Genomic DNA, 50,141 nt, shown 5'->3' with positions numbered 1-50,141 from the left:
GCTTTAGCGCGGTGGTCCCACCTGACCCCATGCCGAACTCAGAAGTGAAACGCCGTAGCGCCGATGGTAGTGTGGGGTCTCCCCATGTGAGAGTAGGGAACTGCCAGGCATCAAATTTAGCGTGCTGATATGGCTCAGTTGGTAGAGCGCACCCTTGGTAAGGGTGAGGTCCCCAGTTCGACTCTGGGTATCAGCACCACTTTATACTTAGGGTAAAGTTCGGCAAGAAGTAAAAGAATTTGTCTGGCGGCTTTAGCGCGGTGGTCCCACCTGACCCCATGCCGAACTCAGAAGTGAAACGCCGTAGCGCCGATGGTAGTGTGGGGTCTCCCCATGTGAGAGTAGGGAACTGCCAGACATCAAACAAGTGAAGAGGCCATCCGAAAGGATGGCCTCTTTGCGTTATGATTCTCGTGAAAACGGTAGGCCCGGTAAGCGCAGCGCCACCGGGCAAAAACAGCAGATTAATGAATCACCTGCGACAGGAATGCTCGCGTACGTTCTGACTTCGGATGCGCAAAGAACTCATCCGGCGGCGCCTGTTCAACAATCTCACCGCGGTCCATAAAGATCACCCGGTCGGCCACGGTTCGCGCAAACCCCATCTCATGCGTCACACACAGCATGGTCATGCCGGATTGAGCCAGCCCAATCATGGTGTCCAGAACCTCTTTCACCATTTCCGGATCCAGGGCAGATGTCGGTTCATCAAACAGCATAATTTTCGGCTTCATACACAGCGAACGGGCGATAGCCACACGCTGCTGTTGGCCACCCGATATCTGGCCAGGGAATTTATTGGCATGCTCTGCGATACGTACGCGTTCCAGGTAGTGCATTGCCAACGCCTCCGCTTCCTTTTTCGGCATCTTTCGTACCCAAATCGGCGCAAGCGTACAGTTCTGCAGAACGGTCAGGTGCGGAAACAGATTAAAGTGTTGAAATACCATTCCTACTTCCTGACGTACGCGTTCGATATTGCGGATATCTTCATTCAGCTCGATACCATCAACCACAATGCGTCCTTGCTGATGTTCTTCAAGATGATTAATACAGCGAATGGTTGTGGATTTTCCGGAGCCCGAAGGGCCGCAAAGGACGATGCGTTCTCCCTGCTTTACCTTAAGATTAATGTCCCTCAGGACATGAAATTGTCCGTACCATTTATTCACATTTTCCAGCGTAATCATCGCGTCGGCGGGTGTCATAGTTATTTGGCTCATAATTTCCTCAGTGCGGTGTACGCCCGGTGTTAAAGCGCTTTTCCAGATGCTGGCTGTAGCGCGACATGCTAAAACAAAAGATCCAGTAGATCAGGGCAGCAAAGACATATCCTTCGGTGGACATACCCAGCCAGACAGGGTCAACGGTTGCCTGTTGCACGCTGCTAAAGAGATCGAACAATCCGATGATGATCACCAGACTGGTATCCTTGAAGAGGGCAATGATCGTGTTGACCAGACCCGGAATGACCAGCTTGAGTGCTTGTGGAAGAATGACCAGTCCCTGCGTTTTCCAGTAACCGAGAGCCAGTGATTCCGCCGCTTCGTACTGGCCTTTAGGCAACGCCTGCAAACCACCTCGCACAACTTCAGCGACATAGGCGGACTGGAAGAGAATCACCCCCACCAGGGCACGGATCAGCTTGTCGATGGTTGTTCCCTCTGCCATAAACAGCGGCAGCATGACCGACGACATGAACAGGACGGTGATAAGCGGGACGCCACGCCAGAACTCAATGAAGATAACGGAGAGCACGCGGACGATCGGCATTTTTGAACGCCGTCCCAGGGCCAGTAAAATCCCCCACGGCAGAGCACCGGCTATCCCCACTGATGCGATAATCAACGTCAGCGTCAGCCCGCCCCACTGGCGTGTTTCAACGCGTTCCAGCCCCAGAAAACCGCCATACAGCAGCACCCAGACAATAATCGGATAAACCACCGCCCAGACGGCAATATAGCGTCCACGGTGAGGCAGCTTTTTCCAGAACATGACTGCGACAGAGAGCAGACCGATAACCAGCGCCAGATTAATCCGCCAGCGCTGTTCATGCGGATACAACCCATACATGAACTGACCGAAGCGTTCATGGATAAACACCCAGCAGGCGCCGGCTTTTGTACAGTCTGCCCGGGTTGAACCGACCCAGTTGGCCTGTAAAAACGCCCAGTTCAGCAGGGGAGGAATCAACTCCCACATGAGCCACAGGCAGACAATCGTCAGCAGGCTGTTACTCCAGCTGGAGAACAGATTCTTGCGCGCCCAGAGAATAAAACGTCCACCTGTCGAGTTGGCAGGGCGCGAGGAGTGCGACAGTATCGCTTTTGTCATCATAAATCCTTAGCGCTCGACCAGTGCTATACGACGGTTATAGAGGTTCATCAGCAGTGAAATTACCAGGCTGATGATGAGATAGACAGACATGGTGATGGCGATGGTTTCAATGGCTTGTCCGGTCTGGTTAAGCACGGTTCCGGCGAAGAGCGACACCATATCCGGGTAACCAATGGCAGCGGCCAGAGACGAGTTTTTGACAATATTGAGATACTGGCTGGTCAGGGGGGGAATGATGACCCGTAAAGCCTGCGGAATAATGACCTGGCGAAGCGTCACGGTATGGGGTAATCCCAGCGAGCGCGCCGCCTCGTGCTGCCCATAAGGAACTGCCTGGATCCCTGCACGGATAATCTCTGCGATAAAGGCGGACGTATAAATCGACAGCGCCAGCGTCAGGGCTGCCAGCTCGGGAATTAATACCATCCCGCCCTGAAAGTTAAAGCCCCGCAGATGTGGAATATCCCAGTGCAAAGCGGCCCCAAACAGCCAGTGTGCCATTAGCGGCAGGCTAACGATCAGGACAGCTGCCGTGGGCCAGGTTCTACGAAGCTGACCGGTTTTGATCTGATGCTTGCGGTTAAAACGGAATACCCCCGCAGAGAGCGCAAGCGCTATCACAATCGCGCCGATAAAAGCGTACAGCCCTTCACCCGGCTGAGGAGAAGGAATGGACAATCCACGGTTACTCAGGAAAAACAGCTCAAACGCGTCGACGGCCTGGCGGGGACCGGGAAGGTTACGCAGTACGGCGAAATACCAGAAGAAGATCTGCAGGAGCGGGGGGATATTGCGGAACGTCTCGATATAAACAGTCGACAGTTTCCGCAGGAGCCAGTTTTCAGAAAGACGCGCCAGGCCAATAAAGAAGCCCAGTACCGACGCGAAAACGATACAAAGTGCCGATACCAACAGCGTATTCAGTAAACCGACCACGAACACGCGTCCGTACGTGTCACCTTCCTGGTAATCAATAAGGTGCTGAACAATACCAAACCCCGCGCTGCGATCTAAAAACGCGAAACCGGAGGTAATGCCGCGGTTATTCAGGTTGGTGATGGTATTATGGATGAGATACACGGCGATGAGAACAACCGCAACAATAGCAATAATCTGGAATAGCCAGGCGCGGACCGCGGGATGAGAAAAGGATAGCGATCCTTTTACGGCTGAGCGGCGATGGGACATAAAGAAACCTCAGTAACCATGACTCTGGAGTGGGCACTGCCGGAGCAGTGCCCGTTACAGCTATGACTTAACGTACTGGTGGTGCGTACTGAATACCGCCGTTGTTCCAGAGATTGTTCTGGCCGCGTTTGATCTTCAGCGGGCTTTCCGATCCCACGTTGCGCTCAAAGATCTCAGAGTAGTTGCCCACCTGTTTAATGATGTTGTAGGCCCACTTGTTATCCAGCTTCAGATCCTTGCCGAAATCACCTTCTGTACCGAGCAGGTGTGCCATATCCGGGTTGGATGGCTTAGCGGCTTTCTCATCAACGTTTTTCGAGTTGATGCCCATCTCTTCTGCGTTCAGCATGGCAAAGAGCGTCCAGCGAACAATGGAGAACCAGTCTTCATCGCCACGACGAACGACCGGTCCGAGAGGCTCTTTGGAAATGACTTCAGGCAGAACAATCCACTCTGCCGGATTGCTCAGCTTAATGCGTAAGGCATACAGCTGTGACTGGTCAGAGGCCAGCGTGTCGCAACGGCCGGATTCCAGCGCTTTAGCCGATTCATCCGAGCGGTCGAATGTCACCGGAGTGTATTTCATGTTGTTTGCTTTGAAATAATCCGCGACGTTCAGCTCGGTATCGGTGCCCGCCTGGATACAAACGGTGGCGCCATCCAGTTCCTTAGCGCTTTTCAGGCCGGCTTTATTGTGGGTCAGGAAGCCGATGCCGTCATAATAGGTCACGCCCGTAAATGACATCCCCATGCCTGCATCACGGGAGGAGGTCCAGGTGGTGTTACGGGAGAGCATGTCGACCTCGCCGGACTGCAGCGCCGTAAAGCGTTCTTTCGCCGTCAGCGGGGTGTATTTTACTTTGCTGTCATCGCCAAAAACGGCGGCTGCAACGCCACGGCAGACGTCCACATCAATACCGGTAAATTTGCCGTTCGCATCGGCATAAGAGAAGCCAGGCAAACCGTCACTGATACCACATTGAACAAAACCTTTCTTTTTAACGGCATCCAGTGTCGTTCCCGCATGGGCTTGACCGGCTACGGCAAACAACATACCTGCAGCGGCCAGGCTGGCTATCATCGTCTTTTTCATAATGCATCCTGTGTGGCGTAATTTATCGTTATAGAGGCGTTTTTAAACGCTTTACCTGTCTGTGGCTTTGGCCAACGTTTATAAAGCAAACGTAATGCCAGTTTTGCGTTCGACAAAATAAGAGACGAGTGAACGCTTAATGCTGAGTGTAGACAGGCTTAAATAAAACGAGCGCCCCGAAACGGTGCGAAATTACAACCTGTGCCACAAATTGGAGCAAAAGTTGCGAGTCGGGTCTGGAAAAAGAAGAGATAGTTTTTAGCGTGAATATTGGCAGGGTATTCAATAATATTAATGTGTGAAAATCATCACGATAGAATAAGTAATTTGAATGAGTATGCAAAAAAGCTGTGACTGACTTCAGGCTTAGATTAATTACGTGAATAAATACGGGGCTATTTTTTTACTTATTTGAAAATACTGCACTCATTAAAAGCAAAAGCGCGGCCAGAGCCGCGCTTTCTCAACAGATTTTACTTGGTCAGGGCAACAATACCCAGCGTCAGACCCGCTACTGCGGCAGCACCGCCGGCGATAGCACCCGCAGTCTCCCAGTTATCCTGGGTGGTGCCTTTCATACAGGTATTGGTATGAACCAGTCGGCCCTGGTCGTCGTAAACCGGTACACATGGAGAGTCGTGCGCGCAACCAGCAAGCAGCGCAGCGAGAAGTGCAACGGAAATGAATCTTTTCATGATGTTACCTCAGTATTATTTCTCATCCGCTATTAAGCCAGGAGGGCTATTAACGAACTGGAGGTTATTTTACCACCGGGGTAAGTCCTCGTTACACGAGGAATAATCTCAAATTATGTAGTTTGTAAAAATCGTGGAGAAAAGTCGGTTTAAGGAGGCATTAATGGAGGAATTATGGAGTTGCAAGAGACTGTTTTTACTTAATGCAAATCATCATATTTTTAATGCTGCCTTTATGTAAAGCCTAATTCATTGTTTATGTTAAAAATAAAAAGGCACCAGAGGTGCCTTTTCAGGGAAACATTAACCTTTATGGTGAGTAAACCGTCGCCGAACAACCACAAAGAAAACAGGCACGAAGAAAATCGCCAGAAGGGTTGCGGAAAGCATTCCCCCCATAACGCCCGTACCGACGGCGTTTTGCGCCCCGCTCCCGGCCCCGGTGCTGATCACCAGCGGCATGACGCCAAGAATAAAGGCCAGGGATGTCATAAGGATCGGTCGAAGGCGCATCCTGGAAGCTTCCAGCGTGGCTTCAATAATGCCTTTGCCTTCTTTATCCATCAGGTCTTTAGCAAATTCGACGATCAGGATGGCGTTTTTAGCCGATAAACCAATCGTCGTCAGCAGACCGACCTGGAAATAGACGTCGTTGTTTAACCCGCGCAGCGACGCTGCGAGAAGAGCCCCAATGACCCCCAGCGGCACAACCAGCATGACGGAGAACGGAATGGACCAGCTTTCATACAGCGCAGCCAGGCACAGGAACACCACGATCAGTGAAATGGCGTACAGTGCTGGCGCCTGGTTACCCGAGAGGCGCTCCTGATAAGACATCCCCGTCCAGTCATAGCCGATACCGGAAGGCAGTTTTGCCGCGAGACTTTCCATCATAGCCATGGCCTCACCGGTACTTTTACCCTGAGCTGATTCACCCAGGATCTCCATAGAGGGCATCCCGTTATAGCGCTCCAGACGAGGTGAACCATAGACCCAGTGAGCGTTGCTAAAGGCGGAGAATGGGACCATTTCCCCATTCGCGCTGCGCACGTAAAGGTTATTAATATCTCCCGGCAACATACGGAATTTTGCGTCGGCCTGTACGTAGACCTTTTTCACGCGCCCACGATCGATAAAGTCGTTCACATAGGTGCCACCTAAGGCCGTCGAAATCGTCTGGTTGACGTCAGAAAGACTCACGCCCAGCGCCTGCGCTTTCTCCTGGTCGACATCCAGCTTGAACTGAGGCGTATCTTCAAGGCCGTTAGGGCGGACGCGAACCAGCAGGTCAGGGTGCTCTTTCACCATGCTAAGCAGCTGGTCACGCGCCTGCGTCAGCTGGTTATGCCCCAGGTTCGCCTGATCGATCAACTCAAAATCGAAGCCCGTGGCGGTACCCAGCTCAATAATGGCAGGCAGGTTAAAAGGGAACACGAGGCCATCTTTAATCTGACTGAAGGCTTTTGTCGCGCGACCCACAATGGCTTCAACGCCGTTTTCCGCCCCCGGGCGCTCCTCCCAGGGCTTCAGGCTGACGAAGGCAATGCCGGCGTTCTGACCCTGGCCGCTAAAGCTAAAGCCGTTTACGGTAAAGACAGAATCAACGTTCGCTTTCTCTTTGTTCAGATAGTAGTCCTGAACCTGATCGAGGACCTGCTGAGTACGCGTCTGGGTTGCACCCGCCGGGAGTTGAACCATCGTCATAAACACCCCCTGATCCTCTTCGGGCAGGAAGGAGGTGGGCAAGCGCAGGAAGAGCACCGCCATCCCTACGACGATAATGACGTACACCGCCAGATAGCGCCCTGCCTTACGCAAAATACCGCTCACGCTGTTGCTGTAGTGCTCCACGCTTTTATCGAAGAGCGCATTAAACCAGCCGAAGAAGCCACCTTTTTTCTCATGATGGTCGCCGGATAGGGGCTTAAGCAACGTTGCGCAGAGTGCGGGCGTCAGGATTAGCGCAACCAGTACGGACAACGCCATAGCGGAAACGATAGTCAGCGAGAACTGACGATAGATCGCCCCCGTCGAGCCGCCAAAAAAGGCCATCGGAATAAAGACCGCCGAGAGCACCATGGCGATCCCGACCAGTGCACCCTGGATCTGCTCCATCGACTTCTGCGTGGCCTCTTTCGGCGGCAGTTTGTCCTCGACCATGACGCGTTCAACGTTCTCAACGACCACGATAGCGTCATCGACCAGCAGACCTATCGCCAGCACCATGCCGAACATCGTCAGGGTATTGATGGAGAAACCGAATGCCGCCAGAACCGCGAAGGTACCCAGCAGAACGACCGGCACCGCGATAGTTGGGATGAGGGTCGCGCGCAGGTTTTGCAGGAACAGGTACATGACCAGGAAGACGAGAATGATTGCTTCAAACAGGGTCTTCACCACTTCGTGAATGGAGATCTTCACAAAAGGCGTGGTGTCATAGGGATAGACCACTTTCAGCCCCTGCGGGAAGAACTGCTGCAGTTGCGCCAGCTTGCTCTTAATGGCTGCCGCAGTGTCCAGCGCATTTGCCCCGGTTGCCAGCTTAATCCCCAGACCGGTTGCCGCCTGCCCGTTGATTTTAGTGACCATGTTGTAGTTTTCGCCACCCAGCTCAATACGAGCCACATCCTTCAGATGCACCATCGAGCCGTCCTGGTTCACCTTGAGCGTCACGCGACCAAACTCCTCCGGTGATTTCAGGCGGGTTTGCGCGATGATTGAGGCATTGAGCTGTTGCCCGGGGATGGACGGCGTTCCGCCCAGCTGGCCTGCAGCTATCTGGTCGTTCTGCGTTTTCAGCTGGTTGATAATATCCTGTGGCGTCAGCTGGTATTTGTTCATCGCGTTGCTGTCGAGCCAGATGCGCATCGCATACTGAGCGCCAAACAGCTGAACGTCACCGACGCCAGACGTTCGGCTGATGGCATCTTTGACGTTCGACGCGACATAGTCAGAGATGTCATTCTGCGTGAGATTTTTGTTGTCTGAAACAAAGCCGGCGACCAGCAGGAAACTGCTGCTGGATTTCTCCACACCAATCCCTTGCTGCTGTACCTCTTGCGGCAGCAGCGGCATGGCGAGCTGCAGCTTGTTCTGCACCTGTACCTGGGCGATGTCCGGATCGGTCCCTGACTCGAAGGTCAGGGTGATGGTGACGTTACCCGCTGAATCGCTGGTGGAGGACATATACATCAGGTTATCGATACCGTTCATGTTCTGTTCGATAACCTGGGTCACGGTATCCTGCACCGTTTGAGCGTCAGCTCCCGGGTAGGTCGCGGATATCGCCACCGCGGGAGGAGCAATGGTCGGATACTGTGCGACGGGAAGTTTGAGAATGGCCAGCCCGCCTGCAATCATCAAAATGATGGCAAGCACCCAGGCGAAAACCGGTCTCTGAATAAAGAAATTAGCCATGTCGTCGTCCCTTAACTGGCTGGAGCCGTGGTGGTATCCGGCGTGGCGACGACGGTTACCCCCGGGCTGACTTTCTGTAGCCCGCTGACAATCACGCGGTCACCGTTTTTCAGCCCTTCCGTTACCAGCCAGCGGTCGCCAATCGCCTGAGACGCAACGACGGTTCGCGGCTCAACCTGGTTTTTATCGTTTACCACCAGCACGGTTGCATCGCCTCGCGGTGTACGGGTTACGCCCTGCTGTGGTACCAGAATCGCATCCGGCTGGGTGCCTTCATCAATGCGGGCGCGAACGAACATGCCGGGTAACAACAGATGCTGAGGGTTCCGGAAAATGGCGCGCAGGGTAATCGATCCGGTACTTTCATCGACCGTGACGTCAGAGAACTGCAATGTGCCTTTTAGCGGGTAGGGCTGCCCGTTCTCCATCAGCAGCTCAACGCTGCTGGCGGTATCGCCTTTTTGCAGGCTCGTTTGTTTCAGGCGCATAAAATCATTACTGGACTGGGTGACATCAACATAAATCGGATCGAGCTGCTGGACCGTTGCCAGCGCTGCGGCTTGCCCGTTCGTCACCAGCGCCCCTTCTGTCACGCTGGATTTTCCGATACGACCATCAACCGGAGAGGTCACTTTGGTGTAGGCAAGGTTGATACGTGCGCTTTCAACACCCGCTTTTGCGGCAACCACGCTGGCATCTGCCTGCTGAGCCGTCGCCACGGCCTGGTCATACTCCTGCTTACTGACATACTGGGTGCCTACCAGCGGGAGATAACGTTTCACCGTCAGGTGCGCAATATTGGCCGCCGCCTGAGCCTTCGCCAGCTCACCTTTTGCGCTGTCATAGGTGGCCTGATAGGGCGCAGGATCAATCTGGTAAAGTGACTCGCCCGCTTTTACATCGCTACCCTCCGAGAAGTTACGGCGCAGGATAATGCCGCTAACCTGAGGACGAACCTCCGCAACGCGAAATGCATCTGTTCTGCCCGGGAGTTCAGTGGTGACAGCCAGAGGCGCGCTTTTCACAATATGCACGCTGACCTGGGGCGCCTGCAGATGCTGTTGTTGATTTTCCTGACCATCGCATCCAGTGAGCAGTACCGTGCAGACAATGAAACCGGATAAGGGCAAGCGTCTGAAATGATTCGTCATTACTGTTCCTTTAAATACCCATTAACCGATATATGCTGCGAATCGGTAGCAGGGGCAGAGGGATAAAAATAAAATGTAGCTGCGTATAATAATGAGGGTATTTAATGTTTTTTAATTTATAAGTGCGAATGACCATGCTTGTAGAAGAAAATCAGAATCAGAATCAGACCAGCTTCATTCTGGGATATAGTTCAGGCATGTTAATCAGGTAAATGAGTTTAATGTTTTTAATTATTCACTCCGCCAATTTAATTGGAGCGATATATTTATATTGATTATAAATTAAGAGGGGTGACTTTTTTTGTGCAAAATTAAAACGGATTTTAGTGAATACTTACATTTGCATGAACGCAATATTACTTTTAAACCTTGTGAGTAACGAGTAGTTGCCTATGGCGCGTAAAAAGAAAGAAGAGGCTCAACAAACCCGGCAGCAGCTGATTGAGGCGGCTATCGGACAGTTTGCCACGCGTGGCGTAGCCAGCACGACGCTGACGGATATCGCTGATGCCGCTAAGGTGACGCGCGGTGCGATCTACTGGCACTTCACCAGTAAGTCTGAAATATTTAATGCCATCTGGGAACAGCAATTACCGCTTCGCGACATTATTAACGACAGGCTTTCCCTTTCCGATAGTGACGATCCATTGTTAAAACTTCGTGAGCAATTTATTACCGCGCTGCAATATATTGCTCATGAACCCCGGCAATGTGCGCTTTTACAAATTCTGTATCATAAGTGTGAATTTAGCAGTGATATGATTTCTGAACGCGAAATCAGAAAGCGTATCGGATTCAACGATGACACGCTACGCGCCACGCTGGAGACCTGTATTTCGCGAAACATCATTTCGCCACAGGTGAATGTTGATCTCACCTTGATTGTATTCCACGGTTTTTTTAGCGGAATAATCAAAAACTGGTTAATGAATAACGACAGTTTTAATCTTTATCAGCAGGCTCCCGCTCTGGTCGATAGCATACTGGCGACACTCCCGGTTATTCGCGTGTCGCCAGATGAGGGTGCTTACTGCTCAGCGCCAGGTAACATTTCCCCTCGGGCACAAAGCGCCTCTATGGCCTGCGCGCTGACGGGTTTACCTAACAGATAACCCTGAAGGGTGTTACAGCCAAGCTCGGTTAAAAAGGCTTGCTGCGCTTCGGTTTCCACACCTTCAGCCACGACTTTCAGGTTAAGTGTTTTAGCGAGGGCCACAATTGCTGAGACAATAGTGGCATCCTCGCTCTCGCCGCTGAGCTCTTTCACAAACGCCCTGTCGATTTTCAATTCGCAGGCCGGTAAGCGCTTGAGGTACAGCAGGCTCGAATATCCGGTGCCAAAATCATCAATGGAGGCCTTTACCCCCGCATTGGTCAGCTCTGTCAGCACGCGTACGCTCTCATCCGGGTTGCTCATCGCCGTGGTTTCCGTCACTTCGAGGATCAACATTTCCGGTGGCACCTGGTGAAGTGCCAGGCAGTCGAGAACTGTTTTAACCAGTGAAGGTTGTTCAAACTGCAGTGTCGACAGGTTTACCGCCATTGACCAGCTTTGATGCCCCTGGAGATGCCATTCCCGCAGCTGGCGGCAGGCTTCATTAATCACCCAGTTGCCAATCGGGACGATCAGCCCCGTTTTTTCCGCCAGCGGCAGAAAGAGGTCCGGCGTCAGTAACCCCTGCTTAGGATGCTGCCAGCGCAATAACGCCTCGAATCCGAGGACCGGGCCCGCCGGGGCATGAAATTTTGGCTGATACAGCAGGCGCAGCTCATTGCGATCGACCGCCATCCACAGATCGTTCATTAACTGGAGATGGGTCTGCGCCAGGGTGTTCATGGAGGGCTGGAAAAAGTGGTAACCGTTACGGCCCATATGCTTCGTGTGATACATCGCCGCGTCGGCGTTAAACATCAGCTCACGCTCGGTTTTGCCGTCGTGAGGATATAGCGCGATGCCAATGCTGAGGGTCACGACCAGTTCATAGGGGCTGAGATTGAACGGGCTATCGATCGCGCGCACCAGCGAGTTCGCCAGCGATGCCGCGTCGTCCGGACCTTCTCCCTCTGCCAGCAGAACAAATTCATCACCGCCGATACGTGCAAGGGTGAACTGGCCTTTCAGAAGAAGCAGCAGACGCTGCGTAACGGCGACCAGCAGCCTGTCACCGACATCATGGCCGTAGGCATCATTGATGGCTTTAAAGCCGTCAAGATCCATGAACATCAGGGCAAAGTGGTTCCCTTCACGATCGGCTTTGCTGATGGCCTGATCGAGTCTGTCTTCCAGCAGGATACGGTTGGGCAGGCGCGTCAGGGTATCGTGTAGCGCCAGTTGAGCGAGTTCCCGGTTAGCTTCTGCCAGCGACGAGGCCAGAAGGGCGGTACGTGCCTGAAGGCGGGCATCCAGCATCGACACCAGCAGGGTGATCCCAAGAATTGAGAGCGCGACGACGCTGACCAGCACCGCCAGCCAGCTCCCGTTGATACCCTCATGGTGAACCATTGTGGACATCGGAAACTGCGCCGCTTTCATCCCGGCATAGTGCATGCCGGCAATGGCAATTCCCATCGTGATGGCGGCACCCATGCGCATCAGCACGACCTGCGCGGCTTCGCGACGCAGGCGGAAGGTAAGCCATAATGCCGCGAGCGAAGCGGCAAGCGCAATCACGACCGAAATGGCCACCCACATCTTGTCCCAGATAATCCCGGGCATCACTTCCAGCGCCGCCATGCCGGTGTAATGCATAGCAACAATACCGCTCCCCATCACCAGCGCGCCGGGCAGCAGTCGGCGCAGGCGTAGTTGCTCGCAGCTCACGAGCCATAGCGCAAACAGCGACGAACCCACGGCGATGACCATGGATAACACCGTCAGGGTGGCGTTGTAGCTCATGCTCATGGAGAGGTCCATCGCCAGCATGCCGATAAAATGCATGGCCCACACGCCGATGCCCATAGCAATACCGCCGCCAGCCAGCCAGACGCGGGCAGCGACACCTTCACTCCCGGCGACGCGTGCAGCCATGTTCAGCGCGGTATACGCAGCAAGAATGGCAACAACAAAGGAGAGGACGACAAGGATAGGGTTGTATTGGCTGACCAGCATGGACGGTTCTACTCGAGTGTGGGGTTACGCTAGAGCGGTTGAGAAGGGCGAGACATTATCACCGTCAGGTAATGGCTCAAAGGGATTTAAATCCCCGTTTTTAGTGGGTAATAACGGGGTGGTTTGCGCAATCGGGCGGTTAGTCGAGCTCTGAGCAGTTCACGAGTTTCAGCGGATTAACGGAGTTCATATTGCGACACTTATCGGTTTCGGTGCTCATCAGTTCAATCCACTGCATCAGGAGTGTATCGAAAATGAGAACGGAGATTGCAAAGACAACCAGCCACCAGTATTTACGAATCATTGTGTCATTCCGCGAGAAGATCGCCAGTAAGGTGGGGGAAATATACACGAAAAACCGTGGTTGAAAAGCGGGAGAGGCGAAGGTTTACAATGCGTTGACGGAGAAGCGCAGGTAATAAAAAAGGCGCTTCCCCATGCCGAAGAGCGCCTTTTTAAACAAGCATTTAACTGATTAGTATCAGTTCATGCCGTATTTTTTCAGTTTCTTACGCAGAGTACCACGGTTTATACCCATCATCAGCGCAGCGCGGGTTTGGTTACCGCGGGTGTATTGCATCACCATGTCCAACAGTGGCTGTTCAACTTCAGCCAATACCAGCTCATACAGATCATTAACATCCTGACCATTCAGTTGAGCAAAATAGTTCTTCAGTGCCTGTTTAACCGAGTCACGCAGGGGCTTTTGAGTTACCTGGTCCTGAGAGTTAACGGTAGAAACGGTCAGTACGTCAGAATTTACGCGTTGTTCGAACATAGTTCTGTCAGCTCTTTATTTCATTACGCAAGATTTTCGAAGTATGCCTCCAACGCCTCCAGCTGTACGCTGGCATCCTCTATGGCGTTGAATGTGCGCCGAAACTGGTCATCTGGAGCGTGCTCCTGGAGATACCAGGAGACGTGTTTACGCGCAATTCGGTACCCTTTTGCCTGACCGTAGTGGTCATGCAGTTCCCGAACATGCGAACAAAGCAAGCGCTTAACCTCTGCCAGAGGCAGCGGGGCAAGCAGCTCCCCAGTGTCCAGATAATGCTGGATTTCCCGGAAGATCCAGGGTCTTCCCTGAGCTGCACGTCCTATCATCAGAGCATCAGCTCCCGTATAGTCGAGTACAGCCCTGGCTTTAAGCGGGTCAGTTATGTCGCCATTCGCGATAATCGGAATGGAAACTTTCTGCTTAACTGCCCGAATGCTGTCGTATTCAGCTTCACCGTTGAACAAACAGGCGCGAGTGCGTCCATGGATGGTCAGGGCCTGAATGCCACAGTCTTCGGCCAGTTGGGCAATCTCTACACAGTTACGGTGTTCCGGCGACCAACCCGTGCGAATCTTCAACGTAACAGGAACGTCCACCGCGCTGACAACCGCCGTCAGGATAGCTTTCACCTGGTCGGGGTATTGCAGAAGGGCTGAACCTGCAAGCTTGCGATTCACCTTTTTGGCCGGGCACCCCATATTGATATCAATAATCTGGGCACCACTTTCCACGTTAATCCGCGCGGCATCTGCCATCTCTTCAGGAACGCTTCCGGCAATTTGCACGGTGCGAATACCTGGTTCATCAACGTGCACCATCCGAAGGCGGGATTTATCGCTTTCCCAAACCTGCGGGTTAGACGACATCATCTCGGATACGGTTAAACCGGCTCCCATCTCATAGCACAGCGTCCTGAACGGCCGGTCTGTAATACCTGCCATTGGGGCTGCGATCAGGCGATTTCTAAGCTGGTGGTGTCCGATGCGCATGAGTTAAGAAATGACCATACTGTGACTGCAAGGCGGCGTATATTACGCATTTTTTGCACGAGATGAAAGGCCAAACTTTGAACAATCCACTGTTGTAGATCAAGGAATCGCCACCCAATCTTCCCGTTAAAAATTATTCATTATTTAAATCATTAAGTTATATGATAATGGTTATTTTATGGGCGCTTACAATTTCCCGTAACTTCTCATCATTTCTGAATAAATGCGTCGCTGAAGCGGGATAATCTGCTGTTTTTAGCAGCAGATTTCCCTTCTTCTTTGCGATCTGCGTCGCATTTTAGAACATGATCGTCATGCGAAAAATGCGTGTTATTCGACCACGACGCGCCCATGCAGCGACTGTACCGGACGGTTATTATCGTGATGCATTGTCTGGGTGAATCTGGCAAGTTGTTCTGCAGAAATCGTCAGGGGCTGTTTAAGTACAATCCAGGTAACGCCTTCTGAACACGGTGGAGTGGTCAGTGAACCGCTAAAGCGCCAGTACGTTTTATTTTTTGGCAGCAGTTTGTTCAGGTTGAGATCCTGTTTGATGGAGACGTTCTGCTCGGCCTGCTGAGGCATAACGCGCCACAGTTTTTCTAGCTCCGGGTTTGCGGTTCCTTTATCAAACATGACCGCCACCACCGTCAGTTCCCCACTGGCATTTTTATGAACCAGATGCATTTCCATCGCGTATCTCTTGCCATGTACGGTGTTTTCGCTCGGCGCGTGGAAATGGAACTGCTGTAACGTCCAGGTTTGCTTATCGAGAGTAAGAGTATCGCGGGTGTTCGCCTGTTCACCTGCCTGAATGGTATGGCCATTGTTTGTCAGCGTAACAGGGCCATCAACGTAGTGGGTTTGTAGCGGGGAGAGATGGGCGATAGCGGTCGAATCAATATTAATAGGGGACTGGTTCATTCCGCTTTGACAGGTCTTATATGCCTCGTCCAGCTCGCCCCAGTGTTGCGGTGAACCTTCCCCTTCATAGCTCCAGTGTGATGCGAATGCTGAAGCCGAGATCATGCTCAGCGCCAGCAACGCTGCCTTGCCTGTAACCTGTGTCATCATATTCTTCCGGTGAATTTTTGTAATACAAATCAACATGATTTGTAGGGTTATTTTACCGAAGAATGAACGGGGGAGAGAGGATTATCAGAGGGGGAGAGGCGTGGTCAGATGACCACGCCAGATTCTTATTTTTTACGACCGGTGATGCGGCACCACTCTTCTTTTTCCACTACCGGATCAAGGGCAAAGAGATCGGCGTAGGCTTCACACACGCTGTCGGCCTGGCTCGCCAGGATACCGGAAAGCCCCAGCAGACCGCCCTCAACGGGCAGCACGCTGATTAACGGAGCCAGTTCACGCAGCGGGCCCGCCAGAATGTTTGCGACCACCACATCGGCTTTCATGGCTTCTGGCTGACCATCCGGCAGATACAGCTCCAGACGATCGGAGACGCCGTTACGCTCGGCATTATCGCGGCTGGCCTGAATCGCCTGCGGATCGATATCGATCCCGATGGCTTTTGCCGCGCCCAGCTTCAGGGCTGCAATCGCGAGGATCCCGGATCCACAGCCGAAGTCGATCACGGTCTTACCGTCCAGATCGAGACCATCCAGCCACTGCAGGCACAGGGACGTGGTGGGGTGAGTGCCGGTACCAAACGCCAGACCCGGGTCGAGCATCACGTTGACCGCATTCTCGTCCGGGACGTCGCGCCAGCTTGGGCAGATCCACAGACGTTTGCCGAACTGCATCGGGTGGAAGTTATCCATCCACTCGCGTTCCCAGTCTTTGTCTTCCAGCTGTTCGATTTTATGCACGAAACCCGCGCCCAGCAGAGGATGATTCTCCAGAATCGCGACAACCTCTTTCATATCGGTTTCGGCATCAAACAGGCCAATAACGTCGGTATCACCCCACAGGCGGGTTTCGCCCGGCAGCGGCTCAAAGACCGGCGTGTCATGCGTGTCCTGGAAGGTGATAGAGACCGACCCGGCCTCCATCAGCGCATCGCTCAGCTCTTCGGCGTTCGCGCCGGTTGTGTTCAGTTTTAGTTGGATCCACGGCATGGCAAAACTCTTTATTTATCAGTAGAAATCATAGCGGGTTGTGGGACGGGCTGACCGAAACGGTTCCCCACCACAAACGCCAGTAAACTTAGCAGTAACGAAGGCACAATTGGATGGAAGCCCAGGTACTGAATCTTAAACGTTGCGAGGACGGCGTAAAGCACGCCGCCGACAATCATAGCGCTCAGCGCACCGGCGGCATTCGCGCGCTCCCAGTAGAGCCCTAACACCAGAGGCCACAGGAATACCGCTTCAAGCCCACCAAATGCCAGCAGGTTCAGCCAGATGATCATCTCCGGCGGGCGCCACGCGGCTAACAGCAGCAATGCCCCTAACGCCAGAGTAATAACGGCCGACATGCGCTTCAGGCGCCGTTCATTCTCTGCCTGGTCAGGACGCAGGTTCAGATAGAGATCTTTAATGATCGTAGCGGAACTTTGCAGCAGCTGAGCGTTGATGGTCGACATAATGGCGGCCATCGGTGCGGCGAGGAAGATCCCGGCGGCAAATGGCGGCAGTACTTTAACCATCAGGGTTGGGATAACCAGATCGGGTACGGTAAGGTCAGGAATAACTGCCCGACCTAACGCGCCTGCCAGGTGCATACCAAACATCAGGATTGCGACAACGATAGTGCCGATAATGATACCTCTGTGCACGGCTTTGCTGTCTTTGTAAGAGATACAGCGCACGGCGGTATGCGGCAGGCCAATCACCCCAAAGCATACCAACACCCAGAACGAGGTCATAAAGGTTGGCGAAAGGATGTCATCCGCGCCCTGTGGCGAAACCAGTTTTGGATCGATCGCCTCGAGCGTTTCAACCGCATGGCTCAGGCCACCAGCAGCATGCACAATGCCGACCAGCAGAACAAGGGTGCCAACAAGCATCACCAATCCCTGCATCGTATCGTTCAGCACGCTGGCGCGGAATCCGCCAAACGCGGTGTAGAGTGCGATACTCACCCCAAAGATGACGAGGCCTGTCTCGTAGGGAATTCCCGCCGCCGTTTCCAGCAGGCGTGCCCCGCCGATAAACTGCACCGTCATTGCGCCAATAAAGGCCACCAGCAGGCTTAAGCTGGCCAGCCACACCAGTAAACGGCTCTGATAGCGGGCAAACAGCATATCGTTGAGCGTCACGGCATTGTAACGGCGTGCCAGAATGGCAAATTTTTTACCCAGTATCCCCAGCGAGAGCCAGACGGCAGGAAGCTGGATCATCGCCAGCAGCACCCAGCCTAACCCGTATTTATAGGCTGCACCTGGCCCGCCGATAAACGAACTGGCGCTAATGTAGGTCGCGGTCAGCGTCATGGCCAGCACGACGCCGCCCATCGAGCGGCTGCCAAGAAAATACTCGTTCAGGAAGGTGCCCGTCGTTCTTTTACGCATGGCGTAAACGGATAAACCAAACACCACTAACAGGTAAGCGATAAGCGGCAGAATGACTTCAAGCTGCATCATCGTCCTCCAGCGGAATATCGCGATAGATGAATTTCACCATTGCCCAGCACAGCAGGATGAAGACCAGCGGTACCAGCAGACACGCCATTTCGAACCAGTGCGGCAGGCCGGTGATGCCAATAGCGGAGTCAGGTAAGTAAGCAGTTACTAACCATGCTGCGAGATAGAGAAGGGTCAGCCACAGCGCCCAGCGCGCTTCTTTATGGGCCTGAACAAAACGTTTGTCCATTTTTTGTCCCTTGTGGATGAAGAAAGCGGGGATTGTACATGATGAGGCTTTCCAGGCCCCAGAAATAAAAAAGGCCGGATAATCCGGCCTTTTAGCAACACAGGTCTCTTACTTCTCGTTCAGACCGAGTTTTTTCTCCAGATAGTGGATATTAGTTCCACCATTCTGGAAGTGCTCGTCGCTCATGATACGCATCTGCAGATCAACGTTGGTTTTGATACCGTCGATGATCAGTTCCTGCAGGGCGTTTTTCATGCGGGCAATCGCCACGTCACGGTTTTCGCCGTAGCAGATAAGCTTGCCGATCATTGAGTCATAGTACGGCGGTACGGTGTAACCGGCGTAGATATGAGACTCCCAGCGCACACCAAAGCCACCCGGCGCGTGGAAACGCGTGATTTTACCCGGGCTTGGCAGGAAGGTGTTCGGGTCTTCGGCGTTAATACGGCACTCTACCGCATGGCCTTTCACCACTACTTCTTCCTGCTTGATAGACAACGGCTGGCCCGCAGCGATACGCAGCTGTTCTTTGATCAGGTCAACGCCGGTGATCATTTCGGTAACCGGGTGTTCAACCTGAATACGGGTGTTCATTTCGATGAAATAGAACTCGCCGTTTTCGAACAGGAACTCAAAGGTACCTGCCCCGCGATAGCCGATATCGACACACGCTTTGGCGCAACGCTCGCCGATGTAGCGACGCAGTTCCGGAGTAATGCCCGGTGCTGGCGCTTCTTCGACCACTTTCTGGTGACGACGCTGCATGGAGCAGTCACGTTCTGCCAGATAGATCGCGTTACCCTGACCGTCAGCCAGCACCTGAATTTCGATGTGGCGTGGGTTTTCCAGGTATTTTTCCATGTATACCATGTCATTGCTGAAAGCGGCTTTCGCTTCTGCTTTGGTCATGGAGATGGACTGCGCCAGTTCAGCATCGCTACGCACAACGCGCATACCGCGACCGCCGCCGCCGCCGGACGCCTTGATGATAACCGGATAGCCAATGCGTTTAGCATGAGCACGGTTAGCATCCATGTCGTCGGTCAGAGGGCCGTCAGAGCCTGGTACGGTTGGAACACCGGCTTTTTTCATCGCGGTGATTGCAGACACTTTGTCGCCCATCAGGCGGATGGTGTCGGCTTTCGGGCCGATGAAGATGAAGCCAGAGCGTTCAACCTGCTCAGCAAAGTTGGCGTTCTCAGAGAGGAAGCCGTAACCCGGATGAATTGCCACCGCGCCGGTGATTTCAGCGGCGCTGATGATAGCCGGGATGTTCAGATAGCTTTTTACGGACGGAGCCGGGCCAATACAGACCGTCTCATCCGCCAGCAATACGTGTTTTAAATCGCGATCCGCGCTTGAGTGCACAGCGACGGTCTTGATGCCCAGTTCTTTACAGGCACGAAGAATACGCAGTGCGATCTCGCCGCGGTTGGCGATAACAATTTTATCCAGCATGTACGCCTCGTTACTCGATGACGACCAGCGGCTCGTCAAATTCAACCGGCTGACCACTTTCGACCAGAATCGCTTTCACAGTACCTGATTTGTCTGCTTCGATCTGGTTCATCATTTTCATCGCTTCAACGATGCACAGGGTATCGCCTACGTTGACTTTCTGACCCACTTCGATGAACGCTTTCGCATCCGGGCTCGGGGTGCGGTAGAAAGTACCAACCATTGGGGAACGTACGATGTGACCACTGATTTCTGCTGCAGCGGCAGGTGCGGCTTCAGCTGCTGGCGCAACGGCTGCGGAGAGCGCAGGCTGCTGCACTGGCGCAGCATAAGCCTGCTGCATTACCGGGAAGCTAGCGGCTGGGGCTGCACGGCTGATGCGTACAGACTCTTCGCCTTCAGAAATTTCCAGTTCGGAGATGCCTGATTCTTCAACCAGCTCGATCAGTTTTTTAATCTTACGAATATCCATGAGTGGGTTCCGTACTCTTGTTTAGTGTGATTGTGACAAGCGTTTTACCGCTGTCTGTAAAGCGTATGAATAGCCGTCTGCGCCCAGTCCACAGATAACGCCAGCAGCGATATCTGACAGATACGAATGGTGACGGAACGGCTCTCGGGCGTGCACATTACTCAGGTGGATCTCGATAAACGGGATACTCACCGCAAGCAGTGCGTCGCGGATAGCAACACTGGTGTGCGTAAACGCGGCCGGATTGATCAGGATATAGTCCACATTGTCTTTAGCCTGATGAATACGGTCGATGAGTGCGTACTCCGCATTCGACTGAAAATGATCCAAATCCACATTCAGTGACGCTGCTTCCGTTCCCAGACGGTTAACAATTTCACTCAATGTTAGCGTGCCGTACTTCTCTGGCTCACGGGTGCCGAGCATGTTCAGGTTCGGTCCGTTCAAAACTAAGATATGGAACTTATCAGTCATAATGCCGCTATCTCCTGCGATTTTCGGGTAAAAAACAAAATATACCTTCGAAACGCTAATGTCACCTTTTCAGAGGCTTAAAACCGCTGTCAGGCGAACCAAGGTCGCACATTATAACGATTTCGTAGCATTTAGCAGCTAAATACTGGTCTTATCAGGGAAGATTATCAACCGCTATCCGAAAAAGATTTGCGGTTGACGGGTAATCTGCGGGAAAACGCACAGTTTCGCGAACTATCGCAACCACTGGCGGAACTTCTTGTAACGCCATGCCAAAAGCGCCGCGGCCGCCAGTGCATAAAGGATCGGCTGTGGCGAGAGGATCTTCACCGACCACAGGTAATGAATGGGAGCGAGGATCGCGACAAGATAGACGAAGTTGTGCAGAAGCTGCCAGCGCCTGCCCAGTTTTCGCTGCGCATATTGCGTGGATGTCAGCGCTAACGCCAGTAAAACCACCCAGCTCACGATACCCAGCGTCAGATAAGGACGTGTCACCAGTTCGCGGCCAAGCAGCGCCAGATTGTTAATTCCCAGTTCCAGCAGGGCGTAGCTGGTGAGGTGCAGCGTCGCCCAGGCAAAACACCATAGCCCTAACAGCCGACGGGTGCGTATCAATAAGGGCTGTTTAGCGTAGCGCGCCAGCGGCGAGACGAGCAAGGTGGCCAGCAAAAATTTCAGAGCCATCCGACCGGTAAAATGCTGGATATCCTTTGCCGGGTCTGCGCTAAAGAGCCCCTGGCTGGCGGCCCAGAACAGCCATATAAAAGGAAGCAGCCCGGCCAGGTGCAGCAGCACTTTCAGCCAGGTAATCTGTTTTGCCGTTAAACGCACTCAGAAATTCTCCCGTAAGTTGAGACCACGGTAAAGCGAAGCCACTTCATCCGCATAGCCGTTAAACAGCAGCGTCGGCTGGCGCTTTACGTCCAGCGCACCGCCGGAACCAATAAACCGCTCGGTTGCCTGCGACCAGCGCGGATGATCCACGTGCGGGTTCACGTTGGCGAAGAAGCCGTATTCGTCCGGGGCCGCCAGATTCCAGGTGGTTGGCGGACGTTCACGGGTAAGCTTAATGCTGACGATAGATTTAATCCCTTTGAAGCCATATTTCCACGGTACGGTTAAACGGATGGGGGCACCGTTCTGCGGCGGAAGCGCTTTGCCATAAACGCCAACGGTCAGCAGGGTAAGGGGGTGCATAGCTTCGTCGAGACGTAACCCTTCCACATACGGATACTCAAGCCCGCCGCCGATAAACCGATCTTTCTGCCCGGGCATCTCGTCAGGCGCATAGCGCGTCTGGAAAGCGACATATTTCGCATTGCTGGTGGGTTCAACCATCGCCAGCAGCTTATGAAGCGGGAAGCCGACCCAGGGCACCACCATCGACCAGGCTTCCACGCAGCGCATGCGATAGATACGCTCTTCGAGCGGGAAGCGGGTAGTGAGATCGTGGTGGTCCAGCGTCAGGGGTTTCGCCACTTCACCATCAATTTTCAGCGTCCACGGATCGGTTTTGAGGCTCCCCGCGTTGGCGGCAGGATCGGCCTTATCGAGACCAAATTCGTAGAAGTTGTTGTAGCCGGTAACTTTATCTTCCGGCGTGAGCGTCAGCTTGTTTTGCCATTCGGCCGGTTTCGTAAAGGTGAGCGGGGCGCCGGATGGAGCCTTTGGCCGATCGTTGCCTTTAAACCAGTCGAGCAGGTCGGCGTGTGCCGCTGGAGAGAGCGTCAGGGCAGTGGCGCTGATGCCAAGCATTTTCAGGATCTGGCGGCGCTGTAACATAAAGACAGACTCAGACGTTACGTCGGCTTCCGTCAGTTTTCGGTTTTTCATGGCATCCTCCGTCATGCGTTTTTCTAAGCATGACGGAGGAGAGGGATTCGCGCGAATATGTCACGAAAATTTGAAGATTAGGCGATTTTCACCAGCGCGCGGCCGTGGAACTGGTTGTCCATGATCTTACTGGCGTATTCCGGCGCCTGGCTGAGGGTTATCTCCGTTGCGCTCTGGGTATAGAAAGATTCCGGCAGATCTCGCACCAGCCGTTCCCAGGCTTCATGACGACGGGCCGCAGGGGTCATCACGGAATCCACACCCTGCAGGCGTACGTTACGCAGAATAAATGGCATCACGGTGGTTGGCAGGGCAAATCCGCCTGCCAGACCGCAGGCTGCCACGCATCCGCCGTAGTTCATCTGCGCCAGGACTTTTGCCAGCACCTTATCGCCGACGGTATCCACCGCCCCTGCCCAAACCTGTTTTTCCAGCGGACGGGTTTCGGCAAATTCGTCGCGCCTGAGAATGCGGCTGGCGCCGAGCTGGCGCAGATAGTCATGGGTACTTTCTCGGCCGGAAACCGCAGCGACCTGATAGCCCAGCTTGTGGAGCAGCGTGACAGCCGTGCTGCCCACGCCGCCGCTGGCACCGGTGACGACAATTTCCCCTGACTCAGGGCGGATACCCGCATCTTCCAGCGCCATCACGCACAGCATGGCGGTAAAGCCTGCCGTGCCGACGATCATTGCCTTGCGGCCATCCATGCCTTTCGGCACAGGCACCAGCCAGTCGCCCTTCACGCGCGCCTGCGTTGCCAGCCCGCCCCAGTGATTTTCACCCACACCCCAGCCGGTGAGCAGTACATGCTGGCCTGGATGGAAGCGCGGATCCTCGCTGGTATGAACCCGGCCAGCGAAATCAATCCCCGGCACCATAGGGAAATTTCGGATGATTTTACCCTTACCGGTAATAGCCAGCGCATCTTTATAATTTAAACTGGACCAGTCGATGTCGACGGTTACGTCGCCTTCCGGCAGGCGACTCTCTTCAACCGCCTGCACTGAGGCAAGCGTTTTGCCGTCCTGCTGTTCTAAGATCAAAGCCTGCATACGGTGTCCTCACGACTCAGATGATTGGAAAATAATTTCTGAAGACTATACTCGCTCAGGGAAACGCAGTGCCGATTTAACGCAATAAATTGCCAGATACACCTGATTTGGTAGTATGCCGCATTTGAAATGCAAGTTAGCGCTCACTCGCTACCCCATCAACCCACGGAGTAATCTCAAGGATGCGATTAACGACGAAGTTCTCAGCTTTTATCACCTTGCTGACGGGGCTTACCATCTTTGTCACCCTTCTGGGCTGCTCTCTGAGCTTTTACAATGCCATCCAGGACAAACTGGTCAACCGGGTACAGTCTGTCGCGTCGGTAATTGATACTCGTCTGCTAACGACGCCGCTACCAACGCTCACCAGTGAGCTTGATGAGTTGATGGTACCTGTTGATATTGTTCAGATCGACATTCTGCAGGGAAAGCATCGTGTTTTAAGCCACGAACGACCGGGAAGCTATCGCCCCGCGGGCGTGGTAAGCCAGTATCGGGAAGTGACGGTGCATTCCCTTAAAAATCCGGGGATGACCATACGCATGGTCTACCTCGATCCGATGGCCAGCTATTTTCGTTCCATGATGACCACCGCGCCGCTCACCGTCGCCGTTGCGTTTATCGTCCTGCTGATCTTTCTCGCGGTCCGCTGGCTGCGCCGCCAGCTTTACGGTCAGGAGCTGCTGGAGATGCGCTCCGTGCGGATCCTGAACGGTGAACGCGGCCCGCAGGTGCGTGGCTCCGTTCACGAGTGGCCGTCACGCGCCAGCAGCGCGCTCGATACCCTGCTCTCCGAAATCCAGTTTGCCAGCGACCAGCGCAGCCGTATGGATACGCTGATCCGCTCTTATGCGGCGCAGGATAATAAAACCGGCCTTAACAACCGTCTTTTCTTTGATAATCAGCTCGCCACGCTGCTCGACGATTCAGAGAAAGTGGGGACTCACGGGGTGGTGATGATGATTCGCCTGCCCGATTTCGATCTCCTGCGCGACACCTGGGGACAGCGGGCCGCGGAAGAAAATCTCTTTACGCTGATCAACCTGCTCTCCACCTTTATTATGCGCTACCCGGGCGCGCTGCTGGCCCGCTATCACCGCAGCGACTTTGCCGTGCTGTTGCCTCATCGTACGCTGAAGGAATCCGAAAGCATCGCCAGCCAGCTGCTGAAGGCGGTAGATGCGCTGCCGCAGAGCAAAATGCTCGACAGGGACGATATGGTCCACATGGGGATCTGCGCCTGGCGTGGCGGACAATCCACCGAGCAGGTGATGGAACATGCGGAAGCCGCTACCCGCAACGCCGTGTTGCAGGGGGCCAACGGATGGGCGGTTTACGATGACTCGCTGCCGGAAAAAGGGCGCGGCAACGTGCGCTGGCGCACGCTGATTGAGCAAATGCTTAGCCGCGGCGGTCCACGTATTTATCAAAAACCCGCGGTCATGAAAAACGGCAACGTTCATCATCGTGAACTGATGTGTCGTATTTTTGACGGCACCGAAGAGGTCATCTCTGCGGAATATCTGCCGATGGTGCTGCAATTTGGCCTGTCGGAAGAGTATGACCGCCAGCAAATTACCCGGCTGATTCCGTTTTTATCCTTCTGGCCTGAAGAAAACCTGGCGTTGCAGGTCACCGTGGAGTCGTTAATACGCCCACGTTTTCAGCGCTGGCTACGTGATACGTTAATGCAATGCGAAAAATCGCAGCGTAAACACATTATTTTTGAACTTGCTGAGGCCGATGTAGGTCAACACATCAGCCGGTTACGTCCGGTGGTACGTTTGATCAATGCGCTCGGTGCACGTATCGCTGTGACGCAGGCAGGTTTAACGCTGGTCAGCACCAACTGGATCAAGGAGCTGGATGTAGAGTTATTAAAGCTACATCCGGGGCTGGTAAGGAATATTGAGAAGCGTACGGAAAACCAGCTGCTGGTACAGAGTCTGGTAGAAGCGTGCAAGGGTACGCGAACACAAGTATTTGCCACGGGCGTGCGCTCCAGAAGCGAATGGCAGATGTTAACAGCGCGCGGCGTGATGGGCGGTCAGGGGGATTTTTTTGCTGCCTCTCAACCGCTTGACACCAACGTGAAAAAATATTTGCAAAGATACTCTGTTTGACCTGCCGTTTACGCTGTTTTCACGTAGAATATCGCGCCTGTAGCTTTGAGTATGTCGAGCAAAAAGCCAGTGAACGACCTGTAACGGGTTACAAACGTCAGTGGGGAACGCTACTGTTTACTCAGCCCTGAGGGAGTCAGGGGATGATTTTGTAACATCAGGAAACGTACTGCACAAATTTTCACCGTTGCAGATGATTTTTGCGCCTTGTCGCTGCTGCGTGTGGTTGGTAAAGTAAGCGGATTTTGTTTTCCGCCCCAGCTTTCAGGATTATCCCTTAGTATGTTGAAAAAATTTCGTGGCATGTTTTCCAATGACCTGTCCATTGACCTGGGTACCGCGAATACCCTTATTTATGTAAAAGGACAAGGCATCGTATTGAATGAGCCTTCCGTTGTGGCCATTCGTCAGGATCGTGCAGGCTCGCCGAAAAGCGTGGCTGCAGTGGGTCATGACGCGAAGCAGATGCTGGGTCGTACCCCTGGCAACATCGCCGCTATTCGCCCAATGAAAGACGGCGTTATCGCCGACTTCTTCGTGACTGAAAAAATGCTTCAGCACTTCATCAAGCAGGTTCACAGCAACAGCTTCATGCGTCCAAGCCCGCGTGTTCTGGTGTGTGTGCCGGTTGGCGCAACCCAGGTAGAGCGTCGCGCAATCCGTGAATCTGCCCAGGGTGCAGGTGCACGTGAAGTATTCCTGATTGAAGAGCCAATGGCTGCGGCCATCGGTGCGGGCCTGCCTGTTTCCGAAGCTACCGGTTCTATGGTGGTGGATATCGGTGGTGGTACCACTGAAGTGGCCGTTATCTCTCTGAACGGCGTGGTGTACTCCTCTTCCGTACGTATCGGTGGTGACCGCTTCGATGAAGCCATCATTAATTATGTTCGCCGTAACTACGGCTCTCTGATCGGTGAAGCCACCGCAGAGCGTATCAAACACGAAATCGGCTCTGCGTATCCGGGCGATGAAGTGCGTGAGATCGAAGTGCGTGGCCGTAACCTGGCTGAAGGTGTTCCACGCGGTTTCACCCTGAACTCCAACGAAATTCTGGAAGCTCTGCAGGAACCACTGACGGGCATCGTGAGCGCGGTAATGGTTGCGCTGGAACAGTGCCCACCAGAGCTGGCGTCCGATATCTCCGAGCGCGGTATGGTTCTGACCGGTGGTGGTGCGCTGCTGCGTAACCTCGACCGCCTGTTAATGGAAGAGACAGGTATTCCTGTCGTAGTTGCAGAAGATCCACTGACTTGCGTCGCCCGTGGTGGTGGCAAGGCGCTGGAAATGATCGACATGCACGGCGGCGATTTGTTCAGCGAAGAGTAGTCGAGTTTGAGAGGGTAGCAATTTGCTACCCTTTCTCTCTGACGCGAGAATACGCATAGCCTATGAAGCCAATTTTTAGCCGTGGCCCATCGCTACAGTTTCGCCTTATTCTGGCGGTTCTGGTTGCGCTTGGGGTCATTATTGCCGATAGCCGCCTCGGTACGTTCAGCCAGATCAGAACGTACATGGATACCGCCGTCAGTCCTTTCTACTTTGTTTCAAATGGTCCCCGTGAACTGCTCGACTCCGTTTCTCAAACGCTGTCTTCGCGCGACCAACTCGAACTCGAAAACCGGGCATTACGTCAGGAATTGCTGCTGAAAAACAGCGAACTGCTGATGCTGGGGCAATACAAGCAGGAGAACGCGCGTCTGCGTGAACTGCTCGGCTCGCCGCTGCGTCAGGATGAGCAGAAAATGGTCACGCAGGTGATCTCCACCGTGAACGACCCCTACAGCGATCAGGTTGTGATCGACAAAGGGAGCGTGAACGGGGTGTATGAAGGTCAGCCTGTTATCAGTGATAAAGGCGTTGTGGGCCAGGTTGTTGCCGTGGCCAAACTGACCAGCCGCGTGCTGCTGATTTGCGATGCCACGCATGCGCTGCCGATCCAGGTTCTGCGCAACGACATCCGCGTAATTGCGGCCGGTAACGGCTGTACGGACGACCTGCAGCTGGAACATCTGCCGGCTAACACGGATATTCGCGTGGGCGACGTGCTGGTAACCTCCGGCCTGGGCGGACGCTTCCCTGAAGGCTATCCGGTTGCGGTGGTCTCTTCGGTCAAGCTGGACACCCAGCGTGCCTATACCGTGATTCAGGCGCGTCCAACCGCCGGGTTGCAGCGTCTGCGCTATCTGCTGCTGCTGTGGGGCGCCGATCGTAACGGTGCTAACCCGATGACGCCTGAAGAGGTACATCGCGTAGCAAATGAGCGCCTGATGCAGATGATGCCGCAGGTTCTCCCGCCTGCGGATTCCATGGGGCCGCCTGCGCCAGTACCGGCGCCGGCAACAGGGTTAACGCAGCCGCTGCCGGATGCGCCGCCACCGCCTAAACTCTCTTCGGGAGGGCAGTAGTGGCAAGCTATCGTAGCCAGGGGCGCTGGGTCATCTGGCTCTCGTTTCTCATTGCACTGTTGCTGCAAGTGATGCCCTGGCCGGATGACATTCTCGTTTTCCGGCCAAACTGGGTATTGCTCATTTTACTCTACTGGATCCTTGCCCTGCCGCATCGCGTAAATGTCGGCACAGGTTTCGTGATGGGTGCCATACTGGATCTCATTAGCGGCTCTACGCTTGGCGTGCGCGCCTTGTCCATGAGCATTATTGCGTACCTCGTCGCACTCAAATTCCAGCTCTTTCGTAACCTTGCGCTCTGGCAACAGGCCCTGGTGGTGATGTTATTGTCGCTCGCTGCGGATATCGTTGTTTTCTGGGCAGAGTTTTTAGTGATCAACGTCTCTTTCCGACCGGAAGTGTTCTGGAGTAGTGTAGTAAACGGTGTGCTCTGGCCATGGTTATTCCTGCTGATGCGTAAGGTTCGCCAGCAGTTTGCTGTGCAATAAAAGGTTTCTATGACGTCTTTGTATCTCGCTTCCGGCTCCCCGCGCCGTCAGGAACTCCTGACGCAGCTGGGGGTCTCTTTTGAACGCATCGTTACCGGCATTGAAGAAAAGCGTGCTGAGGGCGAAAGCGCTCAACAGTATGTGTCTCGCCTGGCGCGCGAGAAAGCGCAGGCGGGCGTGGCCAGTGTGCCACGCGATCTTCCCGTGCTGGGAGCAGATACCATCGTTATTCTGAACGGTGAAGTGCTTGAGAAACCGCGCGACGCCGATCATGCGGCGCGCATGCTGCACAAAATGTCCGGACAAACGCATCAGGTGATGACGGCCGTCGCGCTGGCTGACCGCCAGCACGTGCTGGATTGCCTGGTGGTGACCGAAGTGACGTTCAGAGTACTTACCGACGACGACATCGCCGCTTATATTGCCAGCGGTGAACCGATGGATAAAGCAGGTGCATACGGTATTCAGGGGCTGGGTGGCTGTTTTGTCAGGAAGATTAATGGCAGCTATCACGCCGTAGTCGGCTTACCGCTGGTGGAAACGTATGAGTTGCTGAGCAATTTTAACTCACTGCGTGAGGGAAGGGATAATTATGACGGCTGAATTGTTGGTAAACGTAACGCCATCGGAAACCCGTGTGGCCTATATTGATGGTGGCATTCTTCAGGAAATTCATATTGAGCGTGAAGCGCGGCGCGGAATAGTAGGCAATATCTACAAAGGTCGTGTCAGTCGTGTACTACCGGGTATGCAGGCGGCTTTTGTAGATATTGGACTGGATAAGGCGGCGTTTTTACATGCCTCCGATATCATGCCGCACACCGAGTGCGTCGCGGGCGAAGAGCAAAAGCAGTTTGCCGTGCGCGATATTTCTGAACTGGTACGTCAGGGGCAGGATCTGATGGTGCAGGTGGTGAAAGATCCCCTCGGTACCAAAGGCGCCCGTCTGACCACCGACATCACCTTACCTTCCCGCTATCTGGTCTTTATGCCTGGCGCGTCGCACGTGGGCGTTTCGCAGCGTATTGAGAGCGAAACCGAGCGCGAGCGTCTGAAGAAAGTGGTCAGCGCCTACTGCGATGAACAGGGCGGGTTTATCATCCGTACCGCTGCGGAAGGGATCAGCGAAGAAGACCTCGCGTCGGATGCGGCTTACCTGAAGCGCGTCTGGACCAAGGTAATGGAGCGTAAAAAACGTAACCAGACCCGCTACCAGCTTTACGGTGAACTGGCGCTTGCTCAGCGCGTTCTGCGCGACTTTGCTGATGCGCAGCTCGACCGCATTCGCGTGGACTCGCGCCTGACCTATGAAGCGCTGCTGGAATTTACCGCTGAGTACATCCCGGAGATGCCCGGCCTGCTGGAGCATTATTCAGGACGTCAGCCGATCTTCGATCTCTATGATGTCGAAAACGAGATCCAGCGCGCGCTGGAGCGTAAGGTCGAGCTGAAGTCAGGCGGCTATCTGATCATCGATCAGACCGAAGCGATGACCACCGTCGATATCAACACCGGCGCGTTTGTCGGCCATCGCAACCTGGATGACACCATCTTCAACACCAACATCGAAGCCACGCAGGCGATTGCGCGCCAGCTTCGTCTGCGCAATCTGGGCGGCATTATCATCATCGACTTCATCGATATGAGTAATGAAGACCACCGTCGCCGCGTGCTGCACTCGCTTGAGCAGGCGCTGAGCAAAGACCGCGTGAAAACCAGCATCAACGGCTTCTCACAGCTGGGGCTGGTGGAAATGACGCGTAAGCGTACCCGCGAGAGCGTTGAGCATGTGCTGTGTAATGAATGCCCAACCTGCCATGGACGCGGAACGGTAAAGACGGTTGAGACCGTCTGCTACGAAATTATGCGTGAAATCGTCCGTGTTCATCATGCCTACGACTCCGATCGTTTTCTGGTCTATGCTTCCCCTGCGGTGGCTGAAGCGCTGAAAGGCGAAGAGTCACACGCGCTGGCGGAAGTGGAAATCTTTGTCGGCAAACAGGTAAAAGTACAAATTGAACCGCTCTATAACCAGGAGCAGTTTGACGTCGTGATGATGTAAAACGCAGTACGCTGCGTGACGAAAGCTGACAAGGAGAGATGCGTGAGGCGATTGCCGGGGATTTTATTGCTTACAGGGGCAACGCTGGTCGTGATTGTCGCGTTGCTCGTGAGCGGGCTACGCCTCGTATTACCGCATCTGGACAGCTGGCGTCCGCAGCTGCTGGCTAAAATTGAATCCACCACCGGCGTGCCGGTGAACGTAAGCCAGCTAAGCGCTAACTGGCAGAATTTTGGCCCGACGCTCGATGTCCGGGATATCAACGCCAGCCTGAAAGATGGCGGCCACCTGAAAATCAAACGCGTGACCCTGGCGCTGGACGTCTGGCAAAGCCTGCTGCATCTGCGCTGGCAGTTTCGCGATCTCACCTTTTATCAACTCCAGTTCCTGACCAATACGCCGCTGTCTGGCGGCGATAGCGGTCAGGGTCTTGAAGCCAACCGCTTCAGCGATCTTTTCCTCCGCCAGTTCGATCACTTCGATCTGCGCGACAGCGAAGTGAGCTTCATTACCCTTTCCGGCCAGCGCGCCGAACTGGCGATCCCTCAGCTGACCTGGCTCAACGGTAAAGAACGTCACCGCGCCGAGGGGCAGGTCAATCTCTCAAGCCTGAACGGCCAGCACGGCGTGATGCAGGTGCGCATGGATCTGCGGGACGATGACGGCCTGTTAAACAACGGCAAAGTCTGGCTGCAGGCCGACGATGTTGACGTGAAGCCATGGCTGGGTGACTGGATCCAGCAAAATATGCAGCTGGAGACTGCCCGTTTCAGCCTTGAAGGCTGGCTGACCCTGACCAAAGGCGAATTTGCCAGCGGCGATATCTGGCTCAAGCAGGGGGGCGCCAGCTGGAAAGGCGAAAAACAGCAGCATCAGCTTTCCGTCGATAACCTCACCGCGCACGTGACGCAGGAGAAAGAGGGCTGGCAGTTTGCCATTCCGGATACGCGCATCACCATCGACGGCAAGCCGTGGCCGCGCGGTGCGCTGACGCTGGCCTGGATGCCGGAGCAGGACGTCGGCGGTACGGCCAGTAAACGCAGCGACGAGCTGCGCATCCGCGCCAGCAACCTCGATTTGGCGGCCATTGAAGGCCTGCGCTCGATGGCGGCAAAGCTCTCTCCGGACCTGGGCGAGATCTGGCTGGCAACGCAGCCGAGCGGGACGATCGATGCTCTGGGGCTGGACATCCCGCTTCAGGCAACGGAAAAAACGCGCTTCCAGGCCACGTGGAAAGATCTTGCCTGGAAGCAGTGGAAGCTGCTGCCGGGGGCGGAGCACTTTAGCGGCAAGCTGGAAGGCAGCGTGGAAAACGGCAGGCTGACGGTTGATATGCACGACGCCAAAATGCCTTACGAGACGGTCTTCCGCGCGCCGCTGGAAATCGAACAGGGCAGCGCGGTGCTTAACTGGCTCCGTAACGACAAGGGTTTCCAGCTTGATGGCCGCCATATCGATGTGAAAGCCAAAGCGGTGCACGCGCGCGGCGATTTCCGCTATCTGCAGCCTGAAGGCGATGAGCCGTGGCTGGGCATTCTGGCCGGGATCAGCACCGATGACGGCTCACAGGCCTGGCGTTACTTCCCGGAAAACCTGATGGGAAAAGCCCTGGTGGACTATCTCAGCGGCGCGATTCAGGGCGGTCAGGCGGACAATGCCACACTAGTGTACGGCGGTAACCCGCATCTATTCCCGTACAAACATAATGAAGGCCAGTTCCAGGTGCTGGTGCCGCTGCATAACGCGACCTTTGCGTTCCAGCCCGACTGGCCTGCGCTGAAAGACCTGGATATCGAGCTCAACTTCCTCAATGACGGGCTATGGATGAAGTCCGACAGCGTGGCACTGGGCGGCGTGACGGCCAGCAACCTGACGGCCAACATCCCGGATTACTCCAAAGAGAAGCTGCTGATTGATGCTGACATCAACGGTCCGGGCAAAGCGGTGGGACCGTACTTTGAGGAGACGCCCCTGAAAGAGTCGCTGGCGGCGACGCTCCAGCAGCTACAGCTTGATGGCGATGTGAATGCTCGCTTACATCTTGATATCCCGCTGGACGGAGAGATGACCACCGCCAAAGGTGACGTCCGCCTGAAGAACAACAGTCTGTTCATCAAACCCCTTGAGAGCACGCTGAAAAATCTCAGCGGGCAGTTCAGCTTTGAGAACGGTAACCTGAAGAGCGAGCCGCTTACGGCCAGCTGGTTTAATCAGCCCGTTAATATCGACTTCACGACCACCGAGGGTGAAAAGGCCTACCAGGTGGCCGTCAATCTGGACGGTAACTGGCAGCCAGCGCGCATGGACGTCCTGCCGAAGCCCATTGAGGCGTCAGTGCAGGGCGCGGTCGCCTGGCAGGGTAAAGTGGCAATTGACCTGCCTTATCACGCGGGTGCCCAGTATAAGGTCGACATCACGGGCGATCTGAAAAACCTTCAGAGCCAGCTGCCTGCGCCGCTGGATAAACAGGCCGGACAGCCCCTGCCGGTAAAGCTGAACGTCGATGGCAACCTGAACAGCTTCGCGCTGACCGGAAGCGCGGGCGGGACAAACCACTTCAACAGCCGCTGGCTACTTAACCGCAAGCTCACCCTCGACAAAGCCATCTGGACAACGGATAGCCGCTCCACGCCGCCTCTGCCGGAGCAGGCTGGCATTGAGCTGAATCTCCCGCCGATGGACGGCGCAGAGTGGCTGGCGCTGTTCCAGAAAGGCGTTGGGCAAAACGTTGATGAAACCGCCCAGTTCCCGCAAGCCATTACCGTACGTACGCCGTCGCTGATGCTGGGCGGGCAGCAGTGGAACAACCTGAGCATCGTCTCGCAGCCTGGCGCTAACGGCACGAAGGTAGAGGCCCAGGGCAGAGAGATCAACGGTACTTTGACCATGCGCAATCACGCACCATGGCAGGCGGCGATCCGCTACCTCTACTACAACCCGGCAAGCGCCGCGAGCGGGAAAGATAAACCGGCAGAGACATCGCCGCTGAGTAATGTCTCCCGCGTCGATTTTAGCGGCTGGCCCGATCTCCAGCTGCGCTGCGCGGAGTGCTGGCTGTGGGGGCAGAAATATGGCCGTATCGACGGCGATTTCACCATCCAGGCAAATACGCTTACGCTCTCCGGTGGCCTGGTTGATACCGGTTTTGGCCGCATGACGGCCGCAGGGGAATGGGTGAATAACCCGGGCGAGCAGCGAACTTCCCTGAAGGGCGACATTAAAGGCAACAAGCTGGATGCGGCAGCCAATTTCTTTGGTATCAGCACGCCGCTGCGCGGCTCGTCGTTTGACGTCGATTACGATCTTCACTGGCGTGACGCCCCGTGGAAGCCGGATGAAGCCTCGCTGAACGGCATTCTGAAAACCCACTTTGGTAAAGGTGAAATTGCCGACGTGAGCACGGGGCGAGCCGGGCAGATCCTGCGCCTGCTGAGTTTTGATGCGCTGCTGCGCAAGCTGCGCTTCGATTTCAGCGATACGTTCAGCGAAGGTTTCTACTACGATTCCATCCGCAGTACGGCATGGATTAAGGACGGCGTTCTGCATACGGACGATACGCTGGTGGATGGCCTGGAAGCGGATATCGCCATGAAAGGCTCCGTTAACCTCGTGCGTCGCGAGCTGGATATGGAAGCCGTGGTGGCACCGGAAATTTCCGCGAGCGTGGGCGTGGCGGCGGCCTTTGTGGTGAACCCGATTGTCGGTGCGGCGGTGTTTGCCGCCAGCAAAGTGCTGGGTCCGCTGTGGAGCAAAGTCTCCATTCTGCGCTACCGCATTACCGGTCCGGTCGATAAACCGCAGATTAACGAGGTGCTGCGCCAGCCGCGCAAAGATGCACAGCAATGATTTGACGTGGGCAGGTAATTGCCTCACTCTCAATAAATACGATCTTTATACCGCCACGGGCGGCAACGAACGAGTAGCAATACGATGAGTCTGAACCTGGTAAGTGAACATTTGCTCGCAGCGAACGGCCTGAGCCATCAGGACCTGTTCTCCATTCTTGGTCAACTGACCGAACGCCGTCTCGACTACGGCGACCTTTATTTCCAGTCGAGCTATCACGAATCCTGGGTTTTAGAAGACAGCATCATTAAAGATGGCTCTTACAACATCGACCAGGGCGTCGGCGTCCGCGCCGTTAGCGGCGAGAAAACCGGTTTTGCCTATGCCGATCAGATTAGCCTGGCTGCACTTGAGCAGAGCGCGCAGGCCGCGCGTACCATTGTGCGTGATACCGGCGATGGTCGCGTGAAAACCCTTGGAGAAGTGCAGCACTCTGCGCTCTATACCAGCATCGATCCTCTGCAGAGCATGAGCCGTGAAGAGAAGCTGGATATCCTGCGTCGCGTGGACAAAGTCGCCCGCGCGGCGGATAAACGCGTGCAGGAAGTTTCAGCCAGCCTGAGCGGTGTGTATGAACTGATTCTGGTGGCGGCAACGGACGGCACTTTGGCGGCAGACGTTCGCCCGCTGGTACGTCTCTCCATCAGCGTGCAGGTCGACGACGATGTCAAACGCGAGCGCGGCTCAAGCGGTGGCGGCGGTCGTTTCGGCTATGACTGGTTCCTGGGCGACGTTGACGGTGAAGCGCGCGCCGACGCGTGGGCAAAAGAAGCCGTGCGCATGGCGCTGGTGAATCTGAATGCCGTCGCGGCGCCGGCGGGCTCATTCCCGGTGGTGCTGGGTGCTGGCTGGCCGGGCGTGCTGCTGCACGAGGCGGTAGGCCACGGGCTGGAAGGCGACTTTAACCGTCGCGGGACGTCGGTCTTCAGCGGTCAGATCGGGCAGCTTGTCTCCTCTGAGCTGTGCACCGTGGTGGATGACGGCACCATGCGCGATCGTCGCGGCTCGGTGGCTATCGACGATGAAGGTACGCCAGGGCAGTACAATGTGCTGATCGAAAACGGCGTGCTGAAAGGCTACATGCAGGACAAACTCAACGCGCGTCTGATGGGCGTCGCGCCGACGGGCAACGGACGCCGTGAATCTTACGCGCACCTGCCGATGCCGCGCATGACCAACACGTACATGCTGCCGGGCAAATCCACGCCGCAGGAGATTATCGAATCCGTTGATTACGGTATCTTTGCGCCAAACTTTGGCGGCGGCCAGGTGGACATTACCTCCGGTAAGTTTGTTTTCTCCACGTCAGAAGCGTATCTGATCGAGAAAGGCAAAGTGACCAAAGCGGTGAAGGGTGCGACGCTGATTGGCTCCGGTATTGAAGCCATGCAGCAGATCTCTATGGTCGGTAACGATCTGAAGCTGGATAACGGCGTGGGCGTCTGCGGTAAAGAGGGCCAGAGCCTGCCGGTTGGCGTGGGCCAGCCAACGCTGAAGGTGGACAACCTGACGGTGGGCGGCACGGCGTAATTTCCTGACCCTCTCCCCAAAGGGGAGAGGGTACTGCTTCATGCTGTCTTTTCTCCCTCCTCCTTTTGGAAAAAGACCTATTCTTTCCTTCTCCCCCGCATCCCCTGAAACAGCTCCGCCACGTCCACAAAATACTCGGTCAGATAGTTAATACACACCTGTACCTTGAGCGGGAGTTTGTCTTTTTCGGTATACAGGGCGTACACCGGTCGCGGATCGGACTGGTAGCGCGGGAAGAGGATCTCCAGCACGCCGCTGTTGATCTCGTTGATCACCCACATTAACGGCACGTAGGCGATCCCGGCGCCGGCCACCAGCCAGCGCGAAATGGTCATCGGATCGTTAGTGACAAACCGTCCTTCCGGTAGCAGCCTGGTAGAGATCCCTTCCGGAGCGATCAGCTCAAATTCATTATCGGGCCGCACGCTGTACTCCAGCCACGAGTGGTTGGTGAGATCGGCGGGTTTCTCCGGAACGCCGTACTGCGCCAGATAGCTTTTCGAGGCGCAGACCACCATCGGCATGCTGCCCAGCCGTCGCGAGAACAGGCTGGAATCCTGCAACGCGCCGACGCGGATCACCACGTCCAGCCCGTCGGCAATCAGATCCGGCGCCGGGATACCCGTCACCAGATTGACCGTAAGACCGGGATACTCTTTCAGCATATCCGCCGTCATGGCAGCGAGAACATTTTGTGCCATAGTTGAAGAACACCCGATGCGCAGCGTGCCGATGGGGGTGTTGTTGAAGGCATAGAGCTGTTCGTGAACATCCTGCACTTCAAGCAGCATGCGGCGACAGCCCTGATAGTAAATTTTACCCGCCTCCGTCAGCCCAATGCTGCGGGTACTGCGGTTGAGCAGCTTGACCTGAAGCTCATCTTCCAGTTTGGACACCGTCTGGCTGATGGATGAGACGCTCATCTGAAGCTGGCGTGCAGCGGCGGTAAAAGAGCCCAGTTCAACCACTTTGGCGAAGACCGACATGCGTTTTAAACGTTCCATTGTTCACTCTGGCTTAAAAGTGATTTAGATCACATATTATAGATAACAGCATAACAGTTACGTTAATATATTATTAATTACATAACGGCTGCGCCATTCTCGCCCGGCGTTTCTTGCTCTCCTGCGGTGGCGTGCGCTAAAAAATTCTGAAGCCTGCACTCTCTCTTATCAAGGTCAACATGAGTCTGTTTCCCGTTATCGTGGTGTTCGGTCTGTCGTTCCCACCGATATTTTTCGAGCTTCTTTTATCACTGGCGATCTTCTGGCTGGTGCGCAAGGTGTTGGTCCCTACCGGGATCTACGATTTCGTCTGGCACCCTGCATTGTTCAATACCGCGCTGTATTGCTGCCTGTTTTATCTGATATCGCGCATGTTTGTCTGAGGTTGATGTGAAAACGCTAACAAGAAAAATCTCCCGCACTGCCATCACAATGGCGCTGGTTATCCTCGCCTTCATCGCTATTTTCCGCGCCTGGGTTTATTACACCGAATCACCGTGGACGCGTGATGCACGCTTCAGCGCCGATGTGGTGGCAATAGCCCCTGACGTGGCCGGTCTTATCACGGCGGTCAACGTCCACGATAACCAGCTGGTGAAAAAAGATCAGGTTCTGTTCACCATCGACCAGCCTCGTTACCAGAAAGCGCTGGAAGAGGCGGAAGCGGACGTGGCCTATTATCAGGCGCTCGCTGCGGAGAAACGCCGCGAGGCAGGCCGCCGTAATCAGTTGGGCGTTCAGGCAATGTCCCGCGAAGAGATTGACCAGTCCAACAACGTGCTGCAAACCGTGCTGCACCAGCTGGCGAAAGCGCAGGCAACGCGCGATCTGGCGAAGCTCGATCTCGAGCGCACCGTGATCCGCGCGCCGTCCGATGGCTGGGTCACCAACCTCAACGTCTATGCCGGGGAATTCATTACCCGTGGCTCAACCGCCGTGGCGCTGGTTAAACAGAACTCCTTCTACGTGCTCGCCTATATGGAAGAGACCAAGCTGGAAGGCGTGCGTCCAGGTTATCGGGCGGAAATTACGCCGCTCGGCAGCAATCGCGTCTTTAAAGGCACCGTCGACAGCGTTGCCGCAGGGGTGACTAACTCCAGCAGCTCTAACGATGCCAAAGGGATGGCGACGGTCGATTCCAACCTGGAGTGGGTGCGTCTGGCCCAGCGCGTGCCGGTACGTATTCATCTGGATGAACAGCAGGGAAATCTGTGGCCTGCGGGTACCACGGCGACGGTGGTGATCACCGGTGAAAAGGACCGGGATGCCAGCCAGGACTCGTTCTTCCGTAAAATTGCCCACCGCCTGCGCGAGTTTGGTTAATCGCCATGGGTATCTTTTCCATCGCCAGCCAGCACATTCGCTTCGCCGTGAAGCTGGCGTGCGCCATCGTGCTGGCGCTGTTTGTTGGCTTTCACTTCCAGCTTGAAACCCCTCGCTGGGCAGTGCTGACGGCCGCGATTGTCGCGGCGGGCCCGGCCTTTGCCGCGGGTGGGGAACCCTATTCAGGCGCGATCCGCTATCGCGGGATGCTGCGTATCATCGGGACGTTTATCGGCTGTTTCGCGGCGCTGACCATTATTATTCTCATGATCCGCACCCCGCTGCTGATGCTGATGGTCTGCTGCATCTGGGCGGGGTTCTGCACCTGGATCTCGTCTCTGGTGAAAGTGGAAAACTCCTACGCCTGGGGACTGGCGGGCTATACCGCGCTGATTATTATCATCACTATCCAAAGCGAACCGCTGCTGGCACCGCAGTTTGCGGTGGAGCGATGCAGCGAAATTGTGATTGGTATTGTCAGCGCGATCGTCGCTGATCTGCTTTTCTCTCCGCGCTCCATCAAGCAGGAAGTCGACCGTGAGCTCGACGCGCTGATCGTTGCCCAGTATCAGCTGATGCAGCTGTGCATTAAGCACGGCGACAGCGAAGAGGTGGATAAAGCCTGGAGCGGGCTGGTACGCCGTACGCAGGCGCTGGAAGGTATGCGCAGCAACCTTAACATGGAGTCCTCGCGCTGGGCCCGCGCGAATCGACGTCTTAAAGCCCTCAACACCGTCTCTCTGACGCTGATTACCCAGGCCTGTGAAACCTATCTGATTCAGAACACCCGGCCGGAAGCAGTCACCGATACGTTCCGCGAACTGTTTGCCGAGCCGGTGGAAACCGTACAGGACGTGCATAAGCAGCTTAAGCGCATGCGCCGGGTGATTGCCTGGACCGGGGAGCGCGACACGCCGGTGACCATCTACACCTGGGTCGGCGCCGCGACGCGCTATCTGCTGCTGAAGCGCGGCGTGATTGGTAACACCAAAATCAGCGCGGCGGAAGAAGAGGTGCTGCAGGGGGAAGTGGTGATCAAGGCGGAATCCGCCGAGCGCCATCACGCCATGGTCAATTTCTGGCGTACGACGCTTGCCTGCATGCTCGGCACGCTGTTCTGGCTGTGGACGGGCTGGACGTCCGGCAGCGGCGCGATGGTGATGATTGCCGTTGTGACCGCACTGGCGATGCGTCTGCCTAATCCGCGTATGGTCGCCATTGATTTCCTCTACGGCACGATTGCCGCGTTGCCGATAGGCGCGCTCTATTTCCTGGTCATCATCCCGTCGACGCAACAGAGCATGCTGCTGCTCTGTATTAGCCTGGCGGTAATGGCGTTCTTTATAGGCATTGAAGTGCAAAAGCGGCGTCTGGGATCGCTGGGGGCGCTGGCGAGTACGATTAACATCATCGTGCTCGATAACCCGATGACCTTCCATTTCAGCCAGTTCCTCGACAGCGCGTTAGGCCAGCTGGTGGGCTGCTTCCTGGCCATGATGGTGATACTGCTGGTGCGTGATAACTCGCAGGCAAGAACGGGCCGCGTGCTGTTGAACCAGTTCGTGTCGGCTGCCGTGTCATCTTTGACAACCAATACCGCGCGCCGTAAAGAGAACCACCTCCCCGCGCTGTACCAGCAGCTGTTTTTGCTGCTGAACAAGTTCCCGGGCGATATCGCGAAGTTCCGCCTGGCGTTAACCATGATCATTGCGCACCAGCGTTTGCGTAACGCGCCCGTGCCGATCAACGACGATCTGTCGGCATACCACCGCCAGCTGCGTCGTACCGCCGATCACGTGCTTTCTGCCAGCAGCGATGACAAACGGCGCCGCTACTTTACGCAGCTGCTTGAAGAGCTCGATATCTATCAGGAAAAGCTCAAGCACTGGGAGGCGCCGCCTCAGGTGACCGAGCCGGTAGGACGGTTGGTGTTTATGCTGCATCGCTACCAGAATGCCCTCACGGATAACTGACTGAAGTAAAAAACCGATGCCAAAAGCGTCGGTTTTTTTGTGGCTATACTTATTCCAGCACGTTCTTACATTTCAGAAAGGGAGAACACATGACGACCCAGGCGCTTCAGGACCACATCCTTTTTCAGACCGGTTATCTGGTCAACGGAATCTGGAAAACGCTGGATACAACCTTTGATGTGCTGAATCCCGCGACCGGCGAGGTCATTGCTAAAGTCGCAAAAGCGGGTAAAGCACAGACCGAAGACGCTATCGCAGCGGCTACCCAGGCCTTCCCGGCATGGCGTGCCAAAACCGCGAAAGAACGCTCGGCGATTCTCTACCGCTGGTACGAACTGATTATTGAGAATAAAAGCTGGCTCGGGGGGTTGATGACCACCGAACAGGGCAAACCCCTGAAAGAAGCGGAGGGAGAAGTCGAGTACGCCGCCAGCTTTATCCAGTGGTTTGCCGAAGAGGCCAAACGCGCGAACGGTGAAATTATTCCGCCGATAAAACCCGGCTCACGCATTCTGGCGACCCGTGAACCCATTGGTGTGGTCGCAGCGATTACGCCATGGAACTTCCCGATGGCCATGCTCACCCGCAAGTTAGGCCCGGCGCTGGCAGCAGGATGCACCGGGGTCATTAAACCGGCCAATAACACACCGCTCAGCGCCTTTGCGCTGCTTACGCTGGCGAAACAGGCCGGAGTGCCCGACGGTGTTCTCAACGCCGTAGCCGGGAATACGCATGAAATCAGCGATGCGATTATGGCAAGCCGCGACGTACGTAAAATCTCCTTTACCGGCTCAACCTCCGTCGGCAAAACGCTGGTGCGTAACGCCGCAGAAACCATGAAAAAAGTCTCGATGGAGCTGGGGGGAAATGCCCCGTATATCGTTTTTGAGGATGCGGATATCGACGCCGCGGTTAAGGGTGCGATCGCCAACAAGTTCCGCAATGCCGGGCAGGTCTGCGTCAGCGTGAACCGTTTTTATATTCAGGAAACCGTCTACGACAAATTTGTGAATAAACTCGCCGATGCGGTGAATGCGCTGAAGGTGGGTAATGGTCTTGAGGAGGGGGTGGTCGTCGGGCCGCTGATTGAATCTTCTGCGGTCAACAAGGTGCGTGAGCATGTCGACGACGCCGTTGCCCGGGGCGCAACCGTACTGGCTGGAGGTAAGCCTCATCCGCTTGGCGGGAATTTCTGGATGCCAACCGTACTGGGCGACTGCCATGAGGGCATGAAGCTGGCAGAAGAAGAGACGTTTGGCCCGGTAGCGGCGTGCTTCCGTTTCACCTCGGAAGATGAAGTTATCCAGCGCGCCAACAACACCCCCTATGGACTGGCGGCTTACTTCTACACCCAGAATCTTTCTCGGGTCTTCCGCGTTTCACAGGCCATCGAGAGCGGGATGATCGGCATCAACGAGTGCGCTGTCTCCACGGAGCTTGGGCCCTTTGGCGGCGTAAAAGAGTCAGGCCTTGGACGAGAGGGCTCCGTGCTGGGGCTGGAAGAGTATCTGGAAGTTAAAACCCTGCATATTGGGGGATTATAATAGACAGGGCGGCATCTGCCGCTCGCCTGGACTGGGTGGCTGGCAATGAAAACCTATACGTTTGATTTTGACGAGATCGACAGTCAGGAAGACTTCTACCGTGAATTTATCCGGGCGTTTGATCTTGAACGAGAAAGCGTGACGAATCTGGATACGCTGTGGGACGTGGTCACCGGCAGTCAGTTGCCGCTACCGCTGGAAATTGAGTTCATCCATTTGCCCGATAAGCTGCGAAGACGTTTTGGCGCGCTGATATTGCTGTTCGATGAAGCGGAAGAAGAGCTTGAAGGGCAGCTGCGCTTTAACGCGCGGCATTGAATGAAAAAAGCCCCTGACCATGAGGTCAGGGGCAAGTCGTATGATGAGATACGACGAGGGTTTATTTATACAGCTCTGCCGTTGCATGCCAGTGGTCACCCTGATTCAGTTCGGTGACGCGATAGCTGCTGGCGCCTGCTTTTTCAGCTTTGGCGGCAAGTTCGTGACGAATATCCATCGGTGAACCGGTGACAGACGTTACGGAGATGCTGCCCATACGCTGTAGATTTTGTGCCTGGTCGGCATTTACCTGCTGTACGGCTGCGCTTGCGCCGAAAGAGAGAACGGATGCCATACCGAGGGTTGCGATGATCAATTTGGTTTTCATAGTCTTTACTCCTGAATAGGGTTTTTACTCAACGGCGAGAAGGGTTGAACAGCTATTTTTATGCCTGGTGCCGTTGAGTGGAGATTTTCGTCTTCAGTTATTACTAAAACTTATTTGTACAGCTCAGCGGTGGCGTGCCAGTGGTCACCAGAACGCGCTTCGATGATGCGATAGGATGACGCACCCTGTTCTTCCGCTTTTTTGTTCAGCATCTCATGCATGTCCATTGGCGATGTGCCGACCGCGCCGACAGAAACCGTACCGATGGCCTGGCGGGATTGCGCCTGGTCAGCATTGATAGAGTCTGCTGCGAAAGCACCGAATGACAAGACGGACAGGACGCTGAGCGCCGCTACAGTTGATTTGATTTTCATGATTCTTACCTCGTCGAATTTTTTCGTGGGGTCTTGTTTCGTGACCCTCATCACAAAATCAAGTATACACTAATAACGACAAAAATTAATACCAGACTAATGGTTTCTCTTGTTATTACGTGTTAACCAGCCTGTTTTTTATAACCAAATTGCATAATATTGAACGTTTTTTGTTCATTTTTGTTGGTTATATCTAATAAAATCATATGGATATCATATTTTGATTTTTTGTGCGATTTTTTGATTTAGCATTCACCAGATGAATGTTAATAGGTGGTAAAAAGCACTATTTGTCAAAGTGAAGGGCAGAGGAAAAGAGTGAGAAACGCAGCGGAAACAGAACGATCCCCGCAGCGGCGCTACGGGGAGAGGGGATTAGAGTTCCTGTTCGAACAGTACCAGAATGGCTTCGTGGAGATCTTTCACGGAGAAACCGCTAGCCGGTGTGGTAAAAATGGTGTCATCACCGGCGATAGTCCCGAGGATACCTTCCGTTTTACCCAACGAGTCCAGCATGCGGGCAATCAGCTGCGCGGCACCCGGGCTTGTGTGGATCACCACGACGGCGTCGTTATGATCGATATCCAGAACCAGATTTTTGAGCGGGCTGGAGGTGGTCGGCACGCCAAGTTCTGCCGGCAGGCAATAGACCATCTCCATCTTGGCGTTACGCGTACGCACCGCGCCAAATTTCGTTAACATGCGGGAGACTTTCGACTGGTTGATGTTATCGAAGCCTTGTTCCTGCAGCGCCTGAACAATTTCTCCCTGAGAACTGAATTTCTCTTCTTTGAGTAGTGCCTTAAAGGCCTTTACTAATTCTTCTTGCTTAGACGAGCTTCGCATAAGTCACCCGGAATATGACGATAGAAACAACATTATTATGCATGTGGATGAATTTTTATGCAAATTATCTACTCAGCGCCAGGCTGAAATAATGTTATGAAAGGGAGTGATTTTATCAGATTTCGTTATCAGAAAACATGCCTGGGTCACGCCACGCAAATAAGCTTAAAAGTAAATTAAATGTTATCAAAATGATGTTGTTTTGGTGGCGGGGCAGGGTGTATTGTAACCACCTCTTAATGCGTTGCCCTCTGTCGTCAGATAGTCTTCTGGTGAGAGATAAAGTCGCGTGACCTCAAATTCTTTAGCTACGAAAATTGTAATTATTTACTTGCTGAATTATGGTCGCCGCAACGGATTTACAGATACTTAAGTTAACCATAATAAGGAGTTTAGGATGAAAGTCGCAGTCCTCGGCGCTGCTGGTGGTATCGGCCAGGCGCTTGCCCTACTACTGAAAACCCAACTGCCTTCAGGCTCAGAACTCTCCCTGTACGATATTGCTCCGGTAACCCCAGGTGTGGCGGTTGACCTGAGCCACATCCCGACTGCTGTAAAAATCAAAGGCTTCTCCGGTGAAGATGCACGTCCTGCGCTGCAGGGTGCCGACGTGGTGCTGATTTCTGCAGGCGTGGCGCGTAAGCCAGGCATGGATCGTTCAGACCTGTTCAACGTCAACGCGGGCATCGTGAAAAACCTGGTGCAACAGATTGCAGAAATCTGCCCGAAAGCATGCATCGGCATCATCACTAACCCGGTGAACACCACCGTGGCTATCGCGGCAGAAGTGCTGAAGAAAGCGGGTGTTTACGACAAAAACAAACTGTTCGGCGTAACCACGCTGGATATCATCCGTTCCAACACCTTTGTTGCTGAGCTGAAAGGCAAGCAGCCAACAGAAGTGGAAGTACCGGTAATTGGCGGTCACTCTGGCGTCACCATCCTGCCTCTGCTGTCGCAGATCCCAGGCGTGAGCTTCACCGAGCAGGAAGTGACTGACCTGACTAAACGTATCCAGAACGCGGGTACCGAAGTGGTGGAAGCGAAGGCGGGTGGCGGTTCTGCAACCCTGTCTATGGGCCAGGCGGCTGCGCGTTTTGGTCTGTCACTGGTTCGCGCTCTGCAGGGCGAGAAAGGCGTTGTTGAATGCGCTTACGTTGAAGGCGATGGCGAACACGCTCGCTTCTTCTCCCAACCGCTGCTGCTGGGTAAAAACGGTATCGAAGAGCGTAAATCCATTGGTACGCTGAGCGCGTTCGAACAACACGCGATGGAAGGCATGCTGGATACGCTGAAGAAAGATATCACCCTGGGCGAAGAGTTCGTTAACAAGTAATACGAACCGTCTCCCGGTAAAAAAAACGGAGCTTATCGCTCCGTTTTTTTATGCCTGTCAGTTAGTGGCCGGGTATTCCTGAATCGTCACGTGCAGCGTCAGTTTCTTATCGTTGCGCATGACCTCAACAGGAATGATAGAACCCGGGCGAATTTCTGCCACCTGATCCATCGTCTCCAGCGCAGATACCGCTGGCGTGCCGTTGACCGAAACAATGACATCGTTTACCTGAATCCCCGCGTTAGCCGCCGGACCACCCGGTGCCACCTCGTTAACCACGATGCCCTGAATCTGATCGATACCGCCGCCCTGGGTATGCATCGGTGCAATTTCGCGCCCGCCGATACCGATATAGCCGCGGATCACGCGTCCGTCGCGGATCAGTTTATCCATAATTTTGGTCGCCAGCTGGAACGGAATGGCAAAGCCGATCCCTTCCGGCGTCTCACCGTCGTTACTTTTATCGAACGAGAGGGTATTGATACCCATCAGCTCGCCCAGCGAGTTCACCAGCGCCCCGCCGGAGTTACCGTGGTTGATGGAGGCATCGGTTTGCAGGAAGTTCTGCCGCCCGGAGGGGTTCAGACCGATACGACCGGTCGCGCTGATTATCCCCTGGGTGATGGTCTGGCCCAGGTTGTAAGGGTTACCGATAGCCAGTACGACGTCACCAATATGCGGGGTACGTTTACGGTTGATCGGGATGACCGGCAAACCGCCCGTGGCGTTAATTTTCAGAACTGCCAGGTCGGTCAGGCTGTCAGAACCAACGAGTAACGCCTCAAACACGCGGCCATCCTGCAGAGCGACGATGATCTGGTCGGCATCGTTAATCACGTGCTTGTTGGTAATAATGTAGCCGCGCTCGTCCATGATCACGCCGGAGCCGAGGGTGCGGATCTCCAGCTGGTTATGGGCTGAGGTATTCAGGCCTCGGTTATAGACGTTAACCACGGCAGGTGCGGCACGGCGGACGGCCTGGTTATAGGTGGCCGGCGTTTCATCCGTGCTATCGAACTGGGGAGCCGACAGTTTATTGAACTGACGTAAAGACGGCAGCGCCAGCAGCAGCAGGCCAGCGACAATCAAACCGATGACAGTAGAACGTAAGAGCTTTAAAAGCATGATGCGCGTGTCGTTAAAAAAGGAACGATTTGCAGCATAACATGAGTTATCCGGACATCACACGCAGCGGTGATGTCCGGGTCGCAAATGCTTAGCGCAACAGAATATAGATGGACTCATTGCCACGCATGACCTGCAGGGCAATAACCGCCGGTTTGCTTTCCAGCACCTTGCGCAGTTCGGCAATAGACTGCACGCGGTTGCGGTTGACACCGATAATCACGTCATCCTGATGCAATCCGGCCTGTGCGGCAGGGCTGCTCTTCTCAACGGTATCGATGCTAATGCCTTTCGTACCGTCCTTCAGCTGCCCGTCGCTCAACGTAGCCCCCTGTAGCGCCGGGGCGATAAGCTCCGCGCTGGCCGAGGAAGAGGTGCTCTTATCCAGCGTCACTTCAACGTCAAGCGGCTTGCCGTCACGTATCAGGCCCAGCTTCACTTTGGCGCCAGGTTCCGTCGTGGCAATCCGTGAACGCAGTTCTGCAAAGCTGTTCAACGGTTTGTCGTTCAGGCTGACGATCACATCCCCTGATTTCACGCCCGCTTTTGCCGAGCCGGAGTTTGGCAGCACTTCACTGACAAACGCCCCGCGCTGTACGTTGATATTGAACGCTTTTGCGATATCCGCGCTCATCTCCATACCTTTAATACCCAGCAGCCCGCGTTTGATTTCACCGAACTGGATCAGCTGCTGCGCCAGGGTTTTGGCCATATTGCTGGGGATAGCAAAACCGATACCGATGCTGCCGCCGCCCGGGGCCAGAATCGCCGTGTTAATCCCAATCAGCTCGCCGTTAAGGTTAAGCAATGCTCCGCCGGAGTTACCACGGTTGATTGATGCATCGGTCTGGATAAAGTTTTCCAGCCCTTCCAGGTTGAGGCCGCTGCGTCCCAGCGCCGAGACGATCCCGGAAGTAGCGGTCTGCCCTAAGCCAAAGGGGTTGCCTACGGCGACGGCAAAATCGCCGACGCGCAGTTTGTCGGAATCCGCGATGGCAATCTGGGTCAGGTTGCTCGGGTTTTGTACCTGCAGCAGCGCGATGTCGCTCTGGTCATCGCCGCCGATCAGTTTGGCATCAAATTCACGGCCATCGTTCAGCTGGACGCTGATCTTATCGGCCTGGCTGATGACGTGATTGTTGGTCAGGATATAGCCTTTTGCCGCATCAATAATGACGCCAGAGCCCAGGCCTTCAAAAGGCTGCGCCTGCTGGTCGGGAGACTCATCGCCGAAATATTTTTTCAGTTCTTCAGGGACGCGTTGGCTTTGTACTGCGGTGCCCTCAACCTGAACGCTAACGACCGCAGGCAACACTTTTTCCAGCATGGGCGCGAGGCTTGGAATGGCCGCCTGGCCAGGCACCTGGGAAGGAATGGCGGCAAATACAGGGACGGACGCCGAGAGAGATAACCCGACACTTAACGCGATAGCGCTCAACAGCTGGTTTTTTTTCTTCATCGATGTTGACTCTCGTAACCTGGAATAAAGGAAAAACGGCCCTAAAAACACGTTGATGTTATTGAATTTTAAACCGCTGAACAATGAGGTGTTTAACTAAATGATAGCTGGGGTCATCAGGAAAGGACGGGCGCAATCGCTGCGCCCGTAAAATAAATTCAGGTTGTGCGATTAATCGCGTTTTACACCGCCGCGCAGCAGGCCGGACGCGCCATCGGAATAGTCGCGAGGCATCTGAACGGGCGCCTGATCGTTACCAGCTTCAGAGTCAGCCAGACGGTTGCGGAACGGGTTGGTTTCCGCGGTCATTTCCGGCAGCAGGCTGCTGGAGCTTTTTGCCATATGTTGATACAGCTGACGATAGTCGGTTGCCATGTTGTCCAGCAGCTCGGCGCTGCGGGCAAAATGGCTGACCAGCTCTTCACGATACTCTTCCAGCTCGGCTTTGTTCTTTTCCAGTTCGTACTGCAGTGACTGCTGCTGACGCAATTTGCGATTACCGAAACGCATGGCCACAGCACCAATGACGATGCCGACGACTAAACCGATTAGCGCATATTCCCAGGTCATGAACTTCTCCCGTTGTCTTGTTGTTCCGTAGGGTGTTGGCTCGGCTCCTGCCTGTGCCTGATAATGCCACTATAACCGCTATTTCTGCAGAAGTGGAATCCTGACGTATCATCGCGTAGTGTAGAACGGCCTTTTTTTCATCAGTCACGTCTGCTGGTGAGCGTTAATTGAAGGAATAACAATAAGATTATGCAAAACCTGTCCCCTGCATCGCGTTATCAACTGGCCCTTAACGAGGGCACTCATCAGCCTGATGACGTTCAACGTGAGGCGGTAAACCGTCTGGAGATGGTTTATCAGGAGCTCACGGCAAAACCCGCTGAAGTCGAACAGAACGGTGGGCTAAAGGCGGCATTTGGGCGGTTGCTCGGTAAAAAAGCGCCACAGGCTCACGCGCCGGTACGCGGTTTATATATGTGGGGCGGGGTCGGTCGCGGAAAAACCTGGCTGATGGACCTGTTTTACATGAGTCTGCCTGGCGCACGTAAGCAGCGTCTGCACTTCCATCGTTTTATGCTGCGGGTGCATGAAGAGCTGACCGCACTGCAGGGCAAAAGCGATCCGCTGGAGATTGTGGCCGACAGGTTCAAAGCTGAAACCGACGTGCTCTGCTTCGACGAGTTTTTTGTGTCCGACATCACCGATGCCATGCTGCTAGGCGGCCTGATGAAAGCGCTATTTGCCCGTGGGATCACGCTGGTGGCCACGTCGAATATCCCGCCGGATGAGCTCTATCGTAACGGCCTGCAGCGGGCACGCTTCCTGCCCGCCATTGATGCCATCAAGCAGCACTGCGACATCATGAACGTTGATGCCGGTGTCGATTATCGTCTGCGCACGCTGACTCAGGCGCATCTGTGGCTTTCGCCGTTAAATGCAGAGACCACCCGCGAGATGGATACACTCTGGCTGGCGCTGGCGGGGGCAAAACGCGAGCACGCCCCGGAACTCGAGATTAACCATCGACCGCTGCCCACGCTTGGCGTCGAAAACCAAACGCTGGCGGTCTCCTTTACGACGCTCTGCGTGGATGCCCGCAGCCAGCACGACTACATTGCGCTTTCGCGTCTGTTCCACACCGTGATGGTGCTGGACGTGCCGGTGATGACGCGGCTGATGGAGAGCGAAGCACGGCGCTTCATTGCGCTGGTGGATGAGTTTTATGAGCGCCACGTCAAGCTGGTGGTCAGCGCCGAGGTACCTTTATATGAGATTTACCAGGGAGAGCGGCTGAAATTTGAGTTCCAGCGCTGCCTGTCGCGCCTGCAGGAGATGCAGAGTGAGGAATACCTGAAGCTGGAGCATATGCCGTAACAAATGCCACCCTCTCCCTGTGGGAGAGGGGCTGGGGGTGAGGGCACCAGACCGCACAATACACACCCCCGAAAAACCCATTCCAAATCACATTTAAGGGTCGATCTTTGACCTCAACTTCTCTATAATCTTGCGACCCCACGTTACGAGAAGGTTTTTTTCCCGAAACTTTCTATGTGTCGGCATGTGCTATTCGAAGGGGTAGGTTTGCCGGACTTTGTCGTGTGAACCTCAACTGACTAAACGTTTGGGTGTTCACCAACGTGTAACTTATTATTTGGGTAAGCTTTTAATGAAAACTTTTACAGCTAAACCAGAAACCGTACAGCGCGACTGGTATGTTGTTGA

General features: G+C 54.6%; 45 protein-coding genes, 1 tRNA gene and 2 rRNA genes (1 of these 48 cut by a window edge). 20 read left to right on the top strand and 28 right to left on the bottom strand.

Going from position 1 to position 50,141, the window contains the following annotated elements; all coding sequences use genetic code 11:
- The 3 genes from rrf (SPG90_RS15475) to rrf (SPG90_RS15465) form a co-directional block, all read left to right on the top strand.
- A 5S ribosomal RNA gene (rrf, locus tag SPG90_RS15475) occupies positions 1–109 on the top strand; the annotation flags it as partial.
- A gap of 14 nt (positions 110–123) precedes the next feature.
- Positions 124–199 (top strand) — tRNA-Thr (locus SPG90_RS15470).
- A gap of 43 nt (positions 200–242) precedes the next feature.
- Positions 243–358: ribosomal RNA gene (rrf, locus tag SPG90_RS15465) — 5S ribosomal RNA — on the top strand.
- A 106-nt stretch (positions 359–464) separates the two neighbouring features.
- On the opposite strand, the gene SPG90_RS15460 is transcribed toward rrf (SPG90_RS15465), so the two are convergent.
- From SPG90_RS15460 to SPG90_RS15430, 7 genes are all read right to left on the bottom strand, one after another.
- Positions 465–1,223 carry an amino acid ABC transporter ATP-binding protein gene (locus tag SPG90_RS15460; protein WP_023309440.1) on the bottom strand — a complete coding sequence of 253 codons (759 nt, stop codon included), beginning with the start codon at positions 1,221–1,223 and terminating at the stop codon, positions 465–467.
- A gap of 7 nt (positions 1,224–1,230) precedes the next feature.
- Positions 1,231–2,334 carry an amino acid ABC transporter permease gene (locus tag SPG90_RS15455; protein WP_023309439.1) on the bottom strand — a complete coding sequence of 368 codons (1,104 nt, stop codon included), beginning with the start codon at positions 2,332–2,334 and terminating at the stop codon, positions 1,231–1,233.
- 9 nt (positions 2,335–2,343) lie between these two features.
- Positions 2,344–3,525 carry an amino acid ABC transporter permease gene (locus tag SPG90_RS15450; protein WP_045404795.1) on the bottom strand — a complete coding sequence of 394 codons (1,182 nt, stop codon included), beginning with the start codon at positions 3,523–3,525 and terminating at the stop codon, positions 2,344–2,346.
- Between the two features lie 67 nt (positions 3,526–3,592).
- Positions 3,593–4,618, bottom strand: a complete 1,026-nt coding sequence (locus SPG90_RS15445) for an amino acid ABC transporter substrate-binding protein (RefSeq protein ID WP_024906309.1) — start codon at positions 4,616–4,618, stop codon at positions 3,593–3,595.
- A 473-nt stretch (positions 4,619–5,091) separates the two neighbouring features.
- The gene (locus SPG90_RS15440) at positions 5,092–5,313 is read right to left on the bottom strand and encodes a lipoprotein (protein ID WP_008502867.1); all 222 of its coding nucleotides are present in this window, start codon (positions 5,311–5,313) and stop codon (positions 5,092–5,094) included.
- 303 nt (positions 5,314–5,616) lie between these two features.
- Entirely contained in the window at positions 5,617–8,730 is a 3,114-nt protein-coding gene (locus SPG90_RS15435) for an efflux RND transporter permease subunit (RefSeq protein ID WP_126303148.1), read from the bottom strand.
- An 11-nt stretch (positions 8,731–8,741) separates the two neighbouring features.
- The gene (locus SPG90_RS15430; protein ID WP_126303147.1) at positions 8,742–9,881 is read right to left on the bottom strand and encodes an efflux RND transporter periplasmic adaptor subunit; all 1,140 of its coding nucleotides are present in this window, start codon (positions 9,879–9,881) and stop codon (positions 8,742–8,744) included.
- Positions 9,882–10,273: 392 nt separating this feature from the next.
- Between SPG90_RS15430 and envR the strand changes: the two genes are divergently transcribed.
- Positions 10,274–10,993, top strand: coding sequence for an acrEF/envCD operon transcriptional regulator (gene envR, locus SPG90_RS15425; RefSeq protein ID WP_126303146.1), 720 nt, complete (start codon positions 10,274–10,276; stop codon positions 10,991–10,993).
- On the opposite strand, the gene SPG90_RS15420 is transcribed toward envR, so the two are convergent.
- The 14 genes from SPG90_RS15420 to SPG90_RS15355 all read right to left on the bottom strand — a co-directional run bounded on the left by SPG90_RS15420 (position 10,909) and on the right by SPG90_RS15355 (position 23,825).
- On the bottom strand, positions 10,909–12,990 hold the full coding sequence (locus SPG90_RS15420; protein ID WP_126303145.1) for a putative bifunctional diguanylate cyclase/phosphodiesterase: 2,082 nt from the start codon (positions 12,988–12,990) through the stop codon (positions 10,909–10,911). The two genes, envR and SPG90_RS15420, sit on opposite strands and share 85 nt — an antisense overlap.
- A gap of 139 nt (positions 12,991–13,129) precedes the next feature.
- Positions 13,130–13,294, bottom strand: a complete 165-nt coding sequence (locus SPG90_RS15415) for a DUF2556 family protein (protein ID WP_023309432.1) — start codon at positions 13,292–13,294, stop codon at positions 13,130–13,132.
- A 177-nt stretch (positions 13,295–13,471) separates the two neighbouring features.
- Entirely contained in the window at positions 13,472–13,768 is a 297-nt protein-coding gene (gene fis / locus SPG90_RS15410) for a DNA-binding transcriptional regulator Fis (protein ID WP_000462905.1), read from the bottom strand.
- Between the two features lie 23 nt (positions 13,769–13,791).
- Positions 13,792–14,757: a tRNA dihydrouridine synthase DusB gene (gene dusB / locus SPG90_RS15405; protein WP_023309409.1), complete on the bottom strand. Its 966-nt coding sequence runs from the start codon at positions 14,755–14,757 to the stop codon at positions 13,792–13,794.
- A gap of 330 nt (positions 14,758–15,087) precedes the next feature.
- On the bottom strand, positions 15,088–15,828 hold the full coding sequence (locus tag SPG90_RS15400; RefSeq protein ID WP_032667954.1) for a carbonic anhydrase: 741 nt from the start codon (positions 15,826–15,828) through the stop codon (positions 15,088–15,090).
- Positions 15,829–15,956: 128 nt separating this feature from the next.
- Positions 15,957–16,838 (bottom strand): 50S ribosomal protein L11 methyltransferase, encoded by an 882-nt coding sequence (gene prmA, locus SPG90_RS15395; protein ID WP_023309407.1) that lies wholly within the window; start codon positions 16,836–16,838, stop codon positions 15,957–15,959.
- A gap of 11 nt (positions 16,839–16,849) precedes the next feature.
- Positions 16,850–18,301 carry a sodium/pantothenate symporter gene (gene panF / locus SPG90_RS15390; RefSeq protein ID WP_045355372.1) on the bottom strand — a complete coding sequence of 484 codons (1,452 nt, stop codon included), beginning with the start codon at positions 18,299–18,301 and terminating at the stop codon, positions 16,850–16,852.
- On the bottom strand, positions 18,291–18,533 hold the full coding sequence (locus SPG90_RS15385) for a YhdT family protein (RefSeq protein ID WP_006178860.1): 243 nt from the start codon (positions 18,531–18,533) through the stop codon (positions 18,291–18,293). Before SPG90_RS15385 ends, panF begins: the two co-directional genes overlap by 11 nt.
- Before the next feature lie 108 nt (positions 18,534–18,641).
- On the bottom strand, positions 18,642–19,991 hold the full coding sequence (gene accC / locus SPG90_RS15380; protein WP_003860388.1) for an acetyl-CoA carboxylase biotin carboxylase subunit: 1,350 nt from the start codon (positions 19,989–19,991) through the stop codon (positions 18,642–18,644).
- A gap of 10 nt (positions 19,992–20,001) precedes the next feature.
- A complete protein-coding gene (accB, locus tag SPG90_RS15375; RefSeq protein WP_010436174.1) occupies positions 20,002–20,463 on the bottom strand; it encodes an acetyl-CoA carboxylase biotin carboxyl carrier protein in 462 nt (153 codons plus the stop codon).
- Positions 20,464–20,484: 21 nt separating this feature from the next.
- The gene (gene aroQ, locus SPG90_RS15370) at positions 20,485–20,937 is read right to left on the bottom strand and encodes a type II 3-dehydroquinate dehydratase (RefSeq protein WP_023309405.1); all 453 of its coding nucleotides are present in this window, start codon (positions 20,935–20,937) and stop codon (positions 20,485–20,487) included.
- A gap of 234 nt (positions 20,938–21,171) precedes the next feature.
- Positions 21,172–21,771 carry a protein-methionine-sulfoxide reductase heme-binding subunit MsrQ gene (gene msrQ, locus SPG90_RS15365; RefSeq protein WP_047174083.1) on the bottom strand — a complete coding sequence of 200 codons (600 nt, stop codon included), beginning with the start codon at positions 21,769–21,771 and terminating at the stop codon, positions 21,172–21,174.
- Positions 21,772–22,773 carry a protein-methionine-sulfoxide reductase catalytic subunit MsrP gene (gene msrP / locus SPG90_RS15360; RefSeq protein WP_032659657.1) on the bottom strand — a complete coding sequence of 334 codons (1,002 nt, stop codon included), beginning with the start codon at positions 22,771–22,773 and terminating at the stop codon, positions 21,772–21,774.
- 77 nt (positions 22,774–22,850) lie between these two features.
- Positions 22,851–23,825: an MDR family oxidoreductase gene (locus tag SPG90_RS15355; RefSeq protein ID WP_322408222.1), complete on the bottom strand. Its 975-nt coding sequence runs from the start codon at positions 23,823–23,825 to the stop codon at positions 22,851–22,853.
- Positions 23,826–24,007: 182 nt separating this feature from the next.
- Here SPG90_RS15355 and csrD point away from each other — a divergent pair, with 182 nt between their 5' ends.
- From csrD to tldD, 8 genes are all read left to right on the top strand, one after another.
- On the top strand, positions 24,008–25,948 hold the full coding sequence (csrD, locus tag SPG90_RS15350; RefSeq protein WP_322408221.1) for an RNase E specificity factor CsrD: 1,941 nt from the start codon (positions 24,008–24,010) through the stop codon (positions 25,946–25,948).
- A gap of 282 nt (positions 25,949–26,230) precedes the next feature.
- On the top strand, positions 26,231–27,274 hold the full coding sequence (gene mreB / locus SPG90_RS15345) for a rod shape-determining protein MreB (protein WP_000913396.1): 1,044 nt from the start codon (positions 26,231–26,233) through the stop codon (positions 27,272–27,274).
- Between the two features lie 62 nt (positions 27,275–27,336).
- Positions 27,337–28,353: a rod shape-determining protein MreC gene (gene mreC, locus SPG90_RS15340; protein ID WP_023309400.1), complete on the top strand. Its 1,017-nt coding sequence runs from the start codon at positions 27,337–27,339 to the stop codon at positions 28,351–28,353.
- A complete protein-coding gene (mreD, locus tag SPG90_RS15335) occupies positions 28,353–28,841 on the top strand; it encodes a rod shape-determining protein MreD (protein WP_023309399.1) in 489 nt (162 codons plus the stop codon). Before mreC ends, mreD begins: the two co-directional genes overlap by 1 nt.
- 9 nt (positions 28,842–28,850) lie before the next feature.
- Positions 28,851–29,444 (top strand): Maf family protein, encoded by a 594-nt coding sequence (locus SPG90_RS15330; RefSeq protein WP_023309398.1) that lies wholly within the window; start codon positions 28,851–28,853, stop codon positions 29,442–29,444.
- The gene (gene rng / locus SPG90_RS15325) at positions 29,434–30,903 is read left to right on the top strand and encodes a ribonuclease G (RefSeq protein ID WP_010436156.1); all 1,470 of its coding nucleotides are present in this window, start codon (positions 29,434–29,436) and stop codon (positions 30,901–30,903) included. The genes SPG90_RS15330 and rng overlap by 11 nt, the downstream gene beginning before the upstream one ends.
- Positions 30,904–30,945: 42 nt before the next feature.
- A complete protein-coding gene (gene yhdP, locus SPG90_RS15320) occupies positions 30,946–34,749 on the top strand; it encodes an AsmA2 domain-containing protein YhdP (protein WP_064791086.1) in 3,804 nt (1,267 codons plus the stop codon).
- An 84-nt stretch (positions 34,750–34,833) separates the two neighbouring features.
- Complete coding sequence (gene tldD / locus SPG90_RS15315; RefSeq protein WP_322408220.1) at positions 34,834–36,279, top strand: metalloprotease TldD; 1,446 nt, start codon at positions 34,834–34,836, stop codon at positions 36,277–36,279.
- Between the two features lie 77 nt (positions 36,280–36,356).
- On the opposite strand, the gene aaeR is transcribed toward tldD, so the two are convergent.
- On the bottom strand, positions 36,357–37,283 hold the full coding sequence (aaeR, locus tag SPG90_RS15310; protein ID WP_023309395.1) for an HTH-type transcriptional activator AaeR: 927 nt from the start codon (positions 37,281–37,283) through the stop codon (positions 36,357–36,359).
- Between the two features lie 179 nt (positions 37,284–37,462).
- Here aaeR and aaeX point away from each other — a divergent pair, with 179 nt between their 5' ends.
- From aaeX to SPG90_RS15285, 5 genes are all read left to right on the top strand, one after another.
- Positions 37,463–37,666 carry a p-hydroxybenzoic acid efflux pump operon protein AaeX gene (aaeX, locus tag SPG90_RS15305; RefSeq protein ID WP_003860416.1) on the top strand — a complete coding sequence of 68 codons (204 nt, stop codon included), beginning with the start codon at positions 37,463–37,465 and terminating at the stop codon, positions 37,664–37,666.
- 7 nt (positions 37,667–37,673) lie between these two features.
- Positions 37,674–38,606, top strand: coding sequence for a p-hydroxybenzoic acid efflux pump subunit AaeA (gene aaeA / locus SPG90_RS15300; RefSeq protein WP_023309394.1), 933 nt, complete (start codon positions 37,674–37,676; stop codon positions 38,604–38,606).
- A gap of 5 nt (positions 38,607–38,611) precedes the next feature.
- Complete coding sequence (gene aaeB / locus SPG90_RS15295) at positions 38,612–40,579, top strand: p-hydroxybenzoic acid efflux pump subunit AaeB (RefSeq protein WP_045355383.1); 1,968 nt, start codon at positions 38,612–38,614, stop codon at positions 40,577–40,579.
- An 89-nt stretch (positions 40,580–40,668) separates the two neighbouring features.
- Positions 40,669–42,123: an NAD-dependent succinate-semialdehyde dehydrogenase gene (locus tag SPG90_RS15290; RefSeq protein ID WP_322408219.1), complete on the top strand. Its 1,455-nt coding sequence runs from the start codon at positions 40,669–40,671 to the stop codon at positions 42,121–42,123.
- 45 nt (positions 42,124–42,168) lie between these two features.
- The gene (locus SPG90_RS15285; protein ID WP_023309391.1) at positions 42,169–42,441 is read left to right on the top strand and encodes a barstar family protein; all 273 of its coding nucleotides are present in this window, start codon (positions 42,169–42,171) and stop codon (positions 42,439–42,441) included.
- A gap of 61 nt (positions 42,442–42,502) precedes the next feature.
- Here SPG90_RS15285 and yhcN (SPG90_RS15280) read toward each other — a convergent pair whose 3' ends face one another.
- From yhcN (SPG90_RS15280) to argR, 3 genes are all read right to left on the bottom strand, one after another.
- A complete protein-coding gene (yhcN, locus tag SPG90_RS15280) occupies positions 42,503–42,769 on the bottom strand; it encodes a peroxide/acid stress response protein YhcN (protein ID WP_023309390.1) in 267 nt (88 codons plus the stop codon).
- 110 nt (positions 42,770–42,879) lie between these two features.
- Positions 42,880–43,143, bottom strand: a complete 264-nt coding sequence (gene yhcN / locus SPG90_RS15275) for a peroxide/acid stress response protein YhcN (protein ID WP_023309389.1) — start codon at positions 43,141–43,143, stop codon at positions 42,880–42,882.
- A gap of 375 nt (positions 43,144–43,518) precedes the next feature.
- The gene (gene argR, locus SPG90_RS15270) at positions 43,519–43,989 is read right to left on the bottom strand and encodes a transcriptional regulator ArgR (protein ID WP_023309388.1); all 471 of its coding nucleotides are present in this window, start codon (positions 43,987–43,989) and stop codon (positions 43,519–43,521) included.
- 397 nt (positions 43,990–44,386) lie between these two features.
- Between argR and mdh the strand changes: the two genes are divergently transcribed.
- Positions 44,387–45,325: a malate dehydrogenase gene (gene mdh / locus SPG90_RS15265; RefSeq protein ID WP_047174077.1), complete on the top strand. Its 939-nt coding sequence runs from the start codon at positions 44,387–44,389 to the stop codon at positions 45,323–45,325.
- A gap of 57 nt (positions 45,326–45,382) precedes the next feature.
- Here the strand turns inward: mdh and degS are convergent, their stop codons facing one another.
- From degS to zapG, 3 genes are all read right to left on the bottom strand, one after another.
- Positions 45,383–46,450, bottom strand: coding sequence for an outer membrane-stress sensor serine endopeptidase DegS (degS, locus tag SPG90_RS15260; RefSeq protein WP_023309386.1), 1,068 nt, complete (start codon positions 46,448–46,450; stop codon positions 45,383–45,385).
- Positions 46,451–46,541: 91 nt separating this feature from the next.
- Positions 46,542–47,909 (bottom strand): serine endoprotease DegQ, encoded by a 1,368-nt coding sequence (gene degQ, locus SPG90_RS15255; protein WP_023309385.1) that lies wholly within the window; start codon positions 47,907–47,909, stop codon positions 46,542–46,544.
- Positions 47,910–48,080: 171 nt separating this feature from the next.
- Positions 48,081–48,479: a Z-ring associated protein ZapG gene (gene zapG, locus SPG90_RS15250; RefSeq protein WP_008502832.1), complete on the bottom strand. Its 399-nt coding sequence runs from the start codon at positions 48,477–48,479 to the stop codon at positions 48,081–48,083.
- A gap of 189 nt (positions 48,480–48,668) precedes the next feature.
- On the opposite strand from zapG, the gene zapE reads away from it, so the two are divergent.
- Entirely contained in the window at positions 48,669–49,793 is a 1,125-nt protein-coding gene (zapE, locus tag SPG90_RS15245; protein ID WP_045403581.1) for a cell division protein ZapE, read from the top strand.
- Positions 49,794–50,085: 292 nt separating this feature from the next.
- Positions 50,086–50,141, top strand: the start of a protein-coding gene (rplM, locus tag SPG90_RS15240) for a 50S ribosomal protein L13 (RefSeq protein WP_006178824.1). 373 nt of this gene lie beyond the right edge of the window; the window shows 56 of its 429 coding nt (coding positions 1–56); its start codon is at positions 50,086–50,088; the stop codon falls past the right edge of the window.

The organism is Enterobacter sp. D2 (assembly GCF_034427575.1).
Lineage (GTDB): Bacteria > Pseudomonadota > Gammaproteobacteria > Enterobacterales > Enterobacteriaceae > Enterobacter > Enterobacter cloacae_M.
The sequence above is the reverse complement of the archived record's forward strand: the minus strand, read 5'-3'. Positions and strand labels throughout refer to the sequence as shown.

Bases quoted from the DNA above. Each gene is read 5' to 3' on its own strand.
- SPG90_RS15460 (WP_023309440.1), bottom strand. From the start codon at position 1,223: ATGAGCCAAATAACTATGACACCCGCCGACGCGATGATTACGCTGGAA.
- SPG90_RS15455 (WP_023309439.1), bottom strand. From the start codon at position 2,334: ATGACAAAAGCGATACTGTCGCACTCCTCGCGCCCTGCCAACTCGACA.
- SPG90_RS15450 (WP_045404795.1), bottom strand. From the start codon at position 3,525: ATGTCCCATCGCCGCTCAGCCGTAAAAGGATCGCTATCCTTTTCTCAT.
- SPG90_RS15445 (WP_024906309.1), bottom strand. From the start codon at position 4,618: ATGAAAAAGACGATGATAGCCAGCCTGGCCGCTGCAGGTATGTTGTTT.
- SPG90_RS15440 (WP_008502867.1), bottom strand. From the start codon at position 5,313: ATGAAAAGATTCATTTCCGTTGCACTTCTCGCTGCGCTGCTTGCTGGT.
- SPG90_RS15435 (WP_126303148.1), bottom strand. From the start codon at position 8,730: ATGGCTAATTTCTTTATTCAGAGACCGGTTTTCGCCTGGGTGCTTGCC.
- SPG90_RS15430 (WP_126303147.1), bottom strand. From the start codon at position 9,881: ATGACGAATCATTTCAGACGCTTGCCCTTATCCGGTTTCATTGTCTGC.
- envR (WP_126303146.1), top strand. From the start codon at position 10,274: ATGGCGCGTAAAAAGAAAGAAGAGGCTCAACAAACCCGGCAGCAGCTG.
- SPG90_RS15420 (WP_126303145.1), bottom strand. From the start codon at position 12,990: ATGCTGGTCAGCCAATACAACCCTATCCTTGTCGTCCTCTCCTTTGTT.
- SPG90_RS15415 (WP_023309432.1), bottom strand. From the start codon at position 13,294: ATGATTCGTAAATACTGGTGGCTGGTTGTCTTTGCAATCTCCGTTCTC.
- fis (WP_000462905.1), bottom strand. From the start codon at position 13,768: ATGTTCGAACAACGCGTAAATTCTGACGTACTGACCGTTTCTACCGTT.
- dusB (WP_023309409.1), bottom strand. From the start codon at position 14,757: ATGCGCATCGGACACCACCAGCTTAGAAATCGCCTGATCGCAGCCCCA.
- SPG90_RS15400 (WP_032667954.1), bottom strand. From the start codon at position 15,828: ATGACACAGGTTACAGGCAAGGCAGCGTTGCTGGCGCTGAGCATGATC.
- prmA (WP_023309407.1), bottom strand. From the start codon at position 16,838: ATGCCGTGGATCCAACTAAAACTGAACACAACCGGCGCGAACGCCGAA.
- panF (WP_045355372.1), bottom strand. From the start codon at position 18,301: ATGCAGCTTGAAGTCATTCTGCCGCTTATCGCTTACCTGTTAGTGGTG.
- SPG90_RS15385 (WP_006178860.1), bottom strand. From the start codon at position 18,533: ATGGACAAACGTTTTGTTCAGGCCCATAAAGAAGCGCGCTGGGCGCTG.
- accC (WP_003860388.1), bottom strand. From the start codon at position 19,991: ATGCTGGATAAAATTGTTATCGCCAACCGCGGCGAGATCGCACTGCGT.
- accB (WP_010436174.1), bottom strand. From the start codon at position 20,463: ATGGATATTCGTAAGATTAAAAAACTGATCGAGCTGGTTGAAGAATCA.
- aroQ (WP_023309405.1), bottom strand. From the start codon at position 20,937: ATGACTGATAAGTTCCATATCTTAGTTTTGAACGGACCGAACCTGAAC.
- msrP (WP_032659657.1), bottom strand. From the start codon at position 22,773: ATGAAAAACCGAAAACTGACGGAAGCCGACGTAACGTCTGAGTCTGTC.
- SPG90_RS15355 (WP_322408222.1), bottom strand. From the start codon at position 23,825: ATGCAGGCTTTGATCTTAGAACAGCAGGACGGCAAAACGCTTGCCTCA.
- csrD (WP_322408221.1), top strand. From the start codon at position 24,008: ATGCGATTAACGACGAAGTTCTCAGCTTTTATCACCTTGCTGACGGGG.
- mreB (WP_000913396.1), top strand. From the start codon at position 26,231: ATGTTGAAAAAATTTCGTGGCATGTTTTCCAATGACCTGTCCATTGAC.
- mreC (WP_023309400.1), top strand. From the start codon at position 27,337: ATGAAGCCAATTTTTAGCCGTGGCCCATCGCTACAGTTTCGCCTTATT.
- SPG90_RS15330 (WP_023309398.1), top strand. From the start codon at position 28,851: ATGACGTCTTTGTATCTCGCTTCCGGCTCCCCGCGCCGTCAGGAACTC.
- rng (WP_010436156.1), top strand. From the start codon at position 29,434: ATGACGGCTGAATTGTTGGTAAACGTAACGCCATCGGAAACCCGTGTG.
- tldD (WP_322408220.1), top strand. From the start codon at position 34,834: ATGAGTCTGAACCTGGTAAGTGAACATTTGCTCGCAGCGAACGGCCTG.
- aaeR (WP_023309395.1), bottom strand. From the start codon at position 37,283: ATGGAACGTTTAAAACGCATGTCGGTCTTCGCCAAAGTGGTTGAACTG.
- aaeX (WP_003860416.1), top strand. From the start codon at position 37,463: ATGAGTCTGTTTCCCGTTATCGTGGTGTTCGGTCTGTCGTTCCCACCG.
- aaeB (WP_045355383.1), top strand. From the start codon at position 38,612: ATGGGTATCTTTTCCATCGCCAGCCAGCACATTCGCTTCGCCGTGAAG.
- SPG90_RS15290 (WP_322408219.1), top strand. From the start codon at position 40,669: ATGACGACCCAGGCGCTTCAGGACCACATCCTTTTTCAGACCGGTTAT.
- SPG90_RS15285 (WP_023309391.1), top strand. From the start codon at position 42,169: ATGAAAACCTATACGTTTGATTTTGACGAGATCGACAGTCAGGAAGAC.
- yhcN (WP_023309390.1), bottom strand. From the start codon at position 42,769: ATGAAAACCAAATTGATCATCGCAACCCTCGGTATGGCATCCGTTCTC.
- yhcN (WP_023309389.1), bottom strand. From the start codon at position 43,143: ATGAAAATCAAATCAACTGTAGCGGCGCTCAGCGTCCTGTCCGTCTTG.
- argR (WP_023309388.1), bottom strand. From the start codon at position 43,989: ATGCGAAGCTCGTCTAAGCAAGAAGAATTAGTAAAGGCCTTTAAGGCA.
- mdh (WP_047174077.1), top strand. From the start codon at position 44,387: ATGAAAGTCGCAGTCCTCGGCGCTGCTGGTGGTATCGGCCAGGCGCTT.
- degS (WP_023309386.1), bottom strand. From the start codon at position 46,450: ATGCTTTTAAAGCTCTTACGTTCTACTGTCATCGGTTTGATTGTCGCT.
- degQ (WP_023309385.1), bottom strand. From the start codon at position 47,909: ATGAAGAAAAAAAACCAGCTGTTGAGCGCTATCGCGTTAAGTGTCGGG.
- zapG (WP_008502832.1), bottom strand. From the start codon at position 48,479: ATGACCTGGGAATATGCGCTAATCGGTTTAGTCGTCGGCATCGTCATT.
- zapE (WP_045403581.1), top strand. From the start codon at position 48,669: ATGCAAAACCTGTCCCCTGCATCGCGTTATCAACTGGCCCTTAACGAG.